General features: G+C 43.9%; 44 protein-coding genes and 3 pseudogenes. 22 read left to right on the plus strand and 25 right to left on the minus strand.

Features of this window, described 5'->3' with window-relative positions; all coding sequences use genetic code 11:
- Window positions 1-70: 70 nt before the first annotated feature.
- Window positions 71-1,423, minus strand: coding sequence for a molecular chaperone (gene yegD, locus AB4263_RS22955; protein WP_017064846.1), 1,353 nt, complete (start codon window positions 1,421-1,423; stop codon window positions 71-73).
- A gap of 160 nt (window positions 1,424-1,583) precedes the next feature.
- Between yegD and AB4263_RS22960 the strand changes: the two genes are divergently transcribed.
- Window positions 1,584-1,892 (plus strand): DUF1289 domain-containing protein, encoded by a 309-nt coding sequence (locus tag AB4263_RS22960; RefSeq protein ID WP_080582242.1) that lies wholly within the window; start codon window positions 1,584-1,586, stop codon window positions 1,890-1,892.
- A 134-nt stretch (window positions 1,893-2,026) separates the two neighbouring features.
- Here the strand turns inward: AB4263_RS22960 and AB4263_RS22965 are convergent, their stop codons facing one another.
- Window positions 2,027-2,377 carry a HopJ type III effector protein gene (locus AB4263_RS22965; protein ID WP_017061764.1) on the minus strand — a complete coding sequence of 117 codons (351 nt, stop codon included), beginning with the start codon at window positions 2,375-2,377 and terminating at the stop codon, window positions 2,027-2,029.
- 194 nt (window positions 2,378-2,571) lie between these two features.
- Here AB4263_RS22965 and AB4263_RS22970 point away from each other — a divergent pair, with 194 nt between their 5' ends.
- On the plus strand, window positions 2,572-3,231 hold the full coding sequence (locus AB4263_RS22970; RefSeq protein WP_017061765.1) for a PilZ domain-containing protein: 660 nt from the start codon (window positions 2,572-2,574) through the stop codon (window positions 3,229-3,231).
- A 59-nt stretch (window positions 3,232-3,290) separates the two neighbouring features.
- Here the strand turns inward: AB4263_RS22970 and luxQ are convergent, their stop codons facing one another.
- From luxQ to AB4263_RS22995, 5 genes are all read right to left on the minus strand, one after another.
- On the minus strand, window positions 3,291-5,864 hold the full coding sequence (luxQ, locus tag AB4263_RS22975) for a quorum-sensing autoinducer 2 sensor kinase/phosphatase LuxQ (protein ID WP_372083073.1): 2,574 nt from the start codon (window positions 5,862-5,864) through the stop codon (window positions 3,291-3,293).
- Complete coding sequence (locus AB4263_RS22980) at window positions 5,864-6,958, minus strand: autoinducer 2-binding periplasmic protein LuxP (protein ID WP_372098949.1); 1,095 nt, start codon at window positions 6,956-6,958, stop codon at window positions 5,864-5,866. The genes luxQ and AB4263_RS22980 overlap by 1 nt, the downstream gene beginning before the upstream one ends.
- A gap of 308 nt (window positions 6,959-7,266) precedes the next feature.
- Window positions 7,267-7,581: a GIY-YIG nuclease family protein gene (locus AB4263_RS22985; RefSeq protein ID WP_017061768.1), complete on the minus strand. Its 315-nt coding sequence runs from the start codon at window positions 7,579-7,581 to the stop codon at window positions 7,267-7,269.
- The gene (locus tag AB4263_RS22990) at window positions 7,582-8,238 is read right to left on the minus strand and encodes a YceH family protein (RefSeq protein WP_017061769.1); all 657 of its coding nucleotides are present in this window, start codon (window positions 8,236-8,238) and stop codon (window positions 7,582-7,584) included.
- 56 nt (window positions 8,239-8,294) lie between these two features.
- Window positions 8,295-8,495 carry a hypothetical protein gene (locus AB4263_RS22995; protein WP_017061770.1) on the minus strand — a complete coding sequence of 67 codons (201 nt, stop codon included), beginning with the start codon at window positions 8,493-8,495 and terminating at the stop codon, window positions 8,295-8,297.
- Window positions 8,496-8,690: 195 nt separating this feature from the next.
- On the opposite strand from AB4263_RS22995, the gene AB4263_RS23000 reads away from it, so the two are divergent.
- The 3 genes from AB4263_RS23000 to AB4263_RS23010 all read left to right on the plus strand — a co-directional run bounded on the left by AB4263_RS23000 (window position 8,691) and on the right by AB4263_RS23010 (window position 10,232).
- On the plus strand, window positions 8,691-9,005 hold the full coding sequence (locus tag AB4263_RS23000) for a DUF496 family protein (protein WP_004742367.1): 315 nt from the start codon (window positions 8,691-8,693) through the stop codon (window positions 9,003-9,005).
- A 197-nt stretch (window positions 9,006-9,202) separates the two neighbouring features.
- The gene (locus tag AB4263_RS23005) at window positions 9,203-9,829 is read left to right on the plus strand and encodes a D-Ala-D-Ala carboxypeptidase family metallohydrolase (protein ID WP_017064850.1); all 627 of its coding nucleotides are present in this window, start codon (window positions 9,203-9,205) and stop codon (window positions 9,827-9,829) included.
- Between the two features lie 166 nt (window positions 9,830-9,995).
- Window positions 9,996-10,232, plus strand: coding sequence for a hypothetical protein (locus AB4263_RS23010; RefSeq protein ID WP_017061772.1), 237 nt, complete (start codon window positions 9,996-9,998; stop codon window positions 10,230-10,232).
- 31 nt (window positions 10,233-10,263) lie between these two features.
- On the opposite strand, the gene AB4263_RS23015 is transcribed toward AB4263_RS23010, so the two are convergent.
- Window positions 10,264-12,828 (minus strand): ATP-binding protein, encoded by a 2,565-nt coding sequence (locus tag AB4263_RS23015; RefSeq protein WP_065585008.1) that lies wholly within the window; start codon window positions 12,826-12,828, stop codon window positions 10,264-10,266.
- A 966-nt stretch (window positions 12,829-13,794) separates the two neighbouring features.
- Here AB4263_RS23015 and AB4263_RS23020 point away from each other — a divergent pair.
- On the plus strand, window positions 13,795-15,231 hold the full coding sequence (locus AB4263_RS23020; protein ID WP_017068649.1) for a glyceraldehyde-3-phosphate dehydrogenase: 1,437 nt from the start codon (window positions 13,795-13,797) through the stop codon (window positions 15,229-15,231).
- A 239-nt stretch (window positions 15,232-15,470) separates the two neighbouring features.
- On the opposite strand, the gene AB4263_RS23025 is transcribed toward AB4263_RS23020, so the two are convergent.
- Window positions 15,471-16,532 (minus strand): hybrid-cluster NAD(P)-dependent oxidoreductase, encoded by a 1,062-nt coding sequence (locus AB4263_RS23025; RefSeq protein ID WP_136982710.1) that lies wholly within the window; start codon window positions 16,530-16,532, stop codon window positions 15,471-15,473.
- Window positions 16,533-16,633: 101 nt separating this feature from the next.
- A complete protein-coding gene (gene hcp, locus AB4263_RS23030) occupies window positions 16,634-18,295 on the minus strand; it encodes a hydroxylamine reductase (RefSeq protein ID WP_372098950.1) in 1,662 nt (553 codons plus the stop codon).
- Between the two features lie 273 nt (window positions 18,296-18,568).
- On the opposite strand from hcp, the gene AB4263_RS23035 reads away from it, so the two are divergent.
- Both AB4263_RS23035 and AB4263_RS23040 read left to right on the plus strand, forming a co-directional pair.
- Window positions 18,569-18,799 carry a hypothetical protein gene (locus AB4263_RS23035; RefSeq protein ID WP_017061777.1) on the plus strand — a complete coding sequence of 77 codons (231 nt, stop codon included), beginning with the start codon at window positions 18,569-18,571 and terminating at the stop codon, window positions 18,797-18,799.
- Window positions 18,800-18,852: 53 nt separating this feature from the next.
- Window positions 18,853-20,016, plus strand: coding sequence for an alpha/beta hydrolase (locus AB4263_RS23040; protein ID WP_372098951.1), 1,164 nt, complete (start codon window positions 18,853-18,855; stop codon window positions 20,014-20,016).
- A 393-nt stretch (window positions 20,017-20,409) separates the two neighbouring features.
- Here AB4263_RS23040 and AB4263_RS23045 read toward each other — a convergent pair whose 3' ends face one another.
- The 3 genes from AB4263_RS23045 to AB4263_RS23055 form a co-directional block, all read right to left on the minus strand.
- Window positions 20,410-21,024, minus strand: a complete 615-nt coding sequence (locus tag AB4263_RS23045) for a LysE family translocator (protein ID WP_372098963.1) — start codon at window positions 21,022-21,024, stop codon at window positions 20,410-20,412.
- Between the two features lie 127 nt (window positions 21,025-21,151).
- Complete coding sequence (locus AB4263_RS23050; protein WP_017061780.1) at window positions 21,152-22,072, minus strand: LysR family transcriptional regulator; 921 nt, start codon at window positions 22,070-22,072, stop codon at window positions 21,152-21,154.
- Window positions 22,066-22,527 carry an Lrp/AsnC family transcriptional regulator gene (locus AB4263_RS23055; RefSeq protein WP_372098952.1) on the minus strand — a complete coding sequence of 154 codons (462 nt, stop codon included), beginning with the start codon at window positions 22,525-22,527 and terminating at the stop codon, window positions 22,066-22,068. The genes AB4263_RS23050 and AB4263_RS23055 overlap by 7 nt, the downstream gene beginning before the upstream one ends.
- Before the next feature lie 254 nt (window positions 22,528-22,781).
- Between AB4263_RS23055 and yjeH the strand changes: the two genes are divergently transcribed.
- A complete protein-coding gene (gene yjeH, locus AB4263_RS23060; RefSeq protein ID WP_017066490.1) occupies window positions 22,782-24,053 on the plus strand; it encodes an L-methionine/branched-chain amino acid transporter in 1,272 nt (423 codons plus the stop codon).
- 46 nt (window positions 24,054-24,099) lie between these two features.
- Here the strand turns inward: yjeH and AB4263_RS23065 are convergent, their stop codons facing one another.
- Entirely contained in the window at window positions 24,100-25,557 is a 1,458-nt protein-coding gene (locus tag AB4263_RS23065; RefSeq protein WP_372098953.1) for a PLP-dependent aminotransferase family protein, read from the minus strand.
- 90 nt (window positions 25,558-25,647) lie between these two features.
- Between AB4263_RS23065 and AB4263_RS23070 the strand changes: the two genes are divergently transcribed.
- Both AB4263_RS23070 and AB4263_RS23075 read left to right on the plus strand, forming a co-directional pair.
- Window positions 25,648-26,301 (plus strand): pyridoxamine 5'-phosphate oxidase family protein, encoded by a 654-nt coding sequence (locus tag AB4263_RS23070; RefSeq protein ID WP_372098954.1) that lies wholly within the window; start codon window positions 25,648-25,650, stop codon window positions 26,299-26,301.
- An 82-nt stretch (window positions 26,302-26,383) separates the two neighbouring features.
- Window positions 26,384-27,304 carry an urea transporter gene (locus AB4263_RS23075; RefSeq protein ID WP_372098955.1) on the plus strand — a complete coding sequence of 307 codons (921 nt, stop codon included), beginning with the start codon at window positions 26,384-26,386 and terminating at the stop codon, window positions 27,302-27,304.
- Window positions 27,305-27,314: 10 nt separating this feature from the next.
- On the opposite strand, the pseudogene AB4263_RS23080 reads toward AB4263_RS23075, so the two are convergent.
- Window positions 27,315-28,145, minus strand: a pseudogene (locus AB4263_RS23080) (helix-turn-helix domain-containing protein); the annotation flags it as partial.
- Between AB4263_RS23080 and AB4263_RS23085 the strand changes: the two are divergent.
- The 5 genes from AB4263_RS23085 to AB4263_RS23105 all read left to right on the plus strand — a co-directional run bounded on the left by AB4263_RS23085 (window position 28,144) and on the right by AB4263_RS23105 (window position 34,447).
- Window positions 28,144-29,196 (plus strand): HlyD family secretion protein, encoded by a 1,053-nt coding sequence (locus AB4263_RS23085; protein ID WP_372098956.1) that lies wholly within the window; start codon window positions 28,144-28,146, stop codon window positions 29,194-29,196. The pseudogene AB4263_RS23080 and the gene AB4263_RS23085 sit on opposite strands and share 2 nt — an antisense overlap.
- A 680-nt stretch (window positions 29,197-29,876) precedes the next feature.
- On the plus strand, window positions 29,877-31,115 hold the full coding sequence (codB, locus tag AB4263_RS23090) for a cytosine permease (RefSeq protein ID WP_032545811.1): 1,239 nt from the start codon (window positions 29,877-29,879) through the stop codon (window positions 31,113-31,115).
- Window positions 31,116-31,124: 9 nt separating this feature from the next.
- Window positions 31,125-32,402, plus strand: coding sequence for a cytosine deaminase (locus tag AB4263_RS23095; protein WP_372098957.1), 1,278 nt, complete (start codon window positions 31,125-31,127; stop codon window positions 32,400-32,402).
- A gap of 358 nt (window positions 32,403-32,760) precedes the next feature.
- A complete protein-coding gene (locus AB4263_RS23100) occupies window positions 32,761-32,973 on the plus strand; it encodes a cold-shock protein (RefSeq protein WP_004740083.1) in 213 nt (70 codons plus the stop codon).
- 457 nt (window positions 32,974-33,430) lie between these two features.
- The gene (locus AB4263_RS23105) at window positions 33,431-34,447 is read left to right on the plus strand and encodes a GGDEF domain-containing protein (protein ID WP_017060611.1); all 1,017 of its coding nucleotides are present in this window, start codon (window positions 33,431-33,433) and stop codon (window positions 34,445-34,447) included.
- 128 nt (window positions 34,448-34,575) lie between these two features.
- On the opposite strand, the gene AB4263_RS23110 is transcribed toward AB4263_RS23105, so the two are convergent.
- Entirely contained in the window at window positions 34,576-35,172 is a 597-nt protein-coding gene (locus AB4263_RS23110) for a malate synthase (RefSeq protein ID WP_017060610.1), read from the minus strand.
- Window positions 35,173-35,341: 169 nt separating this feature from the next.
- On the opposite strand from AB4263_RS23110, the gene AB4263_RS23115 reads away from it, so the two are divergent.
- Complete coding sequence (locus tag AB4263_RS23115; protein ID WP_082242223.1) at window positions 35,342-36,871, plus strand: DUF3612 domain-containing protein; 1,530 nt, start codon at window positions 35,342-35,344, stop codon at window positions 36,869-36,871.
- A gap of 552 nt (window positions 36,872-37,423) precedes the next feature.
- Here AB4263_RS23115 and AB4263_RS23120 read toward each other — a convergent pair.
- On the minus strand, window positions 37,424-39,073 hold the full coding sequence (locus AB4263_RS23120; RefSeq protein ID WP_372098958.1) for a DEAD/DEAH box helicase: 1,650 nt from the start codon (window positions 39,071-39,073) through the stop codon (window positions 37,424-37,426).
- A gap of 163 nt (window positions 39,074-39,236) precedes the next feature.
- Window positions 39,237-40,592: a diguanylate cyclase gene (locus AB4263_RS23125; RefSeq protein ID WP_372098959.1), complete on the minus strand. Its 1,356-nt coding sequence runs from the start codon at window positions 40,590-40,592 to the stop codon at window positions 39,237-39,239.
- A gap of 283 nt (window positions 40,593-40,875) precedes the next feature.
- On the opposite strand from AB4263_RS23125, the gene AB4263_RS23130 reads away from it, so the two are divergent.
- Window positions 40,876-42,018, plus strand: a complete 1,143-nt coding sequence (locus AB4263_RS23130; protein WP_372098960.1) for a DUF3541 domain-containing protein — start codon at window positions 40,876-40,878, stop codon at window positions 42,016-42,018.
- 144 nt (window positions 42,019-42,162) lie between these two features.
- On the opposite strand, the gene AB4263_RS23135 is transcribed toward AB4263_RS23130, so the two are convergent.
- The 4 genes from AB4263_RS23135 to AB4263_RS23150 form a co-directional block, all read right to left on the minus strand.
- Window positions 42,163-42,780, minus strand: coding sequence for a class I SAM-dependent methyltransferase (locus tag AB4263_RS23135; protein WP_136982716.1), 618 nt, complete (start codon window positions 42,778-42,780; stop codon window positions 42,163-42,165).
- A 45-nt stretch (window positions 42,781-42,825) separates the two neighbouring features.
- A complete protein-coding gene (locus AB4263_RS23140; protein WP_372098961.1) occupies window positions 42,826-43,095 on the minus strand; it encodes a hypothetical protein in 270 nt (89 codons plus the stop codon).
- 321 nt (window positions 43,096-43,416) lie between these two features.
- Window positions 43,417-44,625 carry a NupC/NupG family nucleoside CNT transporter gene (locus AB4263_RS23145; RefSeq protein WP_017060598.1) on the minus strand — a complete coding sequence of 403 codons (1,209 nt, stop codon included), beginning with the start codon at window positions 44,623-44,625 and terminating at the stop codon, window positions 43,417-43,419.
- 446 nt (window positions 44,626-45,071) lie between these two features.
- Entirely contained in the window at window positions 45,072-45,692 is a 621-nt protein-coding gene (locus AB4263_RS23150; RefSeq protein ID WP_017060596.1) for a hypothetical protein, read from the minus strand.
- A gap of 187 nt (window positions 45,693-45,879) precedes the next feature.
- Here AB4263_RS23150 and AB4263_RS23155 point away from each other — a divergent pair.
- Window positions 45,880-46,203 (plus strand): annotated as a pseudogene (locus AB4263_RS23155) (PTS sugar transporter subunit IIA); the annotation flags it as partial.
- Window positions 46,204-46,337: 134 nt separating this feature from the next.
- On the opposite strand, the gene AB4263_RS23160 reads toward AB4263_RS23155, so the two are convergent.
- Window positions 46,338-47,603 carry an HD-GYP domain-containing protein gene (locus tag AB4263_RS23160; RefSeq protein WP_372098962.1) on the minus strand — a complete coding sequence of 422 codons (1,266 nt, stop codon included), beginning with the start codon at window positions 47,601-47,603 and terminating at the stop codon, window positions 46,338-46,340.
- 226 nt (window positions 47,604-47,829) lie between these two features.
- Between AB4263_RS23160 and AB4263_RS23165 the strand changes: the two genes are divergently transcribed.
- Window positions 47,830-48,366 (plus strand): GNAT family N-acetyltransferase, encoded by a 537-nt coding sequence (locus AB4263_RS23165; RefSeq protein WP_017064876.1) that lies wholly within the window; start codon window positions 47,830-47,832, stop codon window positions 48,364-48,366.
- Window positions 48,367-48,531: 165 nt separating this feature from the next.
- Here AB4263_RS23165 and AB4263_RS23170 read toward each other — a convergent pair whose 3' ends face one another.
- On the minus strand, window positions 48,532-49,881 hold the full coding sequence (locus AB4263_RS23170; protein ID WP_017064877.1) for a sensor histidine kinase KdpD: 1,350 nt from the start codon (window positions 49,879-49,881) through the stop codon (window positions 48,532-48,534).
- Complete coding sequence (locus tag AB4263_RS23175; RefSeq protein ID WP_017060591.1) at window positions 49,874-50,563, minus strand: response regulator transcription factor; 690 nt, start codon at window positions 50,561-50,563, stop codon at window positions 49,874-49,876. Before AB4263_RS23175 ends, AB4263_RS23170 begins: the two co-directional genes overlap by 8 nt.
- Before the next feature lie 182 nt (window positions 50,564-50,745).
- On the opposite strand from AB4263_RS23175, the pseudogene AB4263_RS23180 reads away from it, so the two are divergent.
- Together AB4263_RS23180 and AB4263_RS23185 are read left to right on the plus strand one after the other, a co-directional pair.
- Window positions 50,746-52,133, plus strand: a pseudogene (locus AB4263_RS23180) (putative bifunctional diguanylate cyclase/phosphodiesterase); the annotation flags it as partial.
- 250 nt (window positions 52,134-52,383) lie between these two features.
- Complete coding sequence (locus AB4263_RS23185) at window positions 52,384-52,863, plus strand: type II secretion system protein (RefSeq protein ID WP_017060589.1); 480 nt, start codon at window positions 52,384-52,386, stop codon at window positions 52,861-52,863.
- The last annotated feature ends 438 nt before the right edge of the window (window positions 52,864-53,301 follow it).

Here is a 53,301-nt window from a genome sequence, read left to right on the forward strand (position 1 = left end):
ATGCTCGGCGCACCAAAAAAAGGGCAACCAATCAGCGACTGGTTGCCCTTCATAACTCATCATTGAACTCTTATTTGAAGCAAACCTCAGCCCAACGAGCTAAACCTGCAGTTACTGAACCGAAGTAATTACCACTCACAATCGGTACATTCGGCACAGCTTGTTGTACGGCTTCACGAAGTATCGGTGAACGAGCGGAACCACCCGTCATGTAGATTACGTCTGGCTTTTTCTGGCCTTGTTGAATCGCTTCTTTAACCAACTCAATCATCTTAGACTTTGGTGTTTCAATCGCTTCAACCATCTGTTCGACTGAGATATCTACCTCGACCAGTTCAGAGGCAACATTAATCGCAGCACGATATTGAGGGGATTCTGCCAGCGCAATCTTGGCCTCTTCCGCTCTACGCACAATACCGTAACCCAAAGTGTCGTGATAAACCTTCATCAAACGTTCTAGCTTTTGAGGCTCTGACGCTTCTTTACGAAGTAATTTTAATGCCGCTAGGTTTTCTCTTGAATAGAAGTTCTTTTGAGCTTCAACATTATTAATCGCAATTGGGTTCCAGAATTGAGTCAGTGGCATATCAATACCCGAAATGCCTTTGCTGCCCATACCAAAAGGTGACATCAGTTGTTTGAATGCAAGATAGATATCGAGGTCATTCCCCCCTACCCTTTGCCCACTGTGTGCCAACAAGCTCTGGGTACGATCCGCTTTACCAGACCACGTTGGTCCCATTTCTAATAATGAGCAATCGGTGGTACCACCGCCAATATCAACAACCAATACTGTTTGGTTTTCAGTTAATGTGCTTTCGTAATCAAGGCCTGCGGCTACGGGCTCAAATTGAAAAGCGATATCAAGGAAACCGGCACGCTTAGCTGCGCGAGACAGTATGTCTTCAGCTTGTCTGTTCGCCTCTTCACCACCTCGACCGTGGAAGTTAATTGGTCGGCCGATAACAGCTTGCTTGATCTGCTCTTGAGTCGTGAGTTCGGCTTGATTCTTGATATTTGCCATCATGGCGCACACTAAATCTTCGAAAAAGCTCACCTGCACATCATGCAGTCCACTCGCGCCAAGGAAAGATTTAGGGGACTTAACATAATAAACATCGCGAGGGTCTTCTAAATATAAGTCCAACGCAGCCTGACCAAATGCCATGTCTTCTGGCACTAAGTCGATACTCTCTTCTCTGTTCAGCGCAATCGCACGTCGTAGTACTTGCTCACCGATCGCATCACTCGGCTTGATATTCAAGTGGCGGAATAGATGTTCAGAAACACTCTCACGAGTAGGCGCAAACACGGTTGAGGGAATATAGTGGTTGTTACCTTCTAGCGGTAACAGGCTTGGCTCTCCATTAACCATCGCCGCGACAGAACAGTTCGCTGTTCCATAATCAAATCCAATAAACATAATATCCCCCCACTCAATAAAAGGGGCGAGATGCTACATGAAAAGCCTAAAAATTACGAGGTCATTTCTAAATTTAACTGAGTAATTTCTTAGCTTAACGGCTCTTCAAGAAGAAACAAATATGCTACATTTCAGCCCAAATGAATCACAGGTTAGAGAAATGAAAACACCTTGCCGAGCGGCTTGTAAAAATAATGGCGGAATGTGTAGTGGCTGCTTTCGAACAATGGATGAAATTATAGGTTGGAAAGGCTTATCTGAAGAAGAGCAAACGTCGGTTATGGATAATCTTAGTGGCGCGAGTTCGACTCACCAATGTCCACAGTGTAATGAGCCAGCTCAATGCGATATCAGTGCGGGCAAAGAGACGTGTTGGTGTTTTGAGTTAGAAAAACGAGATACTAGCGATATTCCAAAGGCTGGAGTTTGTATGTGTCGTAAGTGCTTGTCTGCCCTGCCCGTTCAGTAGTTTAGAGCCCATTTAGTAAGTTACTGGATAGCAAGTTCCTAGCCAGTTCAACATAGACAAAAAAAGCGAGAGGTTGTTTTCTCGCTTCAAAATACTGAGATTAAATTTCGACCTAATCGTTACCTGGTTAGTGTCTACTTCACTTTTGCAACCAGCGCAGGCTGAGAAAACTGGATACCATTCCAGCCATGAACCATAAAGTTACGAATATTTTGATGGTCGCTGTTCTCAGGAAAACCTAGCACGTCGTTACGATAAAATTGACCAAAACAAGCAAGTGTTTGCTCTGCTGATAGGCCTTGCTCTAAACCAAAAGCAAAAATCTTACACGAACCATTATTCTGCCCTGCAGCGTTCACTACCTCACCATTGCGAAATTCGCGCTCAGAAAAATCATAGTGAGCTTCGATCACTTGCATTGTATCTTCAAATTGCACGGCCTCTGGGGTTTCAGCCAGAGTATTCAATAAGGTTTCCAGTTCCATTTACTATTTCTCCATCAAGTATATATCTGTCAGCAGTGTATCTTGTTTTACGACAAGAGTAAGCCGTTGTTTACTTGAGATAGCGATTCACTTTTTTGTTGTACGCTGCTAATTACTTCAATGAAACTAATGACATAGTTTTATCAGGGCGTTATATTATTTTATCAAACGATTAACACTGTTCAGTAACGAATATGCATAAAGATAAAAACTTAGAACTGTTCAGATACCTAAAGCCAGGTACAAAAACAGCAGGTGTATTGGAATTTGGCCCAGACGACTCAATCCAGATCAGTACACTTTATATCGGACACAAAGAAGATCAGTACCTCATCCTAGAGCTTACGCAAAAAGCGACAGAAGCACTGACGCTGAGAAAGCTCACAAACGTTGATATTATTGTTCGTGCGATTACCGACACCGAACTTGGGCACATTGTCGCGTTCAAAACCAATGTACTGGCTCATATCACCTCTCCAGCACATCTAATCTTCATTCGCCCACCCTCAAACTTTGCAACCAAGCCTATTCGTGAACACGAAAGGTATAAAGTACGTCTCAGCTGTGAAGTCACTTTTGATACCTTGTCGCTGGATGCCACACTAGTCGACTTTTCAGCGTCAGGGTGCGGTATCTATCTTACCCAGCAATCAGATATTGATGTCGGCTGGAAGATAAAAGTTAATTCTGACTTAAATGAGTACTTAGATGACGATCTTGTCTACAAGGTGGTAAGTAAGAAAAGGCAAAGACAAGGCTGGCTGCTAGGTATCCAATTCCCTGAACACCTAGATATGAGTGATGAGTTGAAAACGCTGCTATTGGAACAAGCCTTTGTCGCTGGCTCGATATAAAGGCAGAAAATTAGTTACTTCTCTTCAACAGACTCCATTAAAGAGCACTAAGTTAAAGCCTAGTGCTCTGTGTCATTCCAGTATGAGTTTTTGAAATGAACAAACGCTTGGTGGAGCGACTCTTCTTTAATCGGCTTTACAATCACGTAATTCGCCCCTGCGGCCATAAAGCTGTCTCTAGTTGACTCTTGAGCATCAGCGGTACACGCATAAATAGGGGCTGACACACCAATCTCACCTCTTAGCTGCTGAGTGGTTTCAACACCACCGAGATTAGGGAGTTGGTTATCCATCAAGATCAAGTCATAGGTAATCGTCTTAGCCATCTCAATCGCTTCTAAGCCATCTTTTGCCCAGGTGACGACCATGCCATATTTCTTACAGAAAGCCTGAGCAATAAAGGCGTTGGTGTGATTGTCTTCCACCAGCAACACATTCAAAGGTCGACTAAACAACGCCTCTGGCTCAACCTCAGCTTGTTGCTTAGCATCGACTAATAGCGGCTTGGCGTGTACGACTACAGGAATTTCTATCGTGAGCTCTGAGCCTTGACCTATCACGCTGCGGACTTGAATGTCCCCTTCCAGCATATCGACCAGATTTTTTACAATTGTAAGTCCTAAACCAGTGCCACCATATTCACGAGTGGTGGTCTCTTCGGCTTGAACAAAGGGTTCAAAAACAGCATCAATTTTGCTTTCATCAATACCAATGCCAGAATCTTTCACTCGAACGATCAAGCTGGCGTGATCGGAGTTAAAGATACTCTCGATCTCAAAGCTGACGGAGATACCGCCTTGATGAGTGAATTTAAAAGCATTACTCAACAGATTAAACATGATCTGATTGAGGCGTACTTGGTCGGTATTGATTTCAATGTCATCAACCAAGTGATTCACAATGGTAAATTCGACGGATTTATCTTCACACAGCGGTCGATAGATGCTGTCTAAGGTATTAACTAACTCCCCTAAACGGAAGTCTTTCTTTTGAATATTAAACTGCCCTTGCTCAATCTTTGAGAAGTCCAAGATATCGTTAAGTACCGCCAGTAAATGTTCCGCACTATTACACAGTACATCCACCTGCTCGCGATTATCTTCATTGTGCATAGAGCGCTTGAGCAGCTGAGACACACCGAGAATACCGTTGAGCGGCGTGCGAATCTCATGACTCATCTTAGCTAAGAAGTCTGCTCGCACATTCGCAAGATGCTCAGCTTCTTCTCTTGCTCGATCAGCCTGTCTTTCCGCCTCGATAAGCTTAGTAATATCTTGCCCTTGTACCACCACTCCTGTGATGCCGTGTTCCACGCGAATAGCAGACATGTTCCAACGAAACACCTTTTCACCAATGGGTACGTTAATACCCGTCAGTTTAGAACCCTGAACCACCATTTGAATATTAGGCAGCATTCGCTGCTCAAACTCTTGGGCAATTGGACCATAATTGTCATCAGCATCGAACAACGCCATGCGAGCGGCGGGGTTCATCTGAATCAAATCGCCTTTTTCAGACCAAACTAAGATAGGCGAATGAGCAAAGTTAAAGAGATCTTGGAATTTTTGATTCTGTTCAGATAAGCGCTCAAAGGTGTCTTCAAGAGTACAACCAATATGGTGAAATTCGAAAATGTTAGAGCCATCGAACTTGTTGTACTCTTCGCTAGCACTTGCCGAACGAGTAAAGTCCATTAACTTATCAAGCTCGGCTGAGACTCTCTTTTGAATCCAAGTTCGAGCAAAAAAAGACATCAATATGATCACCACAATCACCACGATGATCGCACGCTGATAATTCTCTTCTAACGCAATGAAATTATTATTTTTTTGAACAGCTCGAATGATTAAAGGAGTTTCAACAGCATTAATCTTAATGGTTGCGATGGTAACGAAATGACGCGGCAACTGTTCGTACATTTGGTAATTGAGGATGTCAGTAATGGTGTAGCTTTCATCACCACTGAATGTCGATGTCACCGGTGTACCGTGCGCTTCAATCACGATATTTTCGCTATTACTGCCCTGTTGGATTGACTCAGCCAAAGAGAAGTTGTTGTCAAGCACAATGGCGATATAGAGTTGACCAAGGACTTCCCCAGTAGCGTTATCAACAATAGGGGTGCGGCGAGCCAACAAGTGACGCTTACCTATATCTGTCCTCAGTTTAATAAAATGCCAATTACTGCTGAACGAAACCTCATCAGAAATATGCTTTAAGTTGGACTCATCCAAACCATAAAATTGACTGTTGCCGTCTTCCCAAGCCAAACCATCGTGGGTTGAGACAAAGCGTAAATCTGGTGCATGATCCGGTTCACGTTGGTCAACACCAAAGAAAAAGTAGCTCAGAGTCTCGTCATTACCCGTATCAAAGTACTCTCTGAGAGTTTCACTGTGTGAGCTACTGTCTTGATGGATTTGCAGCACCGACAAACGATAATCAAACATGTTTTGGATCAGGCTTGAGGTTTGCTGTACCGTTCGATTCGTCTCTTGCTGTACGATATTACTGCTGGTTTCATAATTATGAATAAGCACGCCAAGTGCCATCACGCCTATCACCAAAATAACGATACGCGTAATGAGTCTAGCTAAAGTGTTTCTAGGTGTACTGGCGTAACTTTTCTTCATTAGTGACCTGAGTACCTAAATGCTCGCTGTTTAAGTTCTGAAATACGTTCTGGGGAATCTTCCTTGGTGACAATTTCAAATTCACCAGAGTAAACGGTAGGCACTTCCAAACCGGCTAGATCCCACTTGATCGCCTCTGCCATTGCAATGCCTGTATCGTCGTTCATACGCATGACAGTAACATCTAGGTCGCCCCTTGCAATGGCTTCAAGTTCAGCAGAGCCGCCTCCCCAACCATTCACTAAGATGTCTTGGCCCGATTCACGAATCGCTTCCATTGCACCGAGAGCGACATCCGTTGAACATGCATAGATAAAGTCTAGATCCTTATCGTTCTCTATGCTGATTTTAGCCGCTTGGTAGCCACTGTCTTTGTTTGATTTGGTGTAAAACGAAGACTTAAGGGTAAAGTTGGTATCCGTATTCACTTCATGGATAAAAGTATCTCCACGCGCATCACTGATATAGCCTTGTGAGTAATACAAAACAGAATACTTACTGTCTGGCGGACTTACTTGTTTAAAATAGTCCGCCAGTTTTAAACTGCCTGTCGCATGGTCAAAACCCACATACATAAATGGCTGTCTATCTGCCCAAGCTCGCACTGGCGTCGTAATATTTTGCAGAATCAACTTAGTATCTGTGGAGGTCAACACGTGCTCAATAAACTTGCGGTGGCGCGTGGTATCTAGCGTGAAAATCAAATAGTCCGTTTTGTTTTCAATCGCTTCTTGCAATGAAATGCTCTGCTGTGCGAGATCAGCATTAATACGGGTAAATACTTGATTTATTTGGTAGCGAATCTTCAGCCTATCGAGACGCTTCTCAAAAGCTTGAATATTACGAACCCAGTAATCCGAGATCTGTTGACCCGGATACACCACAGAAATCGTAATTGGCTCGTCTTGAATTCTTCTCAGTGGCACAGGGTGATTTTGTACAGCCTCGACCATTTTATCGGTCAATGCTTTTTGTTCTGGAAAATTGGAAAGATAATCTTGGTATTCCCAATATCCATTGAGGACATGAGTACCATGGGAGAGAGCGGACGCAGAAAATACGGCAAGTCCAAACAACATAAGTAAACGTTTCATATTTTTCTCGTTTTATATGAGCTACTTTGGCTCATTTTTTAACCTAGCATGACACCATCTCTTTGTATGGCTAATGGATATTATGTAGGACAACGATGATAAATGATAGCGTCTAACACTAATTAGAACGACATTCTAAATGAGCAATATGTTAATTTTGAATAGAGATTAAGAGCAACGAGTTGAATCATGATTTCAGCCCATTCACGGTAAGAGTAATTACCATTTAAATTCATAAGCTTAGCTAGAGCCGATATAGCTCCTTACACTATTAAGATTTAATCAATAACAAACATTTTAGCTATGAATTATGAGACTTCGATATATTGAATTTTGTCTTTTTGCCACTCAATAATCAGTTTGAGTGATACCAGTTTTTCTTTGCGGGATTTGGGCAACTGCTTGATCGCGTATTCGGTTTTCAACGCCTCACTTTTTGAGCCAACACCAAAGCTCCAAACCAGCTTAAGTGGGCCTTTACCTTTTAAAGCTTTGGCGCCTTTACCGGTTTGATGTTGTTCAAATCGACGTTCTAGATTGTTCGTCACGCCACAATAAAGGGCATTGTGACGATTGCGGATCAAGTACACGACCCAATCCGCATTTTTATCAGCATCTGACATTTAAAGCAGTGATTCAACCAGAGCCTTAAGCTCTGCCACTTCTGCTCGTAGGCTTGCAACTTCAGACTCAAGCTCTTCAAACTTTTCACTCGTTGCAGAGGGGGCAGCCGCGCTTACTGATGCCATCGCAAACGCTTCAACGTCCACTTCACCGCTCAACAAATGCTGGTAGCGTGATTCACGTTTACCCGCTTCGCGTGGCAGCTTCACAACCAAGGCACCTGCTTCTCTTGCAGCGAGTTTGTCTAATGTTGCTTCTACTTCTTTCACATCACTAAAGTTTGCAAGGCGACCCGTTCGAGTACGAAGTTCACCGGGTGTTTGCGCACCGCGCAGTAACATACAGCAGATGATTGCACGCTCTTGCTCTGTAAATTGCAGATCGCCGAACTCAGTGTTGCAGAAACGATGCTGATACTTATTAACACGGCTATTGAAGCTGCTCTCATCACTCACCATGCGACGTCCGATTAAACCATCAACTGCATCTAAAACATCTGACTCAGAAAGAGAGAGAACAGGTTCACGGTTACTCTTTTGATTGCATGCCGTGGTTAAACTGTTCAGTGTCAGTGGGTAATGATCGGGAGTAGTGACTTCTTTCTCGATCAAACAACCGATAATTCTCGCTTCAATTGGGGAAAGTACTGTGTTCATCGTTTTTCCTTTTTATTATTTTGATAATTCCATCTCAACACCTAACAATGCAGTAACTAGTGTTCAGACAAAATTGGTACTCGTTTCTTTCTGCCCTGTTCATCAATCATTATGATCTTAGAACGGTTTAGCTCTATTTCCACGACTTCCAAATAAGTACGCTCTTGTACATACGCATCACGAAGCTTGTTTTGTTCTGCTGAAGATTCAGTGACATTCTCGTCCAATTCTTCGTTTTCCAATTGTTGTTGATTCATTTCACATTTCGTATCAATGCAGTATCTACATGGGATACTAACTTGAACGGTAAGATAAAAACAATCACACATCAGCGAGAGTGACGAATAATTAAACAACCTTACTTTTGCTTTGATCTAAAGACTGTTACATCATCAATTGATGTGCTTTAATCAGAAGCAGACAACGTATTTGACGAATAGGAAAAGGAATCTATGAGCAGCGTATTTGAAATTGTTAACCAAGCACGACGTAAGAACAAACTTAAGCGTGAACTTTTAGACAACGAAAAGAAAGTTCGTGACAACCGTAAGCGTGTCGACCTTCTTGATAACCTACTTGATTACATCAAGCCAGAGATGACTCACGACGAGATCCTAGGCATTATCAAAAATATGAAAGCTGACTACGAAGACCGTGTTGATGACCACATCATCAAGAGCGCTGAGATTTCTAAAGCTCGCCGTGACATCAGCCGTCGCATTCGTGAACTGACAGAAGAAGACAAGCAAATCCAAGGTAAGAAGTAATCTAACCTCGCTAATTTACTTGTAACAATGTTAGTAACCCACTCTTAGTAGTGGGTTTTTTTTACCTAAACTCCAGCGTCTATACTTAAGCATCTAAACCTAACCGTCTAGGCTTAAGCGTACCTAAGCAAAATGAATGAAACTCAACAGCAGTATCAAACTAAATAACCAGTGTACACTAGCGATGGAGAGACTTTATGTACGGAAGTATTCTGATTACCTTGGCGTTATCAACGACACAACCTTACCCTGAAAAATTTGAGAAACTTTATACCGAAGAAACCGAAATCACTTATGACGATCTCGTGGTCGATGTTCATGGCTACAAGGTTCCGACCCGATCAGCATTTCGAGGTTGGATGCTCCTCAATCACGCTCAAGACCAAGTGAGAGCAATCGGACAACAACTCAAGGACAATGGCGTTACTCAGAGCATGCCTCTGCATCTCGTTCTATTGCAAGGGACGGATTGGGCAATGAGTAATACAACCTTGTTTACCCTCCCAAATAAGAAACATGTGCCAAACATGATCAATACCCTGAAGTACATACAACAATATATTGAGCCTGAAATCGGTGTTGTTATACCAGTATCTGGAGAGCGAACCGATATCTACAATCAACAAGCTGGTGGTGCACTGCGAAGTAAGCACTTAGAGTTTTGTGCCTTAGACCTAGTGCCTGCAAATGACATTACTCGCGAAGATCTACACGTGAAACTTAAAAATATTCATTCGGAATTCGGGCAAAAAAATAATGTTGGGCTTGGTTTATATTCAGGTGTTCGATTCCACATCGATACTTGTGGGTTTAGACAATGGTAAAGAAACACGATCAAGTCATAAAGACCTGCAATTCGCACGTGTCACTTAGACTCTAAAAACAAGCGAAATTACATAAGATTATGATTTTAAATGTAAATTAAAACTGGAACGCTAATTGATATTAATAACAAGTATCATAATTATTAATAGCAATTAGGAATTCAATATGAAGACGATGACTCAACGCTTTCAAACTCTGCTTTCTGTTTCAAACTTCAGTCTAGCTATCACAACCTTGCTTATGCTTCTCAGTATTATTGTTGCTTATCCAATGGCCGATCACTTCTCACTGCCAATTCAAATCGTCGCCCATATCAGCACCATCTTAGTCGCAGCCTTGCTGAACATCAGCTATGTCGGTCGTTGCCTTGCACAATACAACCTTGGATTGGAAGTTCGTTAAGTAGCGCCGCGCTAGCCTTGATACGGGAGCCCTAGACAATATCAAGGCTACTGAAAAGATCGTACAGCTGGTGAGATTTATAGGGTTTAGGTAAGTAGGCGTTCATACCGGCTTCAAAACAATCTTTGATGTCTTCTTCTAGAACACTGGCGGTTAAAGCTATGATGGGTAATGGTGTGACTTGTTGATCGGCTTCCCACTGACGAATCGCACGAGTCGCCGTTATACCATCCATAACAGGCATCATGCAGTCCATTAAGACCGCATCAAACTGAGCTCCTTGGGTGATGACATCCACCGCTTCTTGGCCATTACTGGCAATCAAATATTCATAACCCGCTTGCTCAAGGAAGAAGCTCGCTATTTTTTGATTCATCAGATTGTCTTCAACGATCAAAATGCGTCGATTCAGAGAACGAACTTCTTCATCTTTTGCTTCCACTTGAGGCGTTTGCTCTTCGCCCACATCGAGAGATTGTAAGCTGGTTAAGAAACGTCGGCCCAAGAATGGCAAGGTATGAGTCGAGTGGACCGTTTCTCTGATTAGGTTGGTTTTAAATAGGTGATGCTGACAAACGATGACGCGAGCAAGAGGATATATCACCTTCAACGTCGCAAGATCTTTTTCCATAGAGTGGTGCAAGGTATGACAATAAAGTATGAAGTCACTTTCTTTTACACTTTCACTAAGGGCAGCAATGGATGACACCACATTGGCTCGAACATTCAAACGCTCACACTCTTTAACGAGCTGATCGAGGTAATTGAAAGAGTTCGAGATGATGGTCGCTCGGCTCAGGTTATCGAAAGTTTGAACAGGCGCTTCTACAACATCGACATACAAACAAAAAGTGAATGTAGAGCCCTCTCCTTTCACTGAACGCGCGGTAATGTAACCACCCATCAAATCAACAAGCTGTCGACAAATCGCAAGCCCTAACCCCGTACCGCCAAATTGACGGGTAATGCTGCCATCTTCTTGAGTGAAAGGTTCAAATATGGACTCTAACTTCTCGGGCTCAATCCCAATCCCGGTATCAGACACGCTGCATTCAAGCTTGCCCCTGCCCATAGACATAGGTGTATAAGCAATGTCAGTTGTAATTGTGCCCTTAGATGTAAATTTGATGGCATTAGAAAGCAGATTGGTCAGCACCTGTCTCACGCGGTACTCATCGAAAAACAGTTGTGACGGCGTTTGATAATCGATATTGATGTCGAGCTCAATATCCTTACTTATCGCTTTCGACTGAATCACACTCACAGAGTCATAAACCGCTTCTCGCAAATCAGCATTGTGTGGTGACAACATCAAGTTACCCGACTCGATTTTAGACAGGTCGAGTATGTCATTCAGCAGCACCAGTAAAGAGTGAGAGGACGATTCGATATCCCCCAGTACTTCTTGTTGATTTGGGCTCAGTTGGCTTTGAGATAAGATCTCAGCCATGCCAATGATCCCGTTAAGTGGCGTGCGTATTTCATGTGACATATTTGCTAAGAATGCGCTTTTGGCTTTGTTAGCCGAAATCGCGTCTTCTTTTGCTGTTATCAACTCTTTGTTGTGCAGATAGTTGCGTTCCATCACTCGATTTAGGGTTTCAGTGAACTCGGCAAGCTCATCGTTCCCTTGGATACGAATCACCTTTGGCTGGCCGTAGCTATCAGCGCATTCCGACACACCTTTCAAGATAATCGACAGGTTTCTGTTTAAGCGCAGAGATGTCGCAACCCCAAGCCACATCAAAACACCAGAAGCGATGAGTATAAGCAACGTCATGACCAAGGTTTGCCTTTTCTGCAACGCGATATTCTTGGTCAGTTCAAACTGTATTTGATTGGTGTAAGCGCCAATCGCGTTTGAAATAGCCCGTTTTTTAACCTCTAAGCTTTTCAAGTGTTGATATATTTCGGGTGATGAAAAGTCCCCTTTGAGGATTCGAGATATAAATTTGTCTTGAAAATCATCTTTGGCAACCGCGTTTAGCAGTTGCCTAATTTCAGGTGAACGAGTATCAGAGCGGAAAAATGTATCAAGCAACTGTTGCTGCCTCTCTAGCGCACCTACATAGCTCAATAAATATTGATTTCTTAGCTCGGGCGAGCGATACAAACTGAAGCTTAACCACGCTTCTCTCTGAGTCCAAAACACATAATGCGTAAGATTGATAAACATCGCTTCCGCTTGACCAATATTGCCATCGACTAAAGCCATGCGATATTCGGACAGCTCCATCAGCACGTCTTTTAACAAGTCGAAAGCGCGCTCTGTCAATTTTCTGCTGTCTGTCGTTTCAGGTGTACTAGCTAGGATCATCAACAACTTTTTCAATTCAGCTAACTGAGGGTCAATACTCCAATTGCTGTCGAACCGTTGAAGTCGCATTCCATACTGAGTCAGTCTATCCAGCTCTGATTGCAGTGTTAAAAGCAACTGACCTTTCTCAGGGGAATCATTAGACAGCACCAACCATCGATAAGCATCACTTGAAACCGTATTAAAAAATTGAAGCGCTTCGACCTTAATACGCGTTGTTTCAAGGTGATTCATCTTCTCATCGTTCTTAAGCACTTCATTCACTGTAAACCCGAACATAATGAGTACAGAAACCGTGGAAAGAAAAATAAGACGCCATCTAATTGACATGTTTATCATTTTTATAACGACTCCCTTCCCGAAAGTAATTTACCTAACCCAAATTAAGAATAGGACATTAACAGGGGGTTATTGATCAAATTGGATATGAACAAATGATACTCTGAGCCCAGAACGAAAAATTAGAATCAACAGGCATCCAAAACAGGGCTTTAAAGCGGAGGAGTCTGCTTTACTAAGTGAGATTGAGACAAGCCGATTTTAGACAAGTGAACGTTACGTGAGAGAGGTCTACTCGAGGAGGTTTCTACAAATGAGATGTAAGCAAGCGAGGTTTTAGTGAGCAAAATGTAAACAAAAGACGTTTTCTCCAGTTATTATCACCGGCATAACAAGTACACATCCACATTCTGCGGCTCAACTAGACTGTGAATAATGACTCTGCGTGCTAACAAAGTGGATAGTTAGGTTAAAATTGTGACATCCAATCGTTTGCGTGATGCACTTTTCACACTCAAGCTAGGCTTATTCAAAGGTCAAACATCAATACTCGTTAATTCCCTTATTTATCGTTTACTGTTTACGTGTAACTTGAGTTAGCGATCACACCTTTAATGTTCAATATGACCTGTATTACATATTATCCTTTGAATTGAGTATTTTTTGACGAAAAATAAGTTCTACAGATTATTAAAGTCAATAGTCTTTATCGACGTTCAAATCTTGATTTATGGCTAATATAAAGCCAATTTGCAGATATTTTGTCTGCATTTATTTTTCCTAGCAGAATAACCCGTCGTACCTTACAATCCTGCCACATAAAAATTACAAGTTACACACAAGGTATATCAGCACATTTAAGTGGCAATAAAGACCACAGACTGATGCCTCAAATCCCCTATGCTGATTGGCTTCCCTACAACCGCCATGAATGCAGAAACTTAACGTGAAAGGTCCCGAGTAAAGATGAGTCCCGAAAAGCACCTCCTAGATTGGCAAACTAGTCAAACCATTGCTGAATCCATCGCTCCAACTTTAGGTCAGTTATACCGTCAAAAAGGCGTAGAAGTTATCCTCTTTGGTAAGACCTTAGTTAACGCGACAACTATCGACATCATCAAAGCTCACCGCATCGCAAAACGTTACACTGGTTCTCCTCTTACAGCAGAACAGACTCAACCTATTATTCAACACCTTCTCTCTATGGACTTATCTCCATGTCGTATTGATGTTGGTCGCCTTGCGCATTCATTCTGGCAAGATCGCGAAGACACACATGGGTTGGATGATTTCCTACAAACTGCACTTATCGAATCGCTTGAAGGCGATGCAATGACAGAACCTCGTGACGTTGTATTGTACGGTTTTGGTCGTATTGGCCGACTGCTAACTCGTCTGTTGATCGAGAAAAGTGGCCCGGGGTACCCACTGCGTTTACGTGCAATCGTTGTACGCGGCGGCAAAGATGGCGACCTAGAAAAACGTGCAAGCCTGCTTCGTCGTGACTCTGTACACGGCCAATTCAACGGCAGCATTGTTGTAGACCAAGAACGCAAAGCGATCATCGTTAACGGTAACTTCATCCAAGTTATCTACGCAAACAAACCAGAAGAAGTGGATTACACGGCTTACGGTGTTGAAAATGCACTTGTGGTTGATAACACAGGCGTATGGCGTGACGCGGAAGGCCTGAGCCAACACGTTGCGTGTAACGGTGCGAAGAAAGTGCTACTGACTGCACCAGGTAAAGGCGACATCAAGAACGTGGTATTTGGTGTGAATGAAAATGTTATTCAGCCAGAAGACACCATCATCTCTGCAGCAAGCTGTACTACTAACGCAATCACGCCAGTATTGAAAGCGGTTCACGACAAGTTTGGCGTGCTGTCTGGTCACATCGAAACGGTGCACTCATTTACCAATGATCAAAACCTAATCGATAACTTCCACTCGGGTGATCGTCGTGGTCGTGCTGCATCATTGAACATGGTACTGACATCGACTGGCGCTGCTAAAGCAGTATCAAAAGCGATGCCGGAAATGGAAGGTAAGCTAACAGGTAATGCGATTCGCGTTCCTACGCCAAACGTTTCAATGGCAGTTGCGAACCTAAACCTTGAGAAAGGCACAAACAAAGAAGAGTTGAACGAGTACCTGCGTGAAATGGCGCTGTCTTCTGCTTTGTCTGCACAAATTGATTACACAGACTCGACTGAGATTGTATCTACCGACTTGGTTGGCTCTCGTCACCCAGGTGTGGTTGACGGTGTGGCGACTATCGCACAAGACAACCGTGCCGTGCTGTACATTTGGTACGATAACGAGTTTGGCTACAGCTGCCAAGTTGTTCACTGTATGGAACAGATGATGGGTGTACGCTACAAGACATACCCAGAAGTTTAATTAACTTCGCTCTTGTAGATACGTCCATCACAACAAGCTCCACAACATAATAACTATATCTGCGAAGTCTGTATGGACTTCGCAACCCCTTTTGTTTTACTCCCCCGTATAAACAAGAGGGTTGCCACTTAGATCTGCTCTCTCTAACTGATCTAGGTGGCCTTTTTACATCTAGCGCCCTAACTTTTATCGCTATAATAAGATCTTGTCTTCATCACTCTTGCACAGCTTTACGTCTGTTATAACTCAACCTCAACATCTGACTGAATCGAGCTTGAACATGCAAGCACGTAGCCCTGTTCAATCTGCTCTGGCGTCAATGTTTCTTGGCTGCTTGATTCCACAGATCCTTTGGTCACTTTGCATTTACACGAACCACAAATCCCACTACGACAAGCGATAATAATTGGAACGCCTGCTTTTTCTAATGAATCCGCCAATGGTGTGCCAGTTTCCGCTTCAACTTCAGCGCCGAACGCAGGCACAAATACCTTAACAGCACTATTCGTATCGTCAGCAATTTCGGCGTTTGACGCTTCTGATTGAGCATCCTGAGTAGCAGGAGTAAAGCTTTCTTGATAGAAGTTATCCATGTTGAACTCAAGCTCTTTCAGATAACTCTCAATATCTTGCATGAAGCCGACAGGCCCACACAGGTAAACCGTTCTATCTAAGATATCTGGGCTCAGTTTCACCAACCAGTTTTTATCTAAACGACCTTGAGGGGCGGTTGTTCCTTCGTTGTCTTTTAACAGCAGTTTTAAGTTGAAATTCGCATGTGATTCATCGAGCTGATGAAGTTCTTGAAAGTAGATAGTCTCAAGCTTGTTGCGTGCCATGTGGACGAAATCAATCTCAATGTCACTGTCACTGTCTTGAGACAGCCAATATTTTACCATCGCCATTACGGGTGTAATGCCACAGCCCGCACTCACTAGCGTTACTTTCTTTGTTGCCGTTGGCATGCAATCAATACAGTTAAACGAGCCTGCCGGCTTCAACACAGAAACCTCGTCACCTTCATCAAGCTCATCAACAATAAAGTTCGAAACCAAGCCACCTTCCACACGCTTGACCGTCAACTTCAGGCGGTTATCTTCGGGGCAAGAAGCCACGGAATAAGCACGGTAATCCGTTTTCGTCGGCATATCTAAACCCAAGGTGATGAACTGACCGGGCTTAAAATTGAAATGTAAATCTTGTGGAATACTGCCAAGCTCAAAGCTGACCGTATCTGGCGTCTCGTGCCATTTCTTTAAACACACTAAATTGATTGAATCGCTATCCGACCATGCATACATAGTTCACACACCTCACTGATACTAAAGAATTAAATCTAAAAAGCCCCGCCGCTGCACGTTCCTAGAGAACAGCAACAACGGGGCTTGGGAGTGGGCTTAGATTAAGCCGCTAAGATTGTTTTAAGATCTTGCTCTGGCGTTGAGATAGAACGCATATCGAACTCGTCTTGAATAATCTTTAGTAGGTTTTCAGTTAGGAATGCAGGCGCTGTTGGGCCTGTGTAGATACCTTTCACACCCAGTGCGAACAGAGTAAGCAGGATAACGATCGCTTTTTGCTCGAACCAAGAAAGAACAAGTGTTAGTGGTAGTTCGTTGATGCCACAATCAAACTCTTGAGACAGCGCAAGAGCAAGCTGAATCGCTGAGTATGCATCGTTACATTGGCCAACATCGAGCAGACGTGGAATACCGTTAATGTCGCCGAATTGGTTTTTGTTGAAACGGAATTTACCACATGCCAATGTCAGGATTACTGAATCTTCTGGCGCTTGAGCTGTGAAATCTGTGTAGTAGCTACGTTCAGATTTATCGCCGTCACAACCACCCACTAGGAAGAAGTGTTTGATGTTGCCTTCTTTCACTTGTTCAACAACCGCAGGCGCTGCTTCCATCAAGGCGTTACGACCAAAACCGACAGTGATCATTTGCTCGATCTCGTCATGCTTAAAGCCTTCTTGCGCAAGAGCACAATCGATCACTGCACTGAAATCGTCACCTTCAAGGTGAGCAACACCCGGCCAGCCTACGATGCTACGCGTAAATAGGCGGTCAGCGTACGAGCCCACATCTGGGTTAAGCAGACAGTTAGATGTCATTACGATCGCACCTGGGAAGTTCGCAAATTCTTTTTGCTGGTTCTGCCAAGCGCTGCCGTAGTTACCCGCAAGGTGTGGGTACTTGTTTAGTTCAGGGTAGCCGTGTGCAGGTAACATCTCACCGTTGGTGTAAACGTTAATGCCCTTGCCTTCCGTTTGTTGAAGGATCTTTTCTAGATCATGCAGGTCGTGACCAGAAACAAGGATACAGTGACCTCGCTTCGTCTTCACATTCACGGTTGTTGGTTGAGGGTGACCGAAGGTATCTGTCTCGCCTTTATCCAACATTTCCATGACCTTGTAGTTCATTAAGCCGATCTGCATAGACGTATCTAACAGTTGTTTTAGGTCTGATGGATCTGAACCTAGGAACGCCATGATTTCATGGTATTCAGCGAAAATAGCATTATCAGTTTGACCAAGAACACGTGCGTGCTCCATGTAAGCTGCTGCACCTTTTAGACCGTATAGGCAAAGAAGGCGAAGACCAATCACATCTTCGTGTTGAGAGTCGTGACCACGGTTTACCGCCGCTTGGGGGGCAAGCGCCAATAGCTCTGAAGAGTCCGTTGGAAGGTCGAATTGAGCAGCAGCAGAAAGCGCTGGGATCTCAAAACCAATCAATGTCGCTGCCGCGCGAACCTGTTGCTCTAAACGCTGCTTGAATTCATGGGACTGTTGTGCGAATTCGATGATACGAGCAGGGTCGAAGTTAACGTTGGTTAGTGTTGCGAAAAACGCTTTTGGCGCCCACTCGTCGATTTCAGTATCAATAACATCACACGCACGGCCCAAATTGGCCCAAAAAGAAACACCTTGAAGAGAATGCACCAACACGTCTTGAAGGTCGGATACTTCCGAAGTTTTACCACACATACCTTGTGCGAAAGAACAGCCTTTTACGGTTGGGGTTTGAATTGTTTGTTCACATTGAATACAGAACATATAAGGGCTCCAGTAATTTTTATTAACTGTAAGTACTTTGCTTACAGTGACTTATTCCAACCCCTATAGAGCATCAAGCGTGCCAACTTTTAACATATTGATTTTATTAAACTTAGTTTTATTCCATGTTTTTAGTGCGTGATTATGACTACATATAAACTCCCTAACAGCACACATCCGTGTCATAGTGACTCTCAGAGATTTATTAACGGCGTTCATGTTTCGTTCAGAATAGAAGCGATAAAGTAACAACATAGAAAAAGAGGAATGAATATGAAAAATATATTAGTTACGATTGTTGCATTGTTTACTGGCCTTTTGGCGTTATTCACAAGCTTGATCCTTGCTATTCCTTTAGCTATTGCAGCTTTAATTACTGGCAAGCGCATTCAGAATCAAATGAAGAAACAAGGTTTCGCAGCTCATATGAACACTCGTCAGTCATCAACCAATGATGCCGGTGTTATTGAAGGTGAATACGAAGACCTTTCAAGCAAAAAGTAACCTAAACTTTAGTTTCAGACATAGTGAAAGCACAACAGATACAAGATTACATAATGCAAAGAAAGCCCCTCCTAGCACTGCTGGCCTTAACGACTTTAAGTCTCGTTGGTTGTTCCAACGAGACACCGATACCCGCTTACGAAACATCTCCAGACTTGCCTAGCTATCAGCAAGACAGCTTTGATGCCTACGTCAATGACACACAAGATTGGTTATTGAAAAACCGCGTGTTCATGACGGAAGACAAGCAACTCGAGATCCAACTCAATTCACCAACCGAGTATCAACCAACCTCGCCAAACGGCAAGGCGGTATTATTGGTTCATGGATTAGGCGACTCACCTTACTCATTTAAAGACATCGCTACCCATTTGGCAGAGCAAGGTTACTTAGTGAGAACCGTATTACTTCCGGGTCACGGCAGTCGCGTGGGTGATTTAATGCAGCCGAGCCTAGAAGATTGGCAAGGTGTGGTGGCTCATCATACGAAGTTACTTGAGCAAGAGTATGATTCTGTTTGGCTAGGCGGCTATTCAACCGGCGCGAACCTCGTGACTTCACAGGCGATGAACGATCCAAAGATCTCTGGGTTACTGCTGTTCTCACCTGCGTTTCAACCGAGCTCGTCTGCCGTTCAATACGCGGGACTAGCAAGCTACTTTGTCACTTGGGCGGATCAAGATCCTGAAGACAATGTGTTGCGTTACAACTCGTTGCCAATGAATGGTGCATCGGTTTACTACGAGACATCAGAAGTCGTACGTGGTGACTTACAAGATAAACACTTCGATAAACCAGTTTTTGTTATGATGAGTGAAGGCGACAGCGTGATTGACACCAACTACGTTCAGCAAGCCTTTACTGAATCTATGCCGAATCCAAACAATGTGTTGGTTTGGCAAGGAGAGACGACTCTCGAGGATCCTCGCGCTGTTCAGTACAGCATGAAGATCCCAGAGCAACGCATCTCGAACGGCTCTCACATGGGCTTACTGTTCTCACCAAACAACCCTTATTACGGAATCAATGGTAGCGAGAAGATTTGCTCCAATGGTCAGGCAGAAGGGTTTGAAGAACAATGCAATGCAACCAGTGAGGTTTGGTACTCAGCTTGGGGCTATCGTGAAGAAGGGAAGAACCATGCGCGTTTGACCTACAACCCCTACTTCTCAGACTCGATGGCGAAGCTAGATGCCGTACTGAACTCTGAAGGCTAATAAGCTCAAGTCTTCCAAAAGCTAATCCAGAGAAATCAAAAAGGCTCACTAGATAACGTCTAGTGAGCCTTTTTTAATGAGTGTCGTTTCTGGTGAACGTCTAGGGTCTGTTGACCTTTAGAGCTGATTTTTGCAGCACTTTGTGGGAAATGTCTACAAGGCAGAGGCTTTGAAGTGTAGCTAGCCTACATGAGAAGCCGATAACGCAGTAGAAATGAACCACAAAGGCTGCCCGAAGGGTTCGGCTAGAATCGTTTTATGCTTTGTTAAGAAGTATTAACTTAGAATGACTAGGCTACATACTCCTTGCCGCGCCTAAAACGATTCTATCTCGAACAAAATTTAACCACTAAAAGTTAACAGACCCTAGTTACTTATTCTTATCGTTTACTGCTATATCGTCCACACCACGCGAACAGCAAGCAGGATCAGCACCACGCCAGATAGTCGATCAATCAACTGAGCTTTCGAGCGAATACGTTCAACAATCAACGGGCTAGACAGTACCAAGGTGATAAAGGTGTACCAAAGGCCGTCGACAATCAGCGGCGTTGAGACAATAATCACTTGATTGGTCAGTTCATTACCTAGCGCTACAAATTGGCTAAACAGAGCGATGAAGAACAATGCGATCTTTGGGCTCAAGATAGAGATCAAGAAAGCCTCACGAGCAGACTGCATGTAACTCATCTTTTCACCCGCTTCTAATTTCTCGGCAACACCACCTTTCGAACGTAACGCATTAACGCCAAGATAAAGCAGATAAGCAGCCCCCGCTAAGCTAATACCTTTAAATAACATTGGGGATTGCTCAAGCACAACGGCTAAACCAACAATGGTTGCGAACGCATAAATACCGATACCAGCAGCGTGTGACCAAGCTGCGATAAGCCCGTTCATACGGCCACCAGCCAAACTGTGTTTAGCGATCATCGCCAAGCTTGGGCCCGGAGACATTGCACCCAACAAGCAAATCGCTAATAAAGAAAACCAAATTGTTACTGTCATCATTCCATTCCTAATAAAATAAAGCGTTCCAGCTGAACGCTCTACGCTTAATACTCAATACTTGGCACTTACCATAATTCGCAGGAGGTATTATTTGAAATCAAAGATTATCATCACACCTATGATTTCAAGTCATACTGATATTGTAACTCGACTTTTGCATGGCTTGGAATGCTTTTTCTCGCGCCCATTTGTGGGCAGAGTCGTTGTCATATTTAGGATGCCACATTAACCAATAGGTATGCATTTCCGTATCAAATGGCAACGAAAAGTAGGTAGTATCGAGGTGTCGACCTAGGTTATAGGCGATATGTTCTGGCACGATCATCAGATAGTCGTCTTGCAATAACACAGTACCAGCAGATGAAAAGAACGGAACCTGTAAAGCCACTCTTCGCTTCAGCCCTTGCTTCTTCAATGCTATGTCCGCGTAACTGTCTTTATCTCCACCACCCGTCACTTTGATGTGAGAGTAGTGAACAATATCTTCTGCACTCAAAACCGCTTGTTGAGCCAGCGGGTGCGACTTTCGCATCAAACACACCGACTTATCTTCACCAAGTTTGATACTTGAGACATGTTCTGGCTTTGTGGGAAACATACTGGAAGCCAAATGAATCCCAGACTCGTTCAGTGCTTCAAGGTAGTTTGGCTGCCACAATCGATAAGCCAAATTAATGTTCGGCGCTTCAGCAGACACCTCTGCCACAATCACAGGAAGAATATACTGAGCGACATAATCACTCGAAGACAACACCAATTCACCCTGCCAGTCTTGCGGCTCGAAGGGTTTATCATCTAACAGGTGGTCAAACTCGCCAAGCAGGTCGTCGAGTTTACCTTTGAGTAGCAATGCACGGTTGGTCGGCACCAGTTTGTTGCCGTCACGGACCAGCAAAGGGTCGCCACACAAATCACGTAACTGGCTGAGCTGACGGCTCACCGCGGATTGTGTGATATGCAAACGTTGGGCGGCACGGCTCACATGACACTCTTCAAGAAGTACATGCAGTGAACGCAGTAGGTTTAAGTTGATATTGCCTAACATGAATGCACCGTCGCATTCTGTTTGTTGAAAAACTCGGTCAAAACCGTATGAGTCATTAAGTGGCGAAGATCCGGGTAACTTTGCAGCTGATCGCGAACTCGGTTCAAGCTCTCCATGCTTTCCACTTCCACGTACAACATCATATCTGTCTCACCGTTAATAGAGTGGCACCATTGCACCTCATCAATACTCTGGATTTGTTTCGCGTAAGACTCACAACTATGGTCACTACTCGACATGTCGAACTTCAACAAGATATAAGCGCACACATTCTTCGTTTGGTTGGGTTCTGCCACTTGAGCGCAGTAGCCCGTAATCACTTTGTCGCTTTCCAGTTTCTTGATTCTGGCGTTCACCGCTGAGCGCGAGAGGCTGACATCTCGGGCGATATCGCTCACTGAGCATCGTGCATTGGTTTTGAGAATATCCAAAATCTGGCGATCAAATTTATCCATGCTTCTGATTCTTTTCATTTATTGTTCTATTTATAACGCCTAATTTGACACAACTTTCCTACTTATAACAGCCATTCTGACAGCCGACACTTTCACACTGAATCGGATTAATACCGTTAAAATGACGGTGTCTTACGACGTTTCGCTAGCTGTATTATTGATGTCAACAATGTATGCTCTCAATCATAACTTCTCACACACCAGAAGAAAGTTACTGGAAGACCGTGACCAGAATCAAATAGCTAGGAGAGCGAATGACACAACTCAAACAAGAAATCACGCTTATTTCAGGAATCGGACAACTCTCGACGACCTTGCTAGGCACTGGATTATTTATGATCCCTGCGATCGCAGCAGGCATTGCAGGACAGTTGTCTCTTCTCGCTTGGTTAATCCTGTTTATCGCTATTTGCCCGATTGCACTGACCTTCGCATCATTAGGAAAACGCTACCCGAATGCAGGTGGTACTGCCTATTTTGTGCGCCAGGCGTTTAGCGAGCGATTAGAAACAAGCGTGGCGTGGTTGTTTGTGAGTGTTATTCCTGTCGGTATTCCAGCGGCCATTGCACTGGCTGGTGGTTTTGCTCAACAATTGTTACCCGCACCTCTCGATACACCACTTGGTGCTCAATCCTTTACCGTCGCCCTGCTTATTGCCGTCAATTTGATGGGCAGTAAATCTTCTGGCCGACTGCAAACCGTGATCGCATTGTCGATTTTTGCCTTAGTCAGCGCTTTTGTTTGGAAAGCCGACATCACGGCAACCGATGTTGCTCTTCCTGCCATCTCATCCAATTCAATGTGGTCTATCGGCGCTGCTTTAGCTGTCATGTTTTGGTGCTTTGTCGGAATAGAAGCTTTTGCTCACATGGGAGAGGAATTCAAAAATCCACAACGTGACTTCCCAATCGCCATCATTGCAGGCTGTTTTGTTGCGGGGCTAGTGTACTGGGCTTGTTCAGTAGTGATTCTTAAGCTGGGTGCTTTCGGTTCATCTGAATTCGATGCCGCATCCATCCCTTGGGTAACAGAACAACTGTTTGGTAATGGCTTCAAAACCGTCATCAGCGTGCTGGGGTTCTTTGCTTGCTTTGCCAGCCTAAACCTTTACACACAAAGCCTGTCTCGGATGATCTGGGCTCAGGCCCGCCAACACAGCCCTGCAAGTCGAATGGCTCAACTGAACAGCCGCGGCGTACCGCTCTACCCAACGTTAGCAATTGGCTTTGTCGTGCTTATTTCGTGTGTGATTGGTGAGCTGTCTAATTTAGACCTTGAGTTCTTTCTCAAGCTCGCCAACGGTATTTTTGTTCTGGTTTATCTGCTCGCAATGTTAGCCGCTTGCCGATTACTAACAGGCGCATCTAGATACACTGCCATGCTTTCATTGGTCATCTGTACCTTGGTGTTTATCTGTTTAAGTTGGTCGATGCTCTATGCTGTGACTGTTTTTGTGACATTGTCACTCCCTTGGCGGAAGTGGCTAGGTAAAGGTAAACCCACCGTCTCTATCGACAAGTTGTAACTCGATTCGTGATGAATCAGAAAATGGTAAACAAGCCCTACCAATATTACTGATAAAAAAGCCGAGCGATCTGTTTGATCTTCGGCTTTATGTCAGCCAATCGGATATTTCCAAACCCCAACACCACCCCACTCCAATCACGAGCATCACTTGATCCATATTCATAAAAATCAAACGGACGAATGATGATATTTTCAAGCTCAGCTCTATGACTCCATTCAGTCTCAGATATACCTTGATACCACTTCACGGTCACATGTAGCCCTGCTGCCTGACTGATCACTTCAAAATCACCGTTAAACTCGCTTTCAATCGCTTCTATCATGGCTTCATACTTGAGTTTGTATAACCGACGCATCTTTCTAATATGACGCAGCAAGTCGCCTTCTCGAACAAAATCCGCCAAAGCTTCCTGTGTGTGGGACGCCGTGTCTCCAGTAAGCGCGTCTTTGATCTCAAGACACTTCGCCACCAGACTTTCTGGTACCACTAAGTACCCTAATCGAAGGCCATTGAACATAACCTTACTCAGAGAGCCGACATAGATGATGCGATCATCGAACCCCAACTTTCCCGCCAACCCTTGCATGCAGGTATAAGGGCGATGAGCAAACTGGAACTCACTGTCATAGTCATCTTCAATGATCCATGACTGATGTTGATTGGCCCAATCGATCAGTTTAAGGCGCTGCTCAGTATTTAAAGTCGTGCCCATTGGGTATTGGTTACTCGGTGTGACATACAGAGCCTTAGCATTACTGGCCAACACTTTCTCAATATCCAACCCCACCTTTTCACGCACACTTACACCTTCTAACTCTAGTCTCAACAGATCGATAATTTTATGTACTTGTCGATAACCGGGTTCCTCCACGAGGATTTTGTCGCCCATCGCTAACGTTGCCATTAATCCGATTGAGATGGCTTGCTGCGCACCTGCGGTGATGATGATTCTGTCGGCATTACAATGAACGGAACGACTGCTTGCAAGATACCCACTCAACGCTTCCCTCAAGGCTGAGCTTCCCTGAACCTCTTGATTGCCCGCAATGTTCTGACGTGTAGAGTGACGTTGCAGCAACCTCTGCCATTTCGCAAAAGGGAACGCATCTAAGTCAGGAACTCCTGGGGCAAAGCTGCGGTTAATGTCGTTAGGTGTCGCTATGTTTGTACTCGGTTTACTGACTGTTTGTTTGACCTTCGGATCCTGAACACTGTTTGGCTTAGACAAACTTAGAAAGTGTTCTGGTTGTTCAACCGAGACATAAAACCCTGAGCCTTGCTTACTCTCGATATAGCCTTCAGTAACCAGTTGTTCGTACGCATAAATCACCGTATTTCGACTCACCGATAACTCGACAGCCAACTTACGTGTTGAAGGTAACTTACTGCCCTTGCTCCATAAATCTTGAACGATCTTCTCTCTTATCGCGTGGAACAAGGCGGTTTGACGCGTGCCGTGTTGTTCGTCTAACTGTAGATCACCGACATCGATAGGCTGCATAACTGGATCCAAATAGTGTTTTAAAGTGGCTCTATTTAATAGACCAGTTAATCGCTACATTAATCAAAAGGCAATGATTAAGGAGCGATTATGTTATCTAACACGAAAAGAACCACGATTAAAAAAGGGGCTCACAAAGCCGTATTTGAACAAGAGAAACTGCACCAAATTATTGATGAGAGCTTAATCGCACACATTGCATTGCAGGGCGAACAAGGACCAATGGTCATCCCGATGCTCGCGTGGCGAGTGGGTGATATAGTCTACATTCATGGAGCTAAAAACAGTCGCCTACTAAAAGGACTAAAAAAGGGAGAACCAACCTGTTTAACGTTCACCTTGTTCGATGGTTGGGTGCTGGCTCGTTCGGCATTTCATCATAGTGCGCATTATCGTTCTGCTGTGGTATTGGGGTCATTTTCAGTCATCGATGACAATCAAGAAAAGGATCGCTTGTTGAATATCTTTATTGAGCAAATCGCACCGGGCAGAACCGATGAAGTGAGGCTCAGTAATGAAAAAGAACTCACTGCGACCGAGTTGTTGGCGATACCTTTAACAGAAGCTTCCGTGAAGATTGGTAAACATGGAGTGAATGATGCCGATATGGACATTCCAGTTTGGGCTGGCGTATTACCCTATAGAACTGTTGTTGGGCCGTTAGAAACCGTTCCAGAACAAGAAGGCATCATTGAAACACCAGATTACCAACAAGCTTATGGTGAACGCTGGTATCAGAATTAACACTCGAAGATGGTGAACTTGATAAAATTGCATACAATCTGAATTACAAAAATTTAACATGACTCAATAATGTAATCAGACGATGAAAACGAACAAGGATATTCTGCCGTTTCAAGGCTTGCTCAATGGCATTGGGCAAGTCTATTTCACACTGTCTATCATGACGTCGACTTTGCTGTTGCTTGCCATTTCTATTGAGTCACTGGCGCTGGCTTTTCTTACCTTACTTGGCGCCAGTTGCAGCTATGCATTAGCTTTCTATGGCTATATGTACACCAACACCAACAAGTCAGTTGACGACATTGATAGTGGAATGTACGCGCTAAATGGCGCTTTGATTGGTTTATTTATCGGTAACTTTTTTGGTGTGACACCATTATTGGCTTTAGTGACTGCGTTAGGTGCATTACTCACGGTGCCGATTGCCCACATCGTATTCAGTTTTGAGAAATATCGCGGTTACACTAGCGCCTTTATCCTCACCACTTGGCTGATTTATATTATCCAATCAACCTTTGAGCTGTCAGCGTTTTCTGCACCTGATTCCGCACTGATGCCACTCATCAGTATTGAGGCTAACTCGTGGTTCAACCTGCCGACAGTGGTGATCCCGTTGTTAAAAGGGATAAGCCAAGTCAGCTTCATCGAAAATGCGTTGTCGGGGCTCGTTATCTTAGTCGCCATCGCACTCAACAATATCAAGCATGCCATTTGGGTTATGCTCGCAGTAATAATTAGCACCGTATTTAGCGGGTTGATTGGCGCTTCTAACGAACTGGTAGCTCAAGGTCTTTACGGGTACAACGCCATTCTTGCCACTTTAGCACTTGTGCCCTATCCGCGAATCCGTTGGCCGTTAATCCTATTAGGCATGCTGTTAAGCTGTCTCATCACACTTGGTTTTCATGAACTGTCACTGTTACCACTCACCGCCCCTTTCATTTTGAGTACTTGGGGGATGGTTTACTTGTCCAGCCTGATCCATAAACGAACCATAAGTTAGCTCTGAATAGTTACAGGCCAGTTTTTAGGCGCTCAACATATTGCTTGGGTGTCAAACCTCGATGTTTCTTAAACATCCGATTAAAGCTCGCGACATTGGTATAGCCGAGCCTCGTCGCGACTTTATCTATTGGCACTGAATACATCAACAACTCCACCGCCACATTACTTAACGCATAGCCCATAATGGTAGAAAAGTTGATGCCTAAGTTATGCAATCGACGTTGAAATTGCTGTTCAGATAACCCAAGCAAACTCGACACTTTATGCAGTGTTGGCAGGCCGAAATGGCGACTGTAATTGATCATCTCATAGGTCACCTTATGCTCATCCGCGGCATCAGGCATGTTGAGGTAATTATCTAAGTCATGAAAGTTCATTGCCAAGCTCATCTTGCCGCTAGAAGGGGCTTGATTGCTCGATAACCTCGACTGGCTTGGTATCCAGATTTCAGTTCGTGGCTGGCCCCACTGAATATTGCACCCAAAATACTCTTGATAGAGTTGAGTGTTCTCGCGATAACCTGCGATAGAGACGGCTGCGGGAGTAAAGTCGTCTCCCAAGTAACGCCTTAATATCTTCATCATAAAGATGGCAACTCGAATTGAGTCATGAACTTTACCCACCTCAGTATAAGCAGGATTGTCGTAGCACCATTTGATGAAATTACCGACTTGAGCGCCATATAGAAAAGCCCCGGACTGCAAACAGTGCAACCCGATGTTAACTCGGCGTATAGACGACGCCAGATCGTGCCCCGAGAAAAACCAGTTAGAGAGAGAACCTAGCCTTTCAATATCCACTCTATCAGCCAGCTTCAAGATAATATCGGGAGGCTCAGTGGTTCAGTCTCCACATATTCAGCTGCGTCCCGATTCAACTAATGTGTCGGGAAAAACTTCTAAAGTCCACATCCACCCGAACCAGGATGTGACTGAAAGACAACTAATTTACGAAATTGATGACACCAAATATGTCATCGCAAGAGACAAAGCCAGCGTTCAACTTGAATCTGCAGAGGTCGCTTTAGACACAGCTCGTCAAGAAGTGAGCATTGCAAAAGTCAGCTATCAATCGGCGCTTGAAGACATCAAAGCTTCAGTCGCACAAATAGATTCGGCTAAAACAGACTTAGTACTGCAGTCAAAGACGCTTGATCGTTACCAGAAGCAAAACAAAGTGGTAGAACATACGATCACTGAAACTGACATCGACCAACAAACAGCAAAGGTAGACTTAGCGACGTATAACGTTACGACATTGGAATCTCAGCTTAGCAAGAAAGAAGTCGATGCCGAGAATGCGAAGTTGAACATCCACAAAGCTGAAACCAATGTGAGCAAGAAGCAAACTGAGGTCGATTCAGCAAAGGCAACACTGGCACAAGCACAATGGGACTTGAACAGCACCAAAGTCACGGCACCGACTGACGGCTTTGTAACGAACTTTATTCTTCGTGAAGGTCAGCGTGTTTCAATGATGCCTCGTATCCAGATGTATACCGAAGAGAAGTACGTGCTGATGCGAGTTAACCACCAAGCGATTCGTAATATTAAGGTCGGTCAACCTGCGGAATTTGCGACAGCGGTATACCCAGGAAAAGTGTTCTCTGCAACCGTAGAAGGCATTGTAGAAGCCACTGGTGAAGCGCAAGCAAGTTTGCTGGGTATCGATGAGCAGGTTCGTGTTACCACAGGCAAAAACCTTCAGAACAAGCACCACTTTGTTCGTTTAAAAATTGATGAGGCAGAGGGTTACGATATTCCTGTTGGCTCTGTCGGATTAGCGTGGGTAAGCGGTGAGAAGCCTATCAGCTTTATGGCGTTCCTAGACGTAATACGCGGGATCATCATTAGAATGAAGTCTCAACTGTACTTCTTCTACTCCATCTAATACTTCCTATTGGTGAAACAATACCCAAGCCCGTGCGCTCTTAGATCGCACCGGCTTTTTGTTTATTTCACCATTCGTCGCCAGAAAGAACACAAACCCGAAAAACGAATAAACACTCTAAAGTTGCAAATCGCAATTGCATTTTGCAATTAGGCATTTCAAAAACGCAAATTAAACGCTCAAATACGCACCAGATTGCTATAAAACTGCCGTTTTACGTGGTTTTAAAAGTTGGCACACTAACTGCAATGTATATATTGACCCTTCTTAAGCCGAGGGTCACCTAGCCAACTGACGTTGTTAGTGAACCTATTCTTGTTCACAAAATATATAGGCCAATTGCGATTATTGCGATTGGCTATTTTTTTGCCTGCAGTTTGGCCAACCGCCCTCTTTTTCGATACAGACACCCATTCAGACGTATAATAATAAGCATTCATAGCCAACCAAGAACAGCAGATAACCAACGCATTATAGAAAACGTTTTCTATTTGTTTTTTTTAAATAAAGACAGAAAATAACCCTATGTTTTACAAGATAATTACTGCAATAACTGGTTTTTATGGGCAATTATTGACAAAATTAGCATTGACTATGTGATTTATATCACCATAATGCGCAAGTTTTCCTGCAATACGGCGACCGTTAATTTTAATTTTGATCATTTGCGGAGGTAAAAAATGGCTGCTGATAATAACTACAGTCTAGGGCCGGTTCCTACATCGGCTAGGAAAGGAGTCGCTTCACTCACCATGGTAATGCTTGGACTCACTTTCTTCTCTGCAAGTATGTGGACAGGTGGTTCACTCGGGACAGGTCTTTCATTCAACGATTTCTTCCTCGCCGTTCTCATCGGTAACCTAATCCTCGGTATTTACACTTCTTTTCTTGGCTACATCGGCTCATCTACTGGCCTCTCTACCCACCTCCTTGCTCGTTTCTCTTTCGGTACTAAAGGCTCATGGCTTCCTTCTGCTTTACTTGGTGGTACACAAGTCGGTTGGTTTGGTGTGGGTGTTGCGATGTTTGCTATTCCAGTACAAAAAGCAACGGGCATTGATACCAACACCTTGATTATCGTATCTGGCTTATTGATGACGGGTACAGTGTACTTCGGCATTCAAGCGCTAATGGTGCTTTCAGCGATTGCAGTGCCTGCGATTGCGATTCTGGGTGGTTACTCAGTACTGACTGCGGTAGACAGTGTTGGTGGACTAGAGCAATTGCAACTTATTAAACCAGAGACGCCAATGGACTTTTCAATGGCTCTTGCAATGGTTGTAGGTTCGTTCGTAAGTGCGGGTACGTTAACGGCCGATTTCGTTCGCTTTGGTAAAAAGCCAGCAAGCGCAGTATTAATTACTATGGTTGCGTTCTTCATCGGTAACTCGCTGATGTTTATCTTCGGCGCAGCAGGAGCAGCAGCAACCGGTCAGGCTGATATTTCAGATGTGATGATCGCGCAAGGTCTGCTGCTTCCAGCCATCATCGTGCTTGGCTTGAATATCTGGACAACCAATGAAAATGCACTTTATGCATCCGGTTTGGGTTTATCTAACATCACTGGTCGCTCAAGTACTACAATGTCAATCATTAACGGCATTATCGGTACGATTTTCGCACTTTGGTTATACAACAACTTCGTTGGTTGGTTAACCTTCCTTTCGCTGGCGATTCCACCAATTGGTGGCGTAATCATCGCCGACTTCTTCGCGAACCGTAAACGTTACAAAGATTTTGCAAATGCAGAGTTCCAAACCGTTAACTGGGCTGGCATTATCGCGGTAGCAACAGGCGTAGCCGCTGGTCACTTCCTACCTGGCGTTGTTCCTTTGAACGCAGTGTTAGGTGGTGCAATCAGTTACCTCGTGCTTAATCCTCTATTGAACAAAAAAGCTCTGAAATCTCAGGCCGCTTAAGGACACACTATGACAACCTTATTAATCAAGAACGCGAAACTTCAAGACCAAGAAGGCTTGAAACAGATTCTGATTGAAAATGGTCAATTTTCTCGCATTCTCGATAATGGCGCGCAAATCAATCATCAAGGCGACATCCTTGATGCTGAAGGTGGCATTGCAGTTACTCCTTTCTGTGAACCGCACATCCACCTAGATACTACTCAAACTGCTGGTGAGCCTAACTGGAACATCTCTGGCACTTTGTTTGAAGGTATTGAGCGTTGGGCTGAGCGTAAAGAACTGCTATCAATCGAAGACGTAAAGTCTCGTGCCAAGCAAACACTGAAATGGCAGATAGCTAACGGTGTTCAACACGTTCGTACGCACGTTGATGTGTCAGACCCAACACTCGTTGCGTTAAGAGCGATGGTTGAAGTTCGTGAAGAGATGAAAGAGTGGGTCGACATCCAGATCGTTGCATTCCCTCAAGAAGGCATCCTTTCATACCCTAACGGCAAAGAGTTGCTTGAAGAAGCAGTGAAGATCGGCGCTGACGTTATCGGTGCTATCCCTCACTTCGAATTCACTCGTGAATACGGTGTTGAATCTCTGCATTACGTGTTCGAGCTTGCACGTAAGTACGACTGTCTGATCGACGTTCACTGTGATGAAATCGACGACGAACAGTCTCGCTTTGTGGAAACATTAGCAGCTCTTGCTCATAAGTTTGAAATGGGCGAGAAAGTAACCGCTAGCCACACGACTGCAATGGGCTCTTACAACGGTGCTTACGCATCTCGCCTATTCCGTCTATTGAAGATGTCTGGTATCAACTTCGTGGCAAACCCGTTAGTGAACATTCACTTACAGGGCCGTTTCGACGATTACCCGAAACGCCGCGGTGTAACGCGCGTTAAAGAGATGCTAGCAGCAGACATCAACGTTTGTTTTGGCCACGATGATGTGTTTGACCCATGGTACCCACTGGGCACAGCGAACATGCTTCAAGTTCTGCACATGGGACTGCATGTAACACAGGTTATGGGCTACGACCAAATCAACAACTCACTTGATTTGATCAGCAAGAACTCTGCTCGCACATTGAACATTCAAGACAACTTCGGTATCGAAGAAGGTAAGCCAGGTAGCTTGCTGATTCTTCCTGCTGACAATGGCTTTGATGCAGTACGCCGCCAAGTACCAGTGCAGTACTCAATACGCCACGGTAAGGTGATTGCAGAGACTCAACCAGCGAAAACAAAAATAAATTTAGATCAAACTGAAGATATCAACTTTAAGCGTTAATATCGTCTATACTAATGATCAAAAGGAAGCTGAGATGCTTCCTTTTGTTGTGTTGGACGAAGCGACAAAACTATCACTAAATCAGTGTAAATCTTGTACATTCGCACGGTATGACAAAAAAAGCACAAATTTCTTAAGCAATGCGTGTACATCTCAAAAGACTGTGTTAACATGCTCTCGCTCTGTTAGCCGGAGTTATTTAAGTTAGATGAATAGTAAAAAATTGACATGTAAAATCGTTACCCGTTTTTGTAAGTAGTTTTTCCTTATTTCTTAGCAATATTAAATAATTCAATTATCAGCGCATTGCATTAAATGCAATCAACAACTTAGAAAATTTATGAATAAGGGACAAATTATGTCTAACACAAATACTGGCACTGTAAAATGGTTTAACGAAGAGAAAGGTTTCGGTTTCATTTCTCAAGACAACGGCGGCGCTGACGTATTCGTACACTTCCGTGCAATCGTTTCTGAAGGCTTCAAAACTCTGAAAGAAGGCCAAAAGGTTTCTTTCGAAGTTGAAAATGGTCAAAAAGGCCTACAAGCAGCAAACGTTGTTGCTCAATAATTAGCTCTTATAGCTAAAAAGAATTTTAAAGCGCTGGTTTTTATCGGCGCTTTTTTATGCCTGCTTATAAACATTTCCCCTCTCGATACAGGCTTTCCCCCGTAAACTCTGAACAAATGCAAATCACCAGCCAAGCGTCCTCAACCTAGACTTTCTCAATTAAAGCTCAACGATCAATTTACGTCACTTTTTGTATGCACTTCCCTAGACAACACTTAATTCTCAGTAATCTTTTGATACTAACTCACGCTACGCCGAAAGTTTGATAAGCCCAAATATGGTTAAAGAACAATCCATTAGATTACACTTATGAATACACAATCGATATTCATAATAAAAATGAGTTATTTATCCAACCCTCATCCACTAATCATATAATTTTTAAAGCAAAGACCTTCGAAATCCGCTAACCTTGTTCGCAAGTGGCTTAGTTGTTTTGGTATCTGCAGTAAAAATAATGAACAAAGACGAATTTCAGAAATCCACCGCAAATCTAAAAAAAGCGGTGCCTCTTATGATGAAGAACAGGGTGTCAACGACACCTGCAAATTACGCACTTTGGTACACCTATGTCGATAACGCTATTCCCCAGCTGACTCAAGACATGGATGGTGTTTTAGAACACTACGGTATTTGTCCTCCTGCCGTTGGTGAGCAGCTATACAACAATTATGTTGCCAGCAAATCCGAAACCAATATCAATGACCTTCGCGCTAATTTGGAACTGTTAGTTTCTGAAGTTTCCAATTCAATGAATGACACCCTGACCGACACCTCCGCTTTTTCTGACATGATCGATAAAAGCTTCGAGGACTTGGCTCGTGTTGATAATGAAAGCCTATCTATTGATGAAGTCATGTCCTTAGTTCGACAGCTGGTGTCTGAATCCCGTCATATTCGTCACTCTACTCAGTTTTTAAACTCTCAGCTAAACTCTGCAACCTCAGAGATCACCAAGCTAAAAACCCAGTTAGTAGAAGTTCAGAAAGATGCGCTTTTCGATAGTACAACCACACTCTATAACCGTCGCTCTTTCGACCGTGACATAGAAACCCTGTGTGAAGCACAACAATCTTTGTGTCTGATTCTTCTCGATATCGACCACTTTAAAAATTTCAACGACACCTATGGCCACTTGTTTGGCGATATGGTGCTTAAAGCGATCGCTCGCAAGCTGAAGTTAAGTTGCCGTGAAGGTATTTCTGCCTATCGATTTGGTGGTGAAGAGTTCGCGCTGATTGTGCCTAACAAGTCTTTGCGTATTGCTCGTCAACTCGCTGATACCAATCGTCGCTCTCTAGAAAAGCTGTCGATTAAAGATCGCCGCAGTGGTCAACAAGTCGGCAGTATCACTGCATCGTTTGGTGTCGCTGAACTTGAACCCGGCGAATCAGCTCAATCGCTGATTGAACGTGCTGATAAGCTACTTTATGAAGCGAAATCACTTGGCCGTAACCGAGTCATGCCTTTGTAAAACACACCAACAATGCTCTTATCGACATATTAGTCGGCTCGTATTGAGACTAGAAAGCCCCAAAGTTCATTATCTTCGGGGCTTTTTCTTTAGTTGTATAAATTACTTTAGCTAACTAGGATTCACCGTTAGATCTGGAAGCAATAATTCAAGCAGTAGTCTTCACCACTCTTTGCTCTGAACTCTTTATCTTCACTGCATGCCTTTGGTTTACCCTTTGCGTCACCTTGAATCAAACTGATCCAGTGGCGCATCGCTGCAATGGTCTCTTCACGCATTGTGGTTGTCGCTTCCATTGGTGATTGGCCAAACGTGGTGCATGATTCCAACTGAATATCATCAATTTCTACTAGCTCAATACAACCTGTCCCTTTGTGGCAACCAAACATCACCTCTAGGTGGCTGCCACTGCCATCTCGAAACAAGATAGAGTCTGGGTCGTTCTTCTCACCCATGTACGCTACAAACTGCTTAGGGTGCTTCAGACCGCTGTGCTGACCGTCTTTAAAGTAAGCCATAATATGGCGGTAATCGACTACGTAGCTGGTTACGTCTTGATGTGAGCCATTCTCTAGTGGGAATAGTCGATCAAGCAGCTGCTTTGCTTTCACTTGCTTTTCAGTTTGCTGATTAGCATTGATTGTCTCCACGGCAAAGACAGCTTCAGCGATAAATGGCTTTGATTGTTTTTGGATTTCTGTTTTATCGAATGTAAGCATATTCATAGTCTTTCCCTCTTGACCAGTCCGGTGATAACCACCGATTTCTACAGCAAAAATGTGTCCTAGAGCAATTATTCCAAACTAACGTTTAATTTATTTGTCATTTTGTGAATTGCTTAGTTTGTAGATTAGCGCTTTTTTACATACAATTTCACAACAAAAATTTTACAATGTGAATTTTACAAATATGGCCTTGTCAAAAAGTTTAGTTCGTCAGTCACATTTCCTAGGTACGAAAATACGTAACCTAAGAAAACGTAACCATTTAACGATGGAAGACCTGTCTGCGCGTTGTATTAGAATCGACCCAGAATGTGCTCCTTCCGTTTCTTACCTTTCAATGATTGAACGTGGAAAGCGGGTTCCGAGCATCGATATGCTGGAAGTGATTGCACAGGTCTTTCAGAAGAATCCGACGTGGTTCCTCGACGACGAATCTGAACAACAAGCCATTGCTCCTGATAAGGGGAATCGTGGTGGGATAAGTGGCATGGCGCTCGAGCCGAGCTTCCTATTCTCAAACGACATCCTGCAAATTGCGATTCCTGAGATGCTGTCACAAACGGGCATTTCAGGCCGCCAGTTTGCGCACCTCTTGATTCGAGCACACCAAGAGAGCAACCAGAACCACTTCCCTGACCTTGAGCGCGCTGCGGAAGAAGTAGGCTTAAAACGTCTTAACCTCAGCGTAGAAGACCTGATAGACATCGCTAGAAGCCTAGGAATCAACATCCGCTGGGTAACGCGAACGCCGCAAGACGTAGTCGATGAGCTCGGAATTAACGCTAAGCAGTTGGTGACATCCTTCTTTGAGCCTCCCGGTACTATCTTCTTAAACGAGATCCTTAAAGAGTACCCAACCCGTCTGAAATACGACCTTTCGGTTTATATCGGTCATTGCATTCTGCACAGCAAAGAGGGCCTAAAGAGTGTGTTGTCGGTCGGTAACAACAACACGTGGGACGACAACCAGGTATCAGGATCTTCACAGCTCAACTCCCAAGATATTCTTCAAGCATGGCGAGACTTTGAATCTAGCTTCTTTGCTGGTGCACTTCTGTGTCCGAAAGTTCCGTTTAGACAGCTACTCGACCGCACTGGTTACGAAATCGACGTTCACAAAAGAGCAGGGGTTTCCCCCTCTGTTGCGATGCGTCGAATGACTGTAGTATCGCCCTACCCTCACTGGCACTACTTTGATGCTTATGGGCCGGGGAAACTCAAGGCGGTATATCGCGGAAACGGGATTCCACTGCCTTGGGGAAATATGAGAACGGTCGCTGACCCATGTCAACATTGGGCTGTGTTCCGTCGATTATCAGAACCTCGAGCGGGAAGCTCGGCTCAAATATCCATTTTGAACGTGGGTGATGAGCCAAGGATCTACTGCTGTGAATCCATCAATATGACGGATCCTGCGGGTAACAATCGTGTGCTGTGTGCTGGTATAGATCTCAACCCTGCGATTGATGCTCAAGGCGGTAATTCAAGAGACATAGCAGAGCAGCTTAAAGCGTCATGCGTTAACAATGGTGGCTCTGTGGTAATTCCGCGTAACATCAAGAAAGATCTCACGACAATAGCCAAGATTCTAAATATAAATTGGATTGAACGTGGGATTGAGACAGAGGCGAGGCTTATCTGCTCCAGAGGTGGAGAATGCCCACGCCAGCCAAGCTGTTACTCGAAGTGTGGTGAGTAAAAAAGTAATAACAAAAAATAGAACCTAAAATTCAGGCAAAAAAAAACCAATCACAATAAGGGTGATTGGTCATATATTTTGTGTGAACAAGAAAGGTTCACTAACAACGTCAGTTGGCTAGGTGACCCTCGGCTTAAGAAGGGTCACCATTACTAATGCAGCATGCGTGCCAACTTTTAAAACACGTATTTACTACGCATCTGGACACGTATTGGCCGTATATCCTTGTTTGTTTTGCAAACTGGAATTGCAAATTGCGAAAACCAACAAAAACGCTAGTGATTATGTTGTTATTAATGAATCATTAAAGATTCATTACCCTTCCCCAAAATGCCATATTTCCCTTAGATTCAATCACTTTAAACAGCAATAAACCTCCCCCTAGGGTTACTCAACATCAACAATACCCCAAACAGCGCCCATAAAAAAACGCGAACATTGAGATTCAATATTCACGCTTATTCGATTTCTATGACAGAAAGAACTTAACCCACCAGACGCCTTTTTATAAAGCGACTCCTGTTCATTGCTCTTTCAATATCTCAGAAAAGATTACTTCTGAGGAGCTGGCTTAGAACGGCTTTGAGACGGTTTGTTTGTCGAAGGTTTGTTGCTTGTCGGCTTATTTGACGACTTGCTTGGGCCGTAGCTACCGCCGTAACCAGACTTCTTAGGTTTGCCTGCAGGTTTACCCGCGTTGTTTGGCTTACCAGTACCGTTAGATTTACCCGCACCGCTTGGTTTGCTCAGAGTGTTCTGAGCACCTGCGTTATTTGCAGCAGGTTTATTGCCCGCACTACCGCGTTTAAAGTTGCTGCCGTTGTTTCTTACTGATTTATCTTCAGTTGTCGCAGCTGAGTTGTTTTCAGCAGGTTTCTTACCAGATGTCGGCTTACGCTTTGAAGCCGAACCATTACCAGCTACATGACGCTTGTTCTTACCTGCTGGCTTGTGCCCGCGAGCGTTATCACCAGAGCGTTGACCATCAGCATGTTCACGTGGCTGTTTTGCTTTCTTCGGTTTCTTAGGCTTGATTGGACGTGAATCCAAGCGAGACTCAGGTAACTTATTTACTGGAGAGAAACCTTCCAGTTCACGACGCTCTAGCACTTGTTGAATCAGGCGTTCAATACCGAACAGCTCACCCACTTCATCAGCACAAACCAATGAAATCGCTTTACCTACTTCACCTGCACGGCCAGTACGACCGATACGGTGTACATAGTCTTCTGATACATGAGGAAGATCGAAGTTAACTACTTGAGGCAGTTGCGGGATATCGATACCACGAGCGGCGATATCAGTTGCAACAAGTACTCGTACCTTACCTGTTTTGAAGTTCTCTAAGGCTTTAGTACGTGCACCTTGGCTCTTGTTACCATGGATAGGTGCAGCAGTGATGTCTTGCTCTTCAAGGAAGCGAGCAAGCTTGTTCGCACCGTGTTTCGTCTTGCTGAACACCAACACTTGTTGCCAATCGTTATCTTTGATTAGCTTCGCTAGCATTGCGCTCTTTTTCTTTTTGTCTACTGGGTAGATGCTTTGCTCAACCGTTTTTGCCGTCGAGTTTGCAGGGCTTACTGAAATCTCAACAGGATTGTTCACTAAGCCTTTCGCTAAGCTGCGGATATCATCAGAGAACGTCGCTGAGAACAGTAGGTTCTGACGCTTCTTAGGCAAGAAAGCTAAGATCTTACGAATATCGCGGATGAAACCCATGTCTAGCATGCGGTCCGCTTCATCTAGCACTAGGATTTCTAGTTGGTCAAAACGCACTGCATTTTGGTTGTATAGGTCAAGTAGACGACCAGGTGTTGCCACCAACACGTCACTACCTTTACGCAGTTTTTGCATCTGAGGGTTAATCTTCACACCACCAAACACTACCGTCGAAGTCAGCGGTAAGTTAATACCGTACTTCACTACGCTGCCATTCACTTGCGCAGCAAGCTCACGAGTTGGCGTTAGCACGAGCGCACGAACTTGGTTCTGACGTACGCGAGTACCTTTCGATAACATTTCAAGAATAGGTAGCGTGAAGCCTGCAGTTTTACCTGTACCTGTTTGAGCAGCGGCCATAACATCTTTGCCCGTTAGGACAGCTGGCACGGCTTTCTCTTGTATTGGTGATGGCTTATCGTAACCTTGTGCTTCAATAGCTTTAAGGATCGGTTCAGAAAGGCCAAGGGAGGTAAAACTCATAGATTATTTTCTCAGTTGAATAACATTTAGTATGAGCAACACGTTAAAAAGTGCGTTGCTTCAGCTTTTGCTCATCAAATACATTGATACGGAGCAAAGCGCGGTATTCTGAGGCTTTTCCCCCCATTCAGCAACTAAATTCTAATCGCAGCTAAAATTCAACCTAGATAACTTGTCGCTTCTGTTCGTACATTTTTTCATCAGCGGCTTTCAAGAGCGCATCGACATCATTGTAGTTACTATTGTGAATAACCCAACCCACACTGATTCTGAGATAAATAGAGTGCGCTTCGTACACAACTGGCGCCGAGCATATCGCCTTTCGTAGTTTAGTCACGATCGACGATACGTGTTGATCATCGATAATGCGTGGCAACAAGACCAAGAACTCATCACCGCCTATCCTTGCGACGATATCTGAAACACGCAGCTCACTTCTGATGCGGTTAGCACACTCAATCAATACCTGATCGCCTGCCGCGTGACCATAAGTGTCGTTGATTGCTTTAAACCCATCGAGGTCGATATTTACAACGGCAAAGGTTCTCGCTCTCTGTTTTTGAGTGGTTTTGAAGGCCTGCTTGAGGCTATACATGAAGTATCGACGATTCGGTAACATCGTTAGCTCATCATGCATAGAGCGGCTATCTGCAATCCGGTACAGGCGATAAATAGTAAAGAAGGCAAACGCCAGCACTAATATTATGGAGTAGCCCACCAGCCTTACCGCTTGGATGCGATACCAAGGCTCACCCATTAATACGTGTTCGTTGCCAGAAAGAGCAAGGTACCAACCACCGTATGGGAAACTCACCTGTTCAGTGGCAAACGCATTATCGAACACATCCTGAGTGCCATAAAAGACAGCGCCATCTTTACCTGAACTGTTTTCACCACGAATTGCTAATTCATACTTGTTCTCTATCTTGCCGATTCCAACATCTTCAAACAGCTCATCTAAGCCGATAACAGCACTGGAGACACCCCAATAATCTTGATTGAAAGGCGGGTCTCGGAAGATCGGAGTACGCGTAATGAGGGCTTGTCCACCTTGAAAAAGCTCAAAGGGACCAGCAATAAAGGTGTTGCCAAGATTACGGGCTATCTCAACCGACTCCCATTGATTTGGGTGATCACGATAATTAATACCGAGAATCTGCTCATTACCTTCCAGCGGGTAAACAAAATTTAGAATGTCGTCTTTGGCGAGTCCGATAAGTCGAATATGGAAGCCATCTTGAATGATATTCTCAGCAATCTTGTCCCAATTTTTCACCTCACCATCGGGGTTGATGGTCACTAAGGTCGAGAAGTTATTGAGGATATACATATCTGACACGATCGCGGCTTCAATCCGAGAACGAATAATGGATAGTTGCTTTTTGGCCTCTGAATACGATTCGTTTTTAAGAAAAGTTAATTGCTTGGCATGAAAGAACTCAATTGCGCTTACTATCGCAAGGAAAAAAAGAAAAGCTACTACTCTGGCAGACCACTGCTTGCTAGAACCACTTGGCATTTACGAACCTCTAACACTATTGTTCTATATACTGCCTTATGACGGCTCATTTCTGGCTTATTGCTCCAGTATGCCGCTAAGTCATTAAAAATCCATACTGACGTCGACTATCTATCAAATATTGAGTGATCCATCACTTCAAACTTCTTTACTAAACGAATGGTTTAATCAAAAAGGGTTAGTGAACCTTATAAAGCTTACATTGTATTGACTCAACGCTTACATTGAAGGATTCATCAATGTTATTTTACATAGACTAATAATCAGCTTGGTACCTCACGACATGAAGTTAAAAACTATCACACTGTGTACATTGCTATCAGCCTCGGTTGCCGTTCACGCACAAGAAAACGTTCAAGCGCCAACCGCAGTGAACGTTCAATCCCAAGCAGATTCGCTCAATTCTCAAGAACAATCTTTCAAGCAATCTGCAGACCTAATTCGCACCACCTACGAAAGCCAGCTTTACACCCTGCCTGCATTCAAAGAAGGTCACTACGGGCTGCGCATGTATCGTCAAACATTAGACGATAAGTATTCAGCGGCGGTGTGGAGCGACATGGCTCGAGTGGCAAGCAAGCTCAGCACCCTGTCGAATGACGTTCAAACCATGGAACAAATCGTACTCTACTCAGAGAAGCGAGTTGCATCTTATATTGGTGATAACGATGAGCGCAGTATTCGACGCTACAACATCACCAAGCACATGCCTGAATACCTTTACCTTGGTGTTGACCTTCTAGGCTCTATGGCTCGTGCTAACGAATACGGTTTAGAACACAAGAACGATGCCAAGCTACGCGAAATCATTCGTCGCTATGACTTCTCACGATACGTGACCAATGAAGACATGGTGAAAGCGTGGGCCGCTCAATTAGCGAATCAGGTTTACTGGTTGCGCCAACTGGGTGAGCAGGATGTCGTTGATGAGTTTGTCGATACCTTCAAAAAAGCATACCCAAACGATAAAGACAGAAAGCTTTCAAGCCAGCAATACGGTAATAAGATCTATGGTATGACACACGTCATCTTTGGCGACTCAGAATATTACCAACATCAAGTCCGCGAACAAGATCATCAATGGATCTACGATTACTTCAGAGAAAACATCGATACGATTCTGCTGCGTGCGAAAGAAGATGTGATTGCTGAGGTTGGATTAACCTTCTTGTTGGCAGGTTTAGAAGATGACCCAGTTGTAGAGAAAACTCGACTCGCGATTCAAGCTTCAATCGATGAGAAACAAGGCATGATCCCTTCAATTACTGGCGATTTTGACCTTGAGTACGGTGAACACCGCAACGTGCTAGCAATCATGCTACTCGATTGGCAGCAAGTGAATGAAGCGCCGACTTATGAGGGCAACCCTAAAGTGTTTACTAACATCCCTTACGGACTCATTAAAAACCAACCACCGAAGAACTAGCAACATACCTAGCCTAGGTTCATCATAGAACCCAAAAAGCCTCATACCTTTCAAGGCTGCGGCTTTTTGCTGTTTACTACGTCAGTACTCGTATCAAAAGTTGTTAATATCAAAACCTGCGTAAAGATAAAAACAAAGACGACATCAAGCTCCTGACACGGCTTTGTTCATCACTATCGTAAAATCCCCTTCTGCGTAGCCCTCCGTTAAAGAGACATCATCGCAGAGCGTTTTACAGAAACGATAGACACCTTGAGGGTGATAACTCATCAAGGTATTACGCGAAGGATACTGGCTTGAGTTGAGAAGATTAAAAATCACCGTCTGATTCGCCAGTTCATGCATGCGAGTAATCATGTTTGTCAGATAATCAGAATCACGAGAGACATAGTTCAGTGAACCACTCGCGATGACAATGTCGTGCGCCTCAAGTTTCATTTTGCTCATATCACCCGACAAAAACCGACAACGATCTTCTGTATAGTTTTGCTTTGCCTTCTTAAGAAAGCCTGCGTGTTGGTCAACGCCGGTATAAGATTGAATGCGATAGATGCTGTCGAGCAGCTCAAACAGCTCGCCATAGCCGCAACCCAAATCTAAAACACTCTTCTTTTCGAAGTCCGCTGCACGAGCGATCACTTCAAAGCGACACAACTGGCTCTCTTCGCTAGTCCAACCTAAAGCTTTAGCCTTGTCGCCATTCGAGCGGTTAGTTTGTTTCCGATGATAGCGATACACCTTCCAACGATCGAGCCAGTGCATTCAAATCAGCCCTACTTCAATGAACATCAGCACACCTTGATAAGATTAAGCTTTAGAACTTGAAGAAAAGAGCCCACCGATTTTATAACCGATCGCATAGCAAACCACGGCGACAGTAACAAACACCAATGCCGAGAAGAAATACGCTACAGACGCTACGACACCAGCCCCCCACACCACGCTGAACACCAAACCGAGATAAGCCTCTTTTGGCCACTGGTAGATAGGAAACTGAGCGCCGCCAGCAATTAGGTAAACCATCGCAAACAAGCCAATGAAGGTAACAATAAGACCGATGAGAACGCGAATGTTCATGGAGAGACCCTTGATTAATTTAGCTTGGTTGCCATTGTTCCTAATCGAAAGCGGATATGCTTAGTCGGAACCGAATATTCTCAATCGAAATCGAATGTTCTTAATCGAAGCCGAATGTTATTAATCGCAACCTGATGATATTCAAGTATATCGGATAAAAGGAACTGGCTCTATTACTCTTCCGAGTGAGCTTTTACTCACGATAGACAAATCACAGTCGACGGCCAAAACCTGATTTCGCCTGATTAACAGGCACAAAAAAGCGGACACCCTCCTTACGTTAACTCCGTAAGTAAAGTGTCCGCTTTAACTGAATATAGCTTAAAGCAGGATGAAAATACCCGCTAAGCATGCACTCATTAGGTTTGCTAGCGTACCAGCAGCTACAGCTTTCAAACCTAAGTTTGCAACTTCAGCACGGCGCTCTGGTGCCATAACACCGATTGAACCTAACTGAATCGCGATAGAACCAATGTTAGCAAAGCCACATAGAGCAAAAGTCACGATCACTTGGCTGTGTTCAGATAACAGAGCTTTGTTCTCAACGAAGTCGATGAAAGCAACAAACTCGTTCATAACGATCTTCTGACCGATGTAAGAACCCGCCATCAATACTTCGTCACTTGGGATACCGATCAGCCATGCAAGAGGCGAGAACAGGTAACCGAAGATAGCTTGCAGCGTAATGCCCGCAAAACCGAACGTTTCACCTAGGCTTTCTAGGCCAGTGTTGACCATCGCAATCACACTCACGAAGGCAACCAACATTGTACCAACCGCTACTGCAACCTTCATACCGTTCATCGCGCCGCTTGCCAATGCATCAATCACGTTGCTTTGGTCAGCTTTATCGAGCTCAATGTGGTCGTAGTCACTTGGTGTGCTGCGCTCAGGAACAATGATCTTCGCCATTAACAGGCTACCCGGAGCCGCCATAAAGCTTGCAGCGATAAGGTATTTAAGCTCAACACCAAGGCCAGCATAACCACCAAGTACACTACCCGCTACCGACGCCATACCACCTGCCATTACAGCAAACAGTTCCGAACGAGTCATAGACTTTAAAAAGGGACGAATAAGAAGAGGAGACTCACCCTGAGAAAGGAAGATATTACCTGTAGCAACCAGAGATTCAGCTTTACTTGTACCCAGCAGTTTTTGCACCGCTCCGCCCAAGATTTGAATCACTTTTTGCATAACGCCTAAGTAATAAAGCGCAGAAATCAAAGCACTGAAGAAGATAATGATTGGAAGCACGCGAACCGCGAAAATGAAGCCTTCAGTAGCAAGGTCACCGAAAAGGAATGCGATACCAACGTCTGCAAAACCAAGCAGGCTAGAAACACCATTACTTAGGCTTGTTAGCGCCAATTGTCCCCATGGGAAATACAAGACTAAGGCTGCAAAACCGATTTGAAGTAATAGTGCACGAGAGACCGTTTTCCAGTTAATTGAAGAACGACTTTCAGATAACAGGTACGCGCAAGCAATCAGTGCAAGAACACCGACAAAACCAAATAGAATATTCATAATGTGTCCTAGTAACCCTTAAAGAGTGAACATGAGCCAAGCAAATGACATCAAAGGAACAGGACAAAGAACCGCAAGCAAAACGCTACGCGATGAAGGAGCTAACAGGGTTAGCGAATGTAACAACGAGTTGTTCATGTAAAAAATCACCTTATACAAGCAGTGGAACGTAGCTGGTCCGGTCCGTGGGGTCATTCACATATCCATGTGACGGCTTGTATTGGCTAAGCACCGGCTTAAAACCGGAAAAGAAGTATAAACAGTTAAGTGAGACTTTCATCACATTTTTTGACGCAAACGATCGCGCGGTCATAAAGCGTACAAATCGAACTACTTCTCGCAATAATTAATTTTTCCAGCAAGAAATAATGCAAAAAAAAACCATCATTAAAATAAAAAGCCACAGAGTGTGGCTTTTTCAAAATATGAGATCAAAGTGGGAATAACTAGTTTAGCAGGGCACTTTTCACTTCAGCATCTCGGAATATCTCTTCAAAACGCTGTTTGTAGATCAGTTGCATCTCATTGATGATTGCACCACCATCAGGTACATCATTCTCGCCTTGGAAATTTTTGCTGAGTAGCTTATTACCAGCTTCATCATAGATAATCACATTAACGTTGTACCAAGAGTTATCCGTAAATGCGTGGAAGTCATACTTCCACTCATTCAAGACAAACATCATCGATTTGTTGTCGAATGCTTTCATCTGCTCAGCAACCTTGGTGATATCCTCTTCAGGCGTCGTCTCAACCGACTCAACAGCTACTTGCTGTTTTTTCAAGCCTGCGACCAATCTGTCAGTCAAAAATTGAGACATTGGCTGCTGTGTCGCCGTGTTGTAGGTATAAGGAATACCTAACGAACTGCGAATAATTCCCTCAAATTTTGGCTCTTTATCATGATCGAGAACGTATGGTCTCTTATCGATTACAGCGACGGTCAACGCTTTTTCCTGTGGAACTTCATTGAGTTGAGGCGCACTTTGTTCTGCTGTTAATACCGTTGCACAACCAGAAAGCCCTAACGATACTGCAGCGAGCAGTAAACTGACGAGTTTTTTCATAGATTTACCTATCTTATTGTTTTGAATAGGCTGTTCTAACAAAAATCGACTTAATGAGTAAACATTCATAAAATAAATATTTTACATAATTGTTATTTATATAAATTCGCTCACACATCGGGTTAAATTTATTGGGTCATCAGTCAATAACAAGGGTTTGTAACGGAACGTTATGAAATGAACAGATTATGTTGAAGCTATCAAGCAAAAGCACAAGGACATCGGCGCGTACTATGTTCTAGCACCAAAAATTGCGATGCCTCATGCTCGTCCTGAAGATGGTGTGAACGAAGCATCACTGCAAGTAACGGTATTCAAGAAGGGTGTTGATTTAGAGTCAGAAGACAACGGTGACGTTTACCTTTCAATTACTCTGGCGGCGATGGACTCAGATAGCCACATCCATACGATTATGGCGCTATCAGAGTTGTTCCAAAATGATGATGACATTGATGCCATTATCGCAGCGGAAACTGAGCAATCGATCATCGAGATCTTAAAACGATACTAATCTCGATCTAAAGATCCTGATAAGCCCCCATGAAAAAAGCGATAGCCTCGGCTATCGCTTTTCTGTTTCTGGTGCTTGGTCATTTCTCATCGAATATGAGTTAAGGCATCACACCTAGAAAGCATTCAGTGGCGTTAAAACGCGTACATTCGTTTGTCTGTCGATAATTCAAAGCAATATTGCGCGTGTTTATTAAGACACTCAAACACTTCTCTATCCAGCTTAAAGTTATCAACGTGGTCCGTCAAAATAGCCATCGTCTGTTCTAGCGTCATGCCTGCGCGATAAGGGCGAAATTGAGTTAATGCCTGGAACACATCCACCACAGCAACAATTCTACTCGGTTGATCCAACTCTTCCGCCGTTTTTCCCATTGGGTAACCCGAACCATCTAACCTTTCATGGTGATTAGATGCCCACTGACAAACCTGAGGTGAACTGAACAACTCCTGCAATGCGAATCGAGTGTCCGTTGCATGGCGTTTAATACAGCAATACTCTTCTTCAGTGAGTAAATCCGGCTTATGCAGAATGTCATTAGGGGTTTGCAGTTTACCGATATCATGGACTAACCCAGCCAGATAGAGTTTGCGCTGAGTGGTGTAGGAATAACCCAGCTGTTTGGCGAGGTATTCTGAAAGCTGCCCAACCTTTAAAGAGTGCTTAAAGGTAAACGAACTTTTGGTATCAACAACATTGGCGATAAACTCGGCAAAGGCCACCGTCTCATCCAGCGACATTTGCTGGGAGAAAAATGGCACAGGTTCAAAGTTATCCCTCATGTTCTCGATGTATGGAATCTCCATAGAAAACCAGAAGTCATCCAAATCAACCAACTCGCACATGTGTTGCACAAGGTTGGTTTCGAACATCTCATCCGCTTGTTCAGTCAAACGTTCAATGATGCTCGCTTTGCCATCTGGTGTTAGGTTTCCATAACGATCAGAAGAGGTTATGCCGTATAGATAATCGACTCTATCGGCAAGCATCACGATGGCAGCTAGTTCTCTTTCTAACTCGCTGATATGAATAGCCCTTAGCTCAGACCACGGAGTATGGTGATAAAGAACCGGCTTAGCAAATATAGAAAGAACTGGGCACTCTTTTAAGATTTGGTAGCCCTTTTGACAATGGTGATAGCTTGAGTCAGGTACAAACCCAGACGTTAAACTGAGCTGTTCATCAATTTGCGAGACACCACAGTCGTGAATCAAGCCTAACGAAAACGCGAGCTGCGCTTGCTCTTCTTCCCACCCCACACTCAGAGCACATCGATACGCGATATAGCCCACTCTCTGTCCATGATTTTTACTTTCGAAACCGACGTTATCAAGCGCCTTAGCAATACCGAATAGAGCCTTCCTTAAGTCCACGGTCACGTCCTGGCAATGTTGATTCATTATTTAAGCCTAGCATTTTTATATTTTTTATATATTTAGGCCGCTAATACTAATGCATAGCTAATGATTATATACACAACTATTGTAAGGTTTAATGAGTTTCGTGATAGAACCAACGTATCACGAAAAATCCGTGCTACAAATGGTTGCATATTAAAAATCATGCGACATTATAGCCTGCCGACTAAGATTCGCTTAAATAAGCAGCCATAAGAAAAGGAAAGACATGTTTAAAACGGTTATCGACAACGAACTCTCCATCGCATTGGTTGAAGAGAGCTTCGCTTCTCACTACGCGGAAATCTCACAAAGCCAGAATGAGTACCTAAGTCAATGGCTCGTGTGGCCGCCACATTGTAAAACCGAGCAAGACTTTAGGATCTTCATCCAACGCTCGCTACACGATTATGCGGAAGGGAAAAGCATGACCTGTGCGATCGTGTATCAAGACAAGGTCGTCGGTAACTGCAGTTTCAATACTATTGATCATGATAAGCAAAAGGTGACGATAGGTTATTGGTTATCTGAGACATACCAAGGAAAGGGGATTGTGACGCGCGTTGTCCAGAAGCTGATTGATATTGCTTTCAATGAGTTAGATATGGAAAAGGTAGAGATATCAGCCGCAACCGGTAACCAAAGCAGCCGTAAGGTTTGTGAGCGCTTACATTTCACGTTAGAAGGTATCATCACGCGTAACGAAAACTTGAATGGTCGCATCATTGACCACGCTATTTATGGCCTTCATCGCTCTAAGCTCTAAGCTCTAAGCTCTAAGCTCTAAGCTCTAAGCTCTAAGCTCTAAGCTCTAAGCTCTAAGCAGTAGTACTAAGAAGTCACTAGCTTGTAAATCGGAATATGAAAAAGCCACGGTATTAGTCGGTGGCTTTGTTATTTGACGAGCCTGAAGAGTTCTTAAAGCTACAGTTTATGCGATCTTAGGAATCACGATACTGAACTTGGCACCACCATGGTTGCTGTCGTCGATTTTGATATCCCAAGAAAGTTTTTTAGCCGCCGATAGAGCAATCGCGAGGCCCAACCCCAATCCACCGTTGGTCGACGTTCTGCTTGAGTCTAGTCGAGAGAACGGAAGGAATACCTCATCACGCCTATTCTCTGGTATTCCAGAACCATTGTCTTCAATCACCACCAGCCAGTTTTCTGAGTTCTCATCCAGCGTCATCCACACTTTGTCTTGTGTGTAATTACCCGCATTCTTGAGAACGTTATCGAACACCAAGCGTGCCATTGAGCAATCACACTTAATCTTGCACTCTAGCTGTACCTTAGATTCAAAGGTGGCATTGTCTAGTTTCGAGTAACGAATTCGGTCTAGGCAATACTCACGAAGATCGGAGGTCACTTTAACGAGCTCAAAGAAAGAGTTATCCATGACATTCAACTTCGACAGCATGATGATTTCTGACGTGAGCTCGTTGATATCCTCAATGTAGGTATCAATGTCATCGAAAAGAACCTGATGATTATCGGGGGCTCCCCTTCTTAGGATATCGGTCGCCAGTTGAATACGACTTAGCGGAGTTCGTACTTCGTGTGGGATAGCTTGAGCGAAAATATGACTTTGTTTTACTTTGCTTTCGATCTCTTCAGCCATGAAGTTAAAACTGCTGGCCAAATCAGAAACAGGATGGATGTCGTCCATGTCAGATCGAGTACTAAGCTTGCCCTTACCAAACTGTTTCTGCTTCTCGACGAGCAACTCTATTCTTTCTTGAAAACGCCTCACAGGTAAGTAAACACTTGCTCCAATCGCCACAATCACAGCCAACAACAGCCCTAACAAAAAGTGTCGTTCTGAGTCTTCGTACCATTCAATGTCAGGAGAGAAAAAGTCCCCTACCTCACTGAACCCAAAACTGAATTTAGAGTTTGGTAGCTGAAACACGGTCGAATAGAGGTTGTCATCACTTAGATATATCGGCACACCGTTTAAGGTTGTGTATAACTCACATTGTTGGCAAGGCGCCTCGCCCGACCAATTCTCCAACAGGCGTAAATTGAAGATATAAAATTGTTGGTAGCCTGTTCTATCGAGCTCTTTATAGAGTGAGTTTTCTTGATTGTGTTGACGAACATACTGCTCCGCAAAGTAGATGCCATCATTGAGGAAGGTTTCGATCTCGGTGCGTCGCATGTACCCCTCACCAAGGTTCAAGAACAAAAATATCGTTGCCGACATCCCAGTCACAATCCCAAGGTATAAGCGAGCAAACATCGAAACCGAGCGAAGCTTCGTAGCAATGAACTTACGCAACCAGCATGTACCCCTTGTTGCGAACCGTACGAATCAACTGTTTGTCTTTTGCGTGAATGCGCAGCTTTCGGCGTAACCCAGACACGCGCATATCAATCGAGCGGTCGTTGAACGCGTAATCTATCCCTCTAAATAACTGACAGCACTGGTCTCGAGTCACGACCTGACAGATGTTATTAACGAGAAGGTTTAAGATTTCAAATTCAGCAGAAGTAAGCTTGAGGTTTTGGCCGTAGAGCGTGGCACTTTGAGCAGAGCTGTTGATTACAATATCGCACTGTTTTTCAGCCGTAGTTTCTTGCGCAGTTTTTACGGGAGTCGCTCGACGCAATAACGCTTCAATTCGCGCTAACAAGGCATGGCCACGAATCGGTTTGGCAACGTAATCGTCCGCACCAAATTTAAACAAGCTGACCTCGCTCATTTCATCGGCGGAAGCCGTTAGCACTAAAATCATTCCATTGTAAAACTCACGGGCTTGACGGCAAATTTGCGCGCCGCTCATCCCTGGAAGCATCAAGTCCAACAGCACTAAATCAGGTTCAATACTACGGATCGCTTCAAGTGCCAAGTTCCCTTCATGAACAACGCTAACATTGTAACCTTCAGCTTCGAGGTAAAGCGTCGTTAGACGAGCTATCTCTTGGTCATCTTCAACAATGAGCACTTTGGTTTTCGACATTCCTATCACCAGTATTTATTAAAAGCGAAGGCAGTATATATACTGGTCATAGATCATCAATATTGGAATCAGAGCCCTACATTTACCGTACGCAAAACATAGTAATCACTTTTGTACATACACGTTTACAGAATAGAGAACCAACAACCGGTGCGCCTTGGTTTATCAAGGTTTCCTCCTTCAGAGCACACCATTTTGATGTGCAAGGAAAGTGGCTCTTTGATAAAAGCGAACTGCTGCTAAACCTAACCTGTACAACAAAGCAAAAAGAGAAGCTGATAAAAGCCAGATACAACGCAGAACACGACTGTTTAACGGAGCTTTATAATCGCCGTGGGATCAGCAACCTTCTAGAAACCAGCATTGCCTATCGCTCACCGTTTGAATTGATGTTTGTCGACCTTGATGGCTTCAAATTAGTTAATGACACTTATGGGCACACTGTTGGAGACCAACGACTCAAACAGGTTGGTGAACGCCTTAAACAGTTGGTTGATGAGAAATGCATGATAGGGCGATTTGGTGACGACGAATTCATTGTGATTGCCCACACCTGCCGAAATCAAAATATCCCACTACTTTGCTCTCGCATCATTGATGCCTTAAACCGAAGTTTCCATATCAGAGGCATCGCAGTTTATCTGTCGGTTGCAGCATAGGTACCGCGCATTTCCCTGATAACGCGGTTGACCAAGAAACATTGCTAAAGCAAGCGGGTATGGCGATGCATCTTGCAAAAGCGAATGGTCGAAACCGCTTCCAAACGTTTACCCCAGACTTAGCACAAACCCTGCATCGCAAAGTAGAGATCCGCCATCGACTGGCACGCGCCATAGAAAACGACGATCTCAACCTTCACTATCAACCGATCATGAACACCAACAGCGACAAGGTGAAAGGGTTTGAAGCCTTGCTTCGATGGTCAGACAAAGAGCTAGGTAACATAGGCCCTGATGAGTTTATTAGCTTAGCGGAGGAGACGGGGCAGATTGTACCGCTCGGGAAATGGGTTCTGAACTCTGCACTCAAACAGCTATCGATATGGCAACGTGAGTTTGATAGTGAGTTGATGATGAGTATCAATATTTCAAGTATTCAGATGCACGCGACCTTTGCCGAGCAGCTATTAGCAATGTTGAACTTCTACAATATCCAACCTCAAAGCATCGCCCTTGAGATCACCGAATCTTCCATGATCTTCAAGCATGGTGAAGTCAGGCAAGCGTTAAGCGATATTTCTAAATTGGGCGTAGAGCTTCACCTTGATGACTTTGGCACAGGCTACTCGTCACTGTCGATGTTGCATGACTTACCGATTAGCACCGTGAAACTCGATAAAAGCTTCGTCCACGGTTCACACAAAGGGAGCAAAGCGATTGTCCAAGCCACCCATGCTATCTGTGAAAAATTGGGGCTAAAAGTGGTTGCTGAAGGTGTCGAAACCGAAACGCAAAAAGCGTTCTTAATCGATTGTGGATACCAGTATCTTCAGGGATTTTTATTTAGTAAACCAATTCCCTCAAATGAAGTCGAAAGTCAGTTTTTGAATGGTCGACAATCCTACAATTAAAGACTTATTTATCAATAAATTAAGTCGTTTGAATACTTCCTAAACAATCGGCTGCTGTGGGTGTGTACGCTTACGTATGCTTACATAGCGTTTAACAGTAAGAGGAAATAATTAAGCTATTGTTTATAAAGAAAATTACTTAGAAATTCACACAATAAAACACCAAACCATTATACCCACTAACTGTAATGACTTTGGTATTTAGATTACCCTCATTCCGTCCCTTTAGCAGAGCAAATAATCGGTAACCATGAACAGACAAAACGGCTTCACTCTTTTAGAACTCATCATCTCTGTATTAATTTTAGCGATCGTTTCGGCGACAGCTATGGTCAAGTTCTTAGACGTTCAAGGAAGTGCTCGGGCGAGTAAAATACATGATGTGGCTGGTAACCTTCGCACGGGTATCGATATGATCTACGCGAAGTCAGCGATTGCTGGCGTTGAGGATGAGTGCAACTATGTTGAAAAGACGGAGATTGAGACCTACTACGTTTGTCATGGTTACCCAATCGCCTATGTTGACTCACTAAGAAGACTGCTCAATATCGACGCAACAGAGCTTCATGTCATCAACAAAGAAGTAGACTCTGGCAGCAATGCAGAAAGAGTAGCCGCCATCTCTTTCGACACCGAAAACTACACCTATTCGCCAGAAGGAGACTTTTGTCAGGTGCTTTATCAGCCAGAAAAAGAACCACAGATCGTGGTGCTTGATGGTGCATGTTAAATACTCAACGATTGCACGCTTCCATAGTTAACACAAAGCCACCGCAACAGATCTTTGAATATCATGTGGTTACGCTAACATTTGCTCAAAAATAACACTAATTGATCTAACTTGTTGCTGCTTATACTTTTAGGCAGTGCTCATGGTATAACACCAACCTCATTCATATCTTATTTTCATCACTAGCCGATTAATATTTACATAGACACATATTTGATACATATGTCAATAATAATTCAATTAAAATTCTTTAATCAACACATCATGATAAAAATCATCCTTTCCCTATTTTAAATATCCCACCTTAAAGTTTAATTATTTAAATTTCGTAACAGAATAAATTAAAGTCAATCATTCAACAAATATAATTAATTCTATCATTGATTACTTTAATTAAATCACCAAAACAATACGCCACATAAATTATAATAATATCAC

This window comes from Vibrio sp. 10N.261.55.C5, assembly GCF_041470505.1.
GTDB lineage: Bacteria > Pseudomonadota > Gammaproteobacteria > Enterobacterales > Vibrionaceae > Vibrio > Vibrio crassostreae_C.

What these genes read in the sequence shown, in the direction of transcription:
- AB4263_RS23095 (WP_372098957.1), top strand. Translation starts at nt 31,125, where the DNA reads ATGACAACCTTATTAATCAAGAACGCGAAACTTCAAGACCAAGAAGGC.
- AB4263_RS22990 (WP_017061769.1), bottom strand. Translation starts at nt 8,238, where the DNA reads ATGAACACAGTACTTTCCCCAATTGAAGCGAGAATTATCGGTTGTTTG.
- AB4263_RS23150 (WP_017060596.1), bottom strand. Translation starts at nt 45,692, where the DNA reads ATGAAAAAACTCGTCAGTTTACTGCTCGCTGCAGTATCGTTAGGGCTT.
- AB4263_RS23010 (WP_017061772.1), top strand. Translation starts at nt 9,996, where the DNA reads ATGAAGACGATGACTCAACGCTTTCAAACTCTGCTTTCTGTTTCAAAC.
- AB4263_RS23185 (WP_017060589.1), top strand. Translation starts at nt 52,384, where the DNA reads ATGAACAGACAAAACGGCTTCACTCTTTTAGAACTCATCATCTCTGTA.
- AB4263_RS23065 (WP_372098953.1), bottom strand. Translation starts at nt 25,557, where the DNA reads ATGCAGCCTATCGATGTCGGTGATCTACAGTTAGACGAACAACACGGC.
- AB4263_RS23140 (WP_372098961.1), bottom strand. Translation starts at nt 43,095, where the DNA reads ATGAACATTCGCGTTCTCATCGGTCTTATTGTTACCTTCATTGGCTTG.
- AB4263_RS23075 (WP_372098955.1), top strand. Translation starts at nt 26,384, where the DNA reads ATGAAAACGAACAAGGATATTCTGCCGTTTCAAGGCTTGCTCAATGGC.
- AB4263_RS23005 (WP_017064850.1), top strand. Translation starts at nt 9,203, where the DNA reads ATGTACGGAAGTATTCTGATTACCTTGGCGTTATCAACGACACAACCT.
- AB4263_RS22960 (WP_080582242.1), top strand. Translation starts at nt 1,584, where the DNA reads ATGAAAACACCTTGCCGAGCGGCTTGTAAAAATAATGGCGGAATGTGT.
- AB4263_RS23165 (WP_017064876.1), top strand. Translation starts at nt 47,830, where the DNA reads ATGTTTAAAACGGTTATCGACAACGAACTCTCCATCGCATTGGTTGAA.
- codB (WP_032545811.1), top strand. Translation starts at nt 29,877, where the DNA reads ATGGCTGCTGATAATAACTACAGTCTAGGGCCGGTTCCTACATCGGCT.
- AB4263_RS23055 (WP_372098952.1), bottom strand. Translation starts at nt 22,527, where the DNA reads ATGGATAAATTTGATCGCCAGATTTTGGATATTCTCAAAACCAATGCA.
- AB4263_RS22965 (WP_017061764.1), bottom strand. Translation starts at nt 2,377, where the DNA reads ATGGAACTGGAAACCTTATTGAATACTCTGGCTGAAACCCCAGAGGCC.
- hcp (WP_372098950.1), bottom strand. Translation starts at nt 18,295, where the DNA reads ATGTTCTGTATTCAATGTGAACAAACAATTCAAACCCCAACCGTAAAA.
- AB4263_RS23175 (WP_017060591.1), bottom strand. Translation starts at nt 50,563, where the DNA reads ATGTCGAAAACCAAAGTGCTCATTGTTGAAGATGACCAAGAGATAGCT.
- yegD (WP_017064846.1), bottom strand. Translation starts at nt 1,423, where the DNA reads ATGTTTATTGGATTTGATTATGGAACAGCGAACTGTTCTGTCGCGGCG.
- AB4263_RS23125 (WP_372098959.1), bottom strand. Translation starts at nt 40,592, where the DNA reads ATGCCAAGTGGTTCTAGCAAGCAGTGGTCTGCCAGAGTAGTAGCTTTT.
- AB4263_RS23105 (WP_017060611.1), top strand. Translation starts at nt 33,431, where the DNA reads ATGAACAAAGACGAATTTCAGAAATCCACCGCAAATCTAAAAAAAGCG.
- AB4263_RS22970 (WP_017061765.1), top strand. Translation starts at nt 2,572, where the DNA reads ATGCATAAAGATAAAAACTTAGAACTGTTCAGATACCTAAAGCCAGGT.
- AB4263_RS23045 (WP_372098963.1), bottom strand. Translation starts at nt 21,024, where the DNA reads ATGACAGTAACAATTTGGTTTTCTTTATTAGCGATTTGCTTGTTGGGT.
- AB4263_RS23100 (WP_004740083.1), top strand. Translation starts at nt 32,761, where the DNA reads ATGTCTAACACAAATACTGGCACTGTAAAATGGTTTAACGAAGAGAAA.
- AB4263_RS23000 (WP_004742367.1), top strand. Translation starts at nt 8,691, where the DNA reads ATGAGCAGCGTATTTGAAATTGTTAACCAAGCACGACGTAAGAACAAA.
- AB4263_RS23135 (WP_136982716.1), bottom strand. Translation starts at nt 42,780, where the DNA reads ATGCACTGGCTCGATCGTTGGAAGGTGTATCGCTATCATCGGAAACAA.
- AB4263_RS23160 (WP_372098962.1), bottom strand. Translation starts at nt 47,603, where the DNA reads ATGAATCAACATTGCCAGGACGTGACCGTGGACTTAAGGAAGGCTCTA.
- AB4263_RS23020 (WP_017068649.1), top strand. Translation starts at nt 13,795, where the DNA reads ATGAGTCCCGAAAAGCACCTCCTAGATTGGCAAACTAGTCAAACCATT.
- AB4263_RS22995 (WP_017061770.1), bottom strand. Translation starts at nt 8,495, where the DNA reads ATGAATCAACAACAATTGGAAAACGAAGAATTGGACGAGAATGTCACT.
- AB4263_RS22985 (WP_017061768.1), bottom strand. Translation starts at nt 7,581, where the DNA reads ATGTCAGATGCTGATAAAAATGCGGATTGGGTCGTGTACTTGATCCGC.
- AB4263_RS22980 (WP_372098949.1), bottom strand. Translation starts at nt 6,958, where the DNA reads ATGAAACGTTTACTTATGTTGTTTGGACTTGCCGTATTTTCTGCGTCC.
- AB4263_RS23025 (WP_136982710.1), bottom strand. Translation starts at nt 16,532, where the DNA reads ATGTATGCATGGTCGGATAGCGATTCAATCAATTTAGTGTGTTTAAAG.
- AB4263_RS23145 (WP_017060598.1), bottom strand. Translation starts at nt 44,625, where the DNA reads ATGAATATTCTATTTGGTTTTGTCGGTGTTCTTGCACTGATTGCTTGC.
- AB4263_RS23015 (WP_065585008.1), bottom strand. Translation starts at nt 12,828, where the DNA reads ATGTTCGGGTTTACAGTGAATGAAGTGCTTAAGAACGATGAGAAGATG.
- AB4263_RS23130 (WP_372098960.1), top strand. Translation starts at nt 40,876, where the DNA reads ATGAAGTTAAAAACTATCACACTGTGTACATTGCTATCAGCCTCGGTT.
- yjeH (WP_017066490.1), top strand. Translation starts at nt 22,782, where the DNA reads ATGACACAACTCAAACAAGAAATCACGCTTATTTCAGGAATCGGACAA.
- AB4263_RS23035 (WP_017061777.1), top strand. Translation starts at nt 18,569, where the DNA reads ATGAAAAATATATTAGTTACGATTGTTGCATTGTTTACTGGCCTTTTG.
- AB4263_RS23070 (WP_372098954.1), top strand. Translation starts at nt 25,648, where the DNA reads ATGTTATCTAACACGAAAAGAACCACGATTAAAAAAGGGGCTCACAAA.
- AB4263_RS23040 (WP_372098951.1), top strand. Translation starts at nt 18,853, where the DNA reads ATGCAAAGAAAGCCCCTCCTAGCACTGCTGGCCTTAACGACTTTAAGT.
- luxQ (WP_372083073.1), bottom strand. Translation starts at nt 5,864, where the DNA reads ATGAAGAAAAGTTACGCCAGTACACCTAGAAACACTTTAGCTAGACTC.
- AB4263_RS23120 (WP_372098958.1), bottom strand. Translation starts at nt 39,073, where the DNA reads ATGAGTTTTACCTCCCTTGGCCTTTCTGAACCGATCCTTAAAGCTATT.
- AB4263_RS23110 (WP_017060610.1), bottom strand. Translation starts at nt 35,172, where the DNA reads ATGAATATGCTTACATTCGATAAAACAGAAATCCAAAAACAATCAAAG.
- AB4263_RS23050 (WP_017061780.1), bottom strand. Translation starts at nt 22,072, where the DNA reads ATGTTAGGCAATATCAACTTAAACCTACTGCGTTCACTGCATGTACTT.